The organism is Rhodococcus sp. ARC_M5 (assembly GCF_022810405.1).
Classification (GTDB): Bacteria; Actinomycetota; Actinomycetes; order Mycobacteriales; family Mycobacteriaceae; genus Rhodococcoides; species Rhodococcoides navarretei.
Map to the genome: position 1 here is coordinate 230,686 of NZ_JALGQE010000006.1, position 57,671 is coordinate 288,356.

General features: G+C 65.6%; 50 protein-coding genes (2 of these 50 only partly in view). 31 read left to right on the top strand and 19 right to left on the bottom strand.

From position 1 onward, the window contains the following. The 7 genes from MTX34_RS12250 to MTX34_RS12280 all read right to left on the bottom strand — a co-directional run. On the bottom strand, positions 1-1,521 hold the beginning of the coding sequence (locus MTX34_RS12250; RefSeq protein WP_243609612.1) for a TIGR02680 family protein. Its footprint begins 2,664 nt before the window's first position; 1,521 of the gene's 4,185 nt are visible here — the first part of the coding sequence; the start codon lies at positions 1,519-1,521; its stop codon lies beyond the left edge, outside the window. Positions 1,522-1,525: 4 nt separating this feature from the next. Then, the gene (locus tag MTX34_RS12255) at positions 1,526-2,941 is read right to left on the bottom strand and encodes a DUF2398 family protein (RefSeq protein ID WP_243609613.1); all 1,416 of its coding nucleotides are present in this window, start codon (positions 2,939-2,941) and stop codon (positions 1,526-1,528) included. Beyond that, entirely contained in the window at positions 2,938-4,413 is a 1,476-nt protein-coding gene (locus MTX34_RS12260) for a TIGR02677 family protein (RefSeq protein ID WP_374639501.1), read from the bottom strand. Before MTX34_RS12260 ends, MTX34_RS12255 begins: the two co-directional genes overlap by 4 nt. Before the next feature lie 160 nt (positions 4,414-4,573). Continuing rightward, a complete protein-coding gene (locus tag MTX34_RS12265) occupies positions 4,574-4,873 on the bottom strand; it encodes a Rieske 2Fe-2S domain-containing protein (RefSeq protein WP_243593052.1) in 300 nt (99 codons plus the stop codon). Then, positions 4,870-7,359, bottom strand: coding sequence for a nitrite reductase large subunit NirB (gene nirB / locus MTX34_RS12270; protein WP_243609615.1), 2,490 nt, complete (start codon positions 7,357-7,359; stop codon positions 4,870-4,872). Before nirB ends, MTX34_RS12265 begins: the two co-directional genes overlap by 4 nt. Beyond that, on the bottom strand, positions 7,359-7,706 hold the full coding sequence (locus tag MTX34_RS12275) for a molybdopterin oxidoreductase (RefSeq protein ID WP_094629987.1): 348 nt from the start codon (positions 7,704-7,706) through the stop codon (positions 7,359-7,361). The genes nirB and MTX34_RS12275 overlap by 1 nt, the downstream gene beginning before the upstream one ends. A 100-nt stretch (positions 7,707-7,806) precedes the next feature. Continuing rightward, on the bottom strand, positions 7,807-8,700 hold the full coding sequence (locus MTX34_RS12280; protein ID WP_243593583.1) for a PAC2 family protein: 894 nt from the start codon (positions 8,698-8,700) through the stop codon (positions 7,807-7,809). 173 nt (positions 8,701-8,873) lie between these two features. On the opposite strand from MTX34_RS12280, the gene metH reads away from it, so the two are divergent. The 4 genes from metH to hisG are packed head-to-tail and all read left to right on the top strand — an operon-like array spanning position 8,874 to position 14,328. After that, positions 8,874-12,443 (top strand): methionine synthase, encoded by a 3,570-nt coding sequence (metH, locus tag MTX34_RS12285; protein ID WP_243609616.1) that lies wholly within the window; start codon positions 8,874-8,876, stop codon positions 12,441-12,443. Next, the gene (locus tag MTX34_RS12290) at positions 12,436-13,104 is read left to right on the top strand and encodes an HAD family phosphatase (RefSeq protein WP_243609617.1); all 669 of its coding nucleotides are present in this window, start codon (positions 12,436-12,438) and stop codon (positions 13,102-13,104) included. Before metH ends, MTX34_RS12290 begins: the two co-directional genes overlap by 8 nt. 60 nt (positions 13,105-13,164) lie before the next feature. Next, positions 13,165-13,428 (top strand): phosphoribosyl-ATP diphosphatase, encoded by a 264-nt coding sequence (locus MTX34_RS12295; protein WP_243593048.1) that lies wholly within the window; start codon positions 13,165-13,167, stop codon positions 13,426-13,428. Positions 13,429-13,476: 48 nt separating this feature from the next. Beyond that, positions 13,477-14,328, top strand: a complete 852-nt coding sequence (gene hisG / locus MTX34_RS12300) for an ATP phosphoribosyltransferase (protein WP_243609618.1) — start codon at positions 13,477-13,479, stop codon at positions 14,326-14,328. A 50-nt stretch (positions 14,329-14,378) separates the two neighbouring features. Here the strand turns inward: hisG and MTX34_RS12305 are convergent, their stop codons facing one another. Both MTX34_RS12305 and MTX34_RS12310 read right to left on the bottom strand, forming a co-directional pair. Continuing rightward, positions 14,379-15,191, bottom strand: a complete 813-nt coding sequence (locus MTX34_RS12305) for a thioesterase family protein (RefSeq protein ID WP_243609619.1) — start codon at positions 15,189-15,191, stop codon at positions 14,379-14,381. Then, positions 15,188-16,021: a RecB family exonuclease gene (locus MTX34_RS12310; RefSeq protein WP_243593581.1), complete on the bottom strand. Its 834-nt coding sequence runs from the start codon at positions 16,019-16,021 to the stop codon at positions 15,188-15,190. The genes MTX34_RS12305 and MTX34_RS12310 overlap by 4 nt, the downstream gene beginning before the upstream one ends. Before the next feature lie 369 nt (positions 16,022-16,390). Between MTX34_RS12310 and MTX34_RS12315 the strand changes: the two genes are divergently transcribed. Beyond that, positions 16,391-17,251 (top strand): tRNA (adenine-N1)-methyltransferase, encoded by an 861-nt coding sequence (locus tag MTX34_RS12315; RefSeq protein WP_243593580.1) that lies wholly within the window; start codon positions 16,391-16,393, stop codon positions 17,249-17,251. 38 nt (positions 17,252-17,289) lie between these two features. On the opposite strand, the gene MTX34_RS12320 is transcribed toward MTX34_RS12315, so the two are convergent. Continuing rightward, on the bottom strand, positions 17,290-17,766 hold the full coding sequence (locus MTX34_RS12320; protein WP_243609664.1) for a hypothetical protein: 477 nt from the start codon (positions 17,764-17,766) through the stop codon (positions 17,290-17,292). Positions 17,767-17,949: 183 nt separating this feature from the next. Here MTX34_RS12320 and arc point away from each other — a divergent pair, with 183 nt between their 5' ends. The 5 genes from arc (at position 17,950) to prcA (ending at position 23,390) form a co-directional block, all read left to right on the top strand. Further along, positions 17,950-19,713 carry a proteasome ATPase gene (gene arc, locus MTX34_RS12325; RefSeq protein ID WP_243609620.1) on the top strand — a complete coding sequence of 588 codons (1,764 nt, stop codon included), beginning with the start codon at positions 17,950-17,952 and terminating at the stop codon, positions 19,711-19,713. Positions 19,714-19,793: 80 nt separating this feature from the next. Further along, positions 19,794-21,293 carry a depupylase/deamidase Dop gene (dop, locus tag MTX34_RS12330; RefSeq protein WP_032398070.1) on the top strand — a complete coding sequence of 500 codons (1,500 nt, stop codon included), beginning with the start codon at positions 19,794-19,796 and terminating at the stop codon, positions 21,291-21,293. A gap of 194 nt (positions 21,294-21,487) precedes the next feature. Beyond that, positions 21,488-21,682 (top strand): ubiquitin-like protein Pup, encoded by a 195-nt coding sequence (locus tag MTX34_RS12335; protein ID WP_008716348.1) that lies wholly within the window; start codon positions 21,488-21,490, stop codon positions 21,680-21,682. Then, positions 21,679-22,620 carry a proteasome subunit beta gene (gene prcB / locus MTX34_RS12340; protein WP_374639464.1) on the top strand — a complete coding sequence of 314 codons (942 nt, stop codon included), beginning with the start codon at positions 21,679-21,681 and terminating at the stop codon, positions 22,618-22,620. The genes MTX34_RS12335 and prcB overlap by 4 nt, the downstream gene beginning before the upstream one ends. Next, positions 22,617-23,390, top strand: coding sequence for a proteasome subunit alpha (gene prcA / locus MTX34_RS12345; protein WP_243609621.1), 774 nt, complete (start codon positions 22,617-22,619; stop codon positions 23,388-23,390). The genes prcB and prcA overlap by 4 nt, the downstream gene beginning before the upstream one ends. A gap of 33 nt (positions 23,391-23,423) precedes the next feature. Here the strand turns inward: prcA and MTX34_RS12350 are convergent, their stop codons facing one another. After that, positions 23,424-24,893 (bottom strand): bifunctional phosphatase PAP2/diacylglycerol kinase family protein, encoded by a 1,470-nt coding sequence (locus MTX34_RS12350; protein ID WP_243609622.1) that lies wholly within the window; start codon positions 24,891-24,893, stop codon positions 23,424-23,426. A gap of 98 nt (positions 24,894-24,991) precedes the next feature. Here MTX34_RS12350 and pafA point away from each other — a divergent pair, with 98 nt between their 5' ends. The 7 genes from pafA to MTX34_RS12385 all read left to right on the top strand — a co-directional run bounded on the left by pafA (position 24,992) and on the right by MTX34_RS12385 (position 33,660). Continuing rightward, positions 24,992-26,350, top strand: a complete 1,359-nt coding sequence (gene pafA, locus MTX34_RS12355) for a Pup--protein ligase (RefSeq protein WP_170944814.1) — start codon at positions 24,992-24,994, stop codon at positions 26,348-26,350. A gap of 61 nt (positions 26,351-26,411) precedes the next feature. Then, a complete protein-coding gene (locus MTX34_RS12360; RefSeq protein ID WP_243609623.1) occupies positions 26,412-27,404 on the top strand; it encodes a YafY family protein in 993 nt (330 codons plus the stop codon). Then, positions 27,401-28,396, top strand: a complete 996-nt coding sequence (locus tag MTX34_RS12365) for a YafY family protein (protein ID WP_243593041.1) — start codon at positions 27,401-27,403, stop codon at positions 28,394-28,396. The genes MTX34_RS12360 and MTX34_RS12365 overlap by 4 nt, the downstream gene beginning before the upstream one ends. An 86-nt stretch (positions 28,397-28,482) precedes the next feature. Further along, a complete protein-coding gene (gene tatA, locus MTX34_RS12370) occupies positions 28,483-28,749 on the top strand; it encodes a Sec-independent protein translocase subunit TatA (protein ID WP_032398077.1) in 267 nt (88 codons plus the stop codon). Between the two features lie 110 nt (positions 28,750-28,859). Next, complete coding sequence (gene tatC, locus MTX34_RS12375) at positions 28,860-29,831, top strand: twin-arginine translocase subunit TatC (protein ID WP_243593040.1); 972 nt, start codon at positions 28,860-28,862, stop codon at positions 29,829-29,831. Between the two features lie 27 nt (positions 29,832-29,858). Further along, positions 29,859-32,633, top strand: coding sequence for an RNA helicase (locus MTX34_RS12380; RefSeq protein WP_243609624.1), 2,775 nt, complete (start codon positions 29,859-29,861; stop codon positions 32,631-32,633). Between the two features lie 94 nt (positions 32,634-32,727). Then, a complete protein-coding gene (locus tag MTX34_RS12385; RefSeq protein ID WP_243609625.1) occupies positions 32,728-33,660 on the top strand; it encodes a DUF4333 domain-containing protein in 933 nt (310 codons plus the stop codon). A 19-nt stretch (positions 33,661-33,679) separates the two neighbouring features. On the opposite strand, the gene MTX34_RS12390 is transcribed toward MTX34_RS12385, so the two are convergent. Then, a complete protein-coding gene (locus tag MTX34_RS12390) occupies positions 33,680-34,657 on the bottom strand; it encodes a 5'-3' exonuclease (RefSeq protein ID WP_243609626.1) in 978 nt (325 codons plus the stop codon). Positions 34,658-34,684: 27 nt separating this feature from the next. On the opposite strand from MTX34_RS12390, the gene MTX34_RS12395 reads away from it, so the two are divergent. Together MTX34_RS12395 and MTX34_RS12400 are read left to right on the top strand one after the other, a co-directional pair. Continuing rightward, entirely contained in the window at positions 34,685-35,827 is a 1,143-nt protein-coding gene (locus MTX34_RS12395) for a Xaa-Pro peptidase family protein (RefSeq protein ID WP_243609627.1), read from the top strand. Continuing rightward, entirely contained in the window at positions 35,824-36,402 is a 579-nt protein-coding gene (locus tag MTX34_RS12400; RefSeq protein WP_243609628.1) for a nucleotidyltransferase family protein, read from the top strand. Before MTX34_RS12395 ends, MTX34_RS12400 begins: the two co-directional genes overlap by 4 nt. A 19-nt stretch (positions 36,403-36,421) precedes the next feature. On the opposite strand, the gene MTX34_RS12405 is transcribed toward MTX34_RS12400, so the two are convergent. Then, positions 36,422-36,835, bottom strand: a complete 414-nt coding sequence (locus MTX34_RS12405) for a TIGR03618 family F420-dependent PPOX class oxidoreductase (RefSeq protein WP_243593034.1) — start codon at positions 36,833-36,835, stop codon at positions 36,422-36,424. Positions 36,836-36,880: 45 nt separating this feature from the next. Here MTX34_RS12405 and MTX34_RS12410 point away from each other — a divergent pair, with 45 nt between their 5' ends. From MTX34_RS12410 to MTX34_RS12420, 3 genes are read left to right on the top strand one after another with little or no spacing between them, the layout of a single operon-like run. Beyond that, a complete protein-coding gene (locus MTX34_RS12410) occupies positions 36,881-37,639 on the top strand; it encodes an SDR family NAD(P)-dependent oxidoreductase (RefSeq protein WP_243609629.1) in 759 nt (252 codons plus the stop codon). Next, a complete protein-coding gene (gene cbiE, locus MTX34_RS12415; RefSeq protein WP_243609630.1) occupies positions 37,612-38,862 on the top strand; it encodes a precorrin-6y C5,15-methyltransferase (decarboxylating) subunit CbiE in 1,251 nt (416 codons plus the stop codon). Before MTX34_RS12410 ends, cbiE begins: the two co-directional genes overlap by 28 nt. After that, positions 38,841-39,605 carry a cobalt-precorrin-6A reductase gene (locus MTX34_RS12420; protein ID WP_374639472.1) on the top strand — a complete coding sequence of 255 codons (765 nt, stop codon included), beginning with the start codon at positions 38,841-38,843 and terminating at the stop codon, positions 39,603-39,605. Before cbiE ends, MTX34_RS12420 begins: the two co-directional genes overlap by 22 nt. Here the strand turns inward: MTX34_RS12420 and cobJ are convergent. The 3 genes from cobJ to cobG all read right to left on the bottom strand — a co-directional run bounded on the left by cobJ (position 39,588) and on the right by cobG (position 42,903). Then, positions 39,588-41,081: a precorrin-3B C(17)-methyltransferase gene (gene cobJ, locus MTX34_RS12425; RefSeq protein WP_243609632.1), complete on the bottom strand. Its 1,494-nt coding sequence runs from the start codon at positions 41,079-41,081 to the stop codon at positions 39,588-39,590. The genes MTX34_RS12420 and cobJ overlap by 18 nt on opposite strands. After that, positions 41,078-41,704 (bottom strand): precorrin-8X methylmutase, encoded by a 627-nt coding sequence (locus MTX34_RS12430; protein WP_243593029.1) that lies wholly within the window; start codon positions 41,702-41,704, stop codon positions 41,078-41,080. Before MTX34_RS12430 ends, cobJ begins: the two co-directional genes overlap by 4 nt. A 68-nt stretch (positions 41,705-41,772) precedes the next feature. Then, positions 41,773-42,903 (bottom strand): precorrin-3B synthase, encoded by a 1,131-nt coding sequence (gene cobG / locus MTX34_RS12435; RefSeq protein WP_243609633.1) that lies wholly within the window; start codon positions 42,901-42,903, stop codon positions 41,773-41,775. 231 nt (positions 42,904-43,134) lie between these two features. On the opposite strand from cobG, the gene cobN reads away from it, so the two are divergent. From cobN to MTX34_RS12450, 3 genes are all read left to right on the top strand, one after another. Next, complete coding sequence (gene cobN, locus MTX34_RS12440) at positions 43,135-46,740, top strand: cobaltochelatase subunit CobN (protein WP_243609634.1); 3,606 nt, start codon at positions 43,135-43,137, stop codon at positions 46,738-46,740. An 18-nt stretch (positions 46,741-46,758) separates the two neighbouring features. After that, positions 46,759-47,139, top strand: a complete 381-nt coding sequence (locus MTX34_RS12445; RefSeq protein WP_243593026.1) for a PPOX class F420-dependent oxidoreductase — start codon at positions 46,759-46,761, stop codon at positions 47,137-47,139. Positions 47,140-47,222: 83 nt separating this feature from the next. Beyond that, positions 47,223-47,648, top strand: a complete 426-nt coding sequence (locus MTX34_RS12450; protein WP_374639476.1) for a VOC family protein — start codon at positions 47,223-47,225, stop codon at positions 47,646-47,648. A 4-nt stretch (positions 47,649-47,652) separates the two neighbouring features. Here MTX34_RS12450 and MTX34_RS12455 read toward each other — a convergent pair whose 3' ends face one another. From MTX34_RS12455 to MTX34_RS12465, 3 genes are read right to left on the bottom strand one after another with little or no spacing between them, the layout of a single operon-like run. Beyond that, on the bottom strand, positions 47,653-49,026 hold the full coding sequence (locus MTX34_RS12455) for a metallopeptidase TldD-related protein (protein ID WP_243609636.1): 1,374 nt from the start codon (positions 49,024-49,026) through the stop codon (positions 47,653-47,655). After that, positions 49,023-50,549 carry a TldD/PmbA family protein gene (locus tag MTX34_RS12460; protein ID WP_243609637.1) on the bottom strand — a complete coding sequence of 509 codons (1,527 nt, stop codon included), beginning with the start codon at positions 50,547-50,549 and terminating at the stop codon, positions 49,023-49,025. Before MTX34_RS12460 ends, MTX34_RS12455 begins: the two co-directional genes overlap by 4 nt. 11 nt (positions 50,550-50,560) lie before the next feature. Further along, the gene (locus MTX34_RS12465; RefSeq protein WP_243593022.1) at positions 50,561-51,328 is read right to left on the bottom strand and encodes a TSUP family transporter; all 768 of its coding nucleotides are present in this window, start codon (positions 51,326-51,328) and stop codon (positions 50,561-50,563) included. Between the two features lie 17 nt (positions 51,329-51,345). Here MTX34_RS12465 and MTX34_RS12470 point away from each other — a divergent pair, with 17 nt between their 5' ends. The 6 genes from MTX34_RS12470 to MTX34_RS12495 form a co-directional block, all read left to right on the top strand. Beyond that, positions 51,346-52,506 carry a sensor histidine kinase gene (locus MTX34_RS12470; protein WP_243609638.1) on the top strand — a complete coding sequence of 387 codons (1,161 nt, stop codon included), beginning with the start codon at positions 51,346-51,348 and terminating at the stop codon, positions 52,504-52,506. A gap of 16 nt (positions 52,507-52,522) precedes the next feature. Continuing rightward, positions 52,523-53,179, top strand: coding sequence for a response regulator transcription factor (locus MTX34_RS12475; RefSeq protein WP_243609639.1), 657 nt, complete (start codon positions 52,523-52,525; stop codon positions 53,177-53,179). An 81-nt stretch (positions 53,180-53,260) separates the two neighbouring features. Further along, positions 53,261-53,797 (top strand): FxsA family protein, encoded by a 537-nt coding sequence (locus tag MTX34_RS12480; RefSeq protein WP_243593019.1) that lies wholly within the window; start codon positions 53,261-53,263, stop codon positions 53,795-53,797. Positions 53,798-53,814: 17 nt separating this feature from the next. Then, on the top strand, positions 53,815-55,410 hold the full coding sequence (locus tag MTX34_RS12485; protein WP_243609640.1) for an amidohydrolase: 1,596 nt from the start codon (positions 53,815-53,817) through the stop codon (positions 55,408-55,410). Further along, positions 55,400-57,001 carry an apolipoprotein N-acyltransferase gene (lnt, locus tag MTX34_RS12490; protein WP_243609641.1) on the top strand — a complete coding sequence of 534 codons (1,602 nt, stop codon included), beginning with the start codon at positions 55,400-55,402 and terminating at the stop codon, positions 56,999-57,001. The genes MTX34_RS12485 and lnt overlap by 11 nt, the downstream gene beginning before the upstream one ends. Positions 57,002-57,654: 653 nt before the next feature. Then, positions 57,655-57,671: the start of a non-ribosomal peptide synthase/polyketide synthase gene (locus tag MTX34_RS12495; RefSeq protein WP_243609642.1), read on the top strand. Its footprint extends 26,758 nt past the window's final position; 17 of the gene's 26,775 nt are visible here — the first part of the coding sequence; it begins with the start codon at positions 57,655-57,657; its stop codon lies off the right edge, out of view.

The window sequence follows — 57,671 nt, forward strand, 5'->3', positions numbered from 1 at the left end:
ATCGAACGCGGCGGAGGTGACGCCCGCGGAGGAGTACAGCGCCGAATTGGTCGACCACCAGGCCCGCAGGCCCGACGCGAACTGCGCCTTCTCCACGTCCACGCTCGCCTCGGCCTCGGTGACCGCTGCCGACGCGGCCTCGAGCAGCTCGCGAGCCTTCGAGGCGGCCTTCTCCGCACGAGCGCGTTCCGTCGACGCCTTCTCGACGGTGCCCAGCGCCTCACGTACCGCCCGCACGTCGCCGTCACGCTCCTCGGCATGGCCGCGCAGAGCGGTGCTGATCTGATCGCTGCGGGCTGTGCCCGGCAGCGGTGTCCAGACGATGCCCGCGTCCTCGGCCGCAGTCTGCAGCTCCTCCTCTGCGCGGGTCACCCCGGCAACGGAGTCCCGGAGTGCGGAGTCGGCCCGAGCCGCCTCGGTGGTGCGCTGTTCCAGTTCTGCTTGCGCCTTACGTGCGCGGTCGGCCTGCTGGGCCGTCGAGACCTCCAACTTCGCCGCGGATTCGGCCAGGTCGTCGAGTTGCTGCTTGCCCTCGTACGCGCTCGAGCGCTGCAAGGTCTCGCGGTCTGCGACGGCCTGATCCAGTGCGCGTTCCGCCTCGTCGAAACGGGTTTCTGCCGCGGCCCGCTCCAGCAGCCGCCGATCCTTCAGTGCGGCAGCGGCGAAGTGCGCGGTGGTCGCATGGGTCACCGCCTCGAGTCGGCGCGAGACCTGCTCGACATCCGAACGGGTTTGCACCCGAAGATATTTGGAGTACACCGAGACGAAGTTCTTGGCGGCATGGTCGGCCTGCGCCAGTCCTTCGAGCGCCCGGCCCACTTCTTCCATGTCGCTGAAGGAGCGCGCTGCCTCGAGAACGAGCTGCTCGTCCAACGGCCGCAGCCCGTCGGTCAACGCCTGCGAGAGCCCCTTGGGGTCGAGGTTCTTGGCCAACTGCGGGCGGCGCAACGTCAGAATGAGGTTGATCAGCTGGTCGTAGCGCTGGGCACCGAGCCCGAACATGCGGGCGTCGATCGCGGCGCGGTAGTCGACCGGGCGATCGGTCAACGCGTCGGTGCCCAGCTGTTCGGCGAGCTGCTTCTTCGTCAACGGCCGGTCGTCGGAACCCAACAACGAGAAGTCGACGCCCACTCGGCCGTCGGCCACGAAGTACCAGCGGGTCACCTTGTCGTTGTGGCGGCTCGCCCGCATTCCGATGCCGACCGTCACCGATTCGGGGTCTTCGCGTGAGCCGCGGCCGAACTCCATCCACACGTAGGAGTGCGCGCTTTCCTGCCCACGGTAGAGGAGGTTGGACTTCATCGTCCGCTCCTCTCCGGCAAAGGGATTGAGCCGGCGCGGTTCGATGCGTCCGTCGAGGACGAACGGAAACAACACCTCGAGCGCCTTGGTTTTGCCGGATCCGTTGGGACCACGCAGCACCAGGCGACCGTCGGCGAAGGAGAACTCCTGATCGCGGTAGTCCCACAGGTTGACGATCCCGGCTCGCGTCGGCCGAAAGCGTGTCGAGTGTGCGGTCATCTACTCAGGCCTCTACTTCGGATGGATCGGTGCTGGGGGTGTGTTCGCTGCCGAACAACGAATCTTGCGGTGTTCGATCACGCACGCTGACCATCACGTCGCGGTAGCGTGCGATCACCGGCAGCACCAACACGCCGCCGGACACGCTGTGGATCAGTCGAAGTCGATGCAGCAGCGCAATCGCTCGCGTACGTAGACCGTCTCGGTCGGTCTGCCACTGCGCGGCGAACGTACGACCGAATCGTTCGATGAGATCGTCGACGACCGTTGTCAGCCAACTGTCCTCGATCAACGGATACAGCTTCTTCTCTTCCGTATCCACGAATGCCGTTGCATCGGAACCGAACCCGAATTCGGCGAGATCGCCGAAGATCCCGCCGTCGGGAATGGCGCTGTCCAACTGCTCGATCAGGGCAACACCGGCCGGGAGGGGGTAGGTCGCCAGCGTGGGTGCATCGGGATCGATCACTCGGTCCGAGATCTCGCCCGCAATGAGCAATGCGACCTGGGCAATGGTTCCGGTGCTGGGGAATCGAAAGTCCGAGAGCCGTCCCGAGGTGTCGATGAGGGCCACCCCCTCGGAGCGACGCTCGGCAACGAGGCCGGTCAGCAGTTCGACGTCGGCAACGGTGCGCGACGCCGCCAGGGCGGTGCGGCCGTCCAGGTCGAGATCGTCCAGATAGACGACCGGTTGTTCGACCAACGCTCGGCGTACCGCACGCAGCGTTTCCTTCGGATCTGCTTCACGCCCGGACTCGGTGTGTCCGAGATCGGAATCCTCGGGATCGATCGGGGCGTCCGAGCCGGCCAACAGACCACGAATCGACCGCAGGTGCTGCACGGCGCGGGGCGGCCGGAACATGGCGACGACAACGGGACGGTCGATGTCGTAGAGCGCTTCGCCTGCGGACGGGTTGTTCGCCCAGCCGGTCGCGTCACCGTCGGCCAACGCGATGGCACCGCGGATCGCGAGCCAGCCGATCGCGTCGACGAACGCGTCTCGGTCGCTTGCTCGGTCGGTCTTCAGTTCGACCCCGTCCACCTGACTCGCCTCGGCCGCAACGTGATCGGCGAGTTCGGACAGCGTGATCTGATTGCCGGCCCGGCCGAGTGCCGCAAGCGCCAACGCCAGGTACGCGTATCTGCGGCGATCGAAGATTCGGTCGGTCGACGTTCGGGCGGGTTGGCTGTCGTCGAGTCCGTCGAGCACCGGGAACAGTCGTGCGGTCGTCTCGGTGACCTCGAGGCGATACCCGAAGAGTTCGAGCAGGTCCTCGCGTAACTCGGTGGCCCACCTGCGCAGTAGTGGCAGCGCGATCCGATCCGGGTACGTCGCGGTGACCAGGTGATTCGACAACGCCACTCGGGCGGCCCGTTGGTAGGAATCGAGTGCGAGAGAGGATATTTCGCGGGCCCTCATCGGCGTGCGACCTCACTGACGTCGAGCGCGAGGCGGTCCAGATGCAGTCGGCCTCGGGTGGTCCGCACGATCGTCGAACGGTCGCTGTCGCTCAGTGTCAGGCGCACGCCACTGTCGGAGCCGGACGAGTCCGAGGTGCGCCCGCTCACGCGCACTCGCGCGGTCAATGCGGCATTCAACAAGCTCAAGAGCACCTCGGTTTCCTGCTCGTTCAGAATGCGATCGTGGATCCCCGCCGAGGCAAGGGACTGCGCGGCGGCACTGCGTGATCGCTGCGACTCGAGTTGCTGCTCGCGCAGCCGTCGGATTCCCCCGTCGTTGCGTTGCACCCGTCCCGGAACGCCTGGGGTCGGGGTTCGTCCGGTCTCGGCCAGCGTGCGCGAGATCTCGACCGGCGGTGCCTCCCACCACGATCGAGACGTCGAGATGATGTCGGCATCGGGATGGACCATCGAAAGGTGTCGAGGTCTGCCGAGGCCGAACACGGCGTGGAACAGCGCGTGTGCGCTGTCCTCGGTGGGAGCGGCAGCGAACCATCCGGCCAGATGGCGCAATTGGCTCTCGCGGCTGACGCCGCCCTTGCGGGTTTCGGTGACGCGGCGGAGCAGAGCCAACACGGCGGCGATCGCGCTCATCGTGCCCTCGCGGAGTCGCTCGGACTCGCTCAGTTCGGACTCGGCCGAGACGAACCAGTGCGAGAGACCGGCCCAGCGATCGGTCCAGTCGGCGCGGCGTTCGTCCACGGTGAGGAAGACTCTCTCGTCGCTGATCGCGGCCCGGTCGACGAGTTCCTCGATGCCGGTGCCTTCGACGAGTGCTATCGCCTCGGCCAGCTTCGGGGCGTAGCGGGTCAGATCCGAGCTGAACTCGCGCATGTGCGTGAGCAGGGCGTCCTTGTGCACCAGGAACGACTCCGGGGTGATCTCGGTGGTGCGCACCAGGTCACCCAGCACCAGGTAGAAGTGCGCGGCGCGGGTCGCCATCTCCGACAGCGTCGAATCGAGTCGGCTGAGCTTGCGGTAGATGCGATCGCCGTCTGCCTGACGGTTCGCCTCGGCCAGCTCGTGCATGTCGGCCAGCAGTTCGGGTAGCACCAGCCGCGACAGGGAAGCATCGTCGAGGCGGGCTCCGAGCACGTCCTCGACCGCGCGGTAGGCCTTGTAGCCGGCTTGGCCGAACTGGTAGACGAAGTGGCGGTTGCGGTACTCGGCGAGCGTCGCGGCACGGGTGCCGTCGTAGCTGCGTTCGAGCAGGCCCCACGCGTGAAGCTGGTCGAGCAGGGGCGCGATGTCGAGGGTGGTCAGTGCGTCGTGCCGACCGGGGTTGCGTGCGATGAGGTCGGCCACGTCTCCCGAGTGCAGCAGGACGACGTAGTTGGCTCGTGCGGTGTCGAACGCCCGGAGAACGGCCAGGTACTCGGATCTCTTCTCGGCGACGGCGAACGAGAACAGACCGAGACGGTCTTCCTCCACGAACGCGTTCACGACCCCCTGCCGCGCGTCCTCGCCTGATTCGCTCACTGGAACAGGGTAGGGGGTAGGAGTGGAGCCTGCGAAACGACCAGGCGGTGTAGGAGTGGAGCCTGCGAAACGACCAGGCGGTGTAGGAGCGCCAGTCGTTCAACCGTGCCGGTTACAGGTCCACGGTCACTTTTCCGTCCACCACTGCGGCGGGGTAGGTGCGTACCGAGTCGATGCCGCTGGGGCAGGTGCCGTCGTCGAGCGAGAAGGTGTACTGGTGCAGCGGGCACACGACGATGGATCCGTCGATCTGACCGTCGGCCAGGGGCCCGCCCTTGTGCGGGCACACGGCGTCCATCGCCCGCACCGAGCCGTCGCCGAGCAGGAACACCGCAACCTGCTTGCCGTCCACCACGTAGGCCCGTCCCTCGCCGGGTGTCAGGTCCTCCACGGCCCCCACCGGCACGCTCATCGGACCGGCACCTGCGGCAGCGCAAGCAGGGGCAGCGACGGGGTGAACTGGGCGGGCGACTTGGGCGCCGCGCGATCCTGCCAGGGGTCGATGTACCCGTCCACCGATGCCTGCACTCGCTCGTCGAGTCCGGCGACGATGCCGTCGCGGTCATCGATCAGCACGCTCTGCAGTTCCTCCAGGCCGACACGCGGAACCCAGGCGTACGTTCGCTCGAGCCACTGAGCGTTCTCGCGGTAGTGCTGAATGAACCTGCCTGCCACGGTCAGAACCTCCTCGGCCCCGGTCACGGTGGCCAGTAGATCGCCCTTGCGGATGTGTGCGCCTGCCGCGCCGCCGACGTAGATCTCCCATTTGTTCTCGCCCACCGAGACGACGCCGAAGTCCTTGCACAGTGCCTCCGAGCAGTTGCGTGGGCAGCCCGCGACCGCGAGCTTCAACTTCGCCGGAGTCTCCAGGCCCTGGAACCGCTCTTCGAGGGCGATGCCCAGGGCCGTCGAGTCGCCGAGGCCGAAGCGACAGAAGTCGCTGCCGACGCAGGTCTTCACCGTGCGCATGCTCTTGCCGTAGGCGAAGCCCGAGGGCATGTCCAGATCGCCCCACACCTTCGGCAGGTCCTCTTTCTTGATGCCGAGAAGGTCGATACGCTGCCCGCCGGTGACCTTGACCAGCGGAACGTGGTACTTGTCTGCGACGTCGGCAATCTTGCGCAATTGATCCGGGGTGGTGACGCCACCCTTCATCTGCGGCACCACCGAGAACGTGCCGTCGCGCTGGATGTTGGCGTGGACCCGGTCGTTGATGAACAGCGCGCCGCGCTCGTCCACCCAGTCCGGGCCCCACACCGTGCGCAGCAGTGACGCCAACGGCATCTTGGCGGCGGCATCCTCGGCTCCGGCGGTCGCCAGCGCCGCGAACACCGCAGACACGGCCCGAAGATCCTGCGCTCGAATGGCGTCGATCAATTCCGGCTTGGTCATGGGGATGCAGGGGACGTACCAGTCGGCGGTGGGGTCTGCTTCGACGGCACCGCCCGCTGCGCACGCGATGATGTCCTTGACCAACCCCTTGCACGAGCCGCACCCCTTGCCCGCGCGGGTCTTCGCGGTCACGTCGCCGAGGTTCTTCGCGCCCGCGTGCACGCAGGCCACGATGGCGCCCTTGGTGACGCCGTTGCAGTTGCACACCTGAACGTCGTCGGCCAGCTCGGCGGCTCCCGTTGCCGCAGAGGGAGTTCCCATGTCGAAGAGCATGCTGATGCGCTCGTCGGGCAACGGCACTTTCTCGTCGAATGCCTGAGTCAGGAAATTAGCCTTGGAGATGTCGCCCAACAACGTGGCACCGACCAGTTTGTTGCCCCGCACGATCACCGACTTGTACGTGCCACTGCGCGGCTCGTAGAACTGGACGAACTCGTCGTCGTCGCGTTCGGGGGCGGTGATTCCCATCGAGGCGACGTCCACACCGGCCACTTTGAGCTTGGTGGTCAGGCGCGAACCGTGGTACGCCGCAGTGGGATCGGCTCCGGTGAGCACGTCGGCCAACACGACGGCCTGCTCCCACAGCGGTGCGACCAGGCCGTAGACCTCGCCGCGATGCTGGCAGCATTCACCGACGGCATAGATCGAACCCTCGTCCTCGCAACGCAATTGGTCGTCGACCACGATTCCGCGTTCGATCACCAGCCCGCCCGCGCGGGCGAAGTCCACACTGGGGCGAATGCCCGCGGTGACCACGACCATGTCTGCGGCGAGCGAGGTGCCGTCGTTGAACCCCACGCCCGTGACGACGCCGTCCTCGGAGCGCAACACCGAGGTGGTTCGCTTGGAGGTGTGCACGCCGACGCCGAGTGACTCGATCTTGTTGCGCAGCACGCGTCCGCCGCGCTCGTCGAGCTGTTGATTCATCAGATGACCGGGGGAGTGCACCACATTCACCTCCAGGCCCTGCGTGCGCAAGCCGTACGCGGCTTCGAGTCCGAGGAGACCGCCACCGATGACGACGGCCGAGACGTCGTCACGCGACTGCGCCATCTGCAGCATCCCATTGGTGTCGGCGATGGTGCGGAAGCCGAACACACCGCGTGCCAGCCTGCCGTCGGACTCGCGCAGACCGTCCATGTTCGGGAAGAACGTGTTGCTGCCGGTGGCGATGATCAGCACGTCGTAGTCGACGGACCGACCGCTCTCGCAGATGACGGACTTGGAGAACCGGTCGAGGGAGATCGCGCGGTCCCCGGCGTGCAGTGTGACTGCGTTCTCGCTGTACCAGCTCATCGGATTGAGGATCAGATCCTCGTCGTCGACGGTGGCCTCGCCGGACAACACGTGCGAGAGCATGATTCGGTTGTAGTTGCCGTACGGCTCGTCGCCGATCATGGTGATCTCGAACAGCGAACTGCCGTCGCGCTCGAGGATCTGCTCGACCGTTCTGGCACCGGCCATCCCGTTGCCGACCACCAGCAGTCTCTGCTTGCTCGCGGTCATCAGATCAGCACCAGACCGAAATCGACGACGACCTCTCCGCTGGTACCGGCAGGGGCGGCGATCACCAGTTCGAGCACCGTGTCCGGATCCACGTCCTCGACCACCCGCAGCGGGATGTTCACTCCGCTCTTGGCACCCATCGGGAACATGCGCATCGGGCTGCCGTCGCGCAGCAGGGTCACGACCACCAGCTCGTCGCTCGAGTTTCCGCCGCGAAAGTACAGGGGCTGAGCCGTCGCACCCTCGGGGACGACGAAGCTCAGGCTGGGATCGATCAGCTCGGGCTTGTCCAGACCGTTACCGGTGAAGGAGAAAATGCCGTGCAGGAATCGCGGTGTGCTGGCCATACCCACGAGGTTGCGGGGTCGGGGTGACGCCACCGCTGCGGTGACGTTACGTCGGGATCAGAAAGACCTCACCGGCTGCCGGTCCCTCGTGTGCGGTCGGTCAGAGCCCGAAGTTGCCCGGACCCCGGCGCCTCAGGTACTTCTCGAACTCGGCCGCGATGGCGTCGCCGTCGATCTTGGCGATCGCATCGGACATGTCCACCTCGGCGTCGCCGCGCTCCTCGAGGCTGCGGACGTATTCACTGATCTCCTCGTCTTCCTTCGTCATCTCGGTCACCGCCTCTTCCCATTCCTCGGCCTGGGCGGGCAGTTCGCCGAGCGGTACCTCGATGTCGAGCACGTCCTCGACCCGCTGCAGCAGAGCCACGGTGGCCTTGGGGTTGGGCGGCTGCGAGACGTAGTGGGGAACAGCAGCCCAGAAGGAGACCGCGGGCACCCCGGCCTTGACGCACTCGTCCTGCAGCACTCCGGTGATTCCGGTCGGCCCCTCGTAGCGGGTCTGTTCGAGATTGAACTGTTCGGCCGACTCGGTGCTGTACGCGGTGCCCGTCACCGGAACGGGCCTGGTGTGCGGAGTGTCGGCCAACAGTGCTCCCAGGATCACCACGGTCTCGACGCCGAGCTGTTCGACGAATTCGAGCAGATCGTCGCAGAAACTGCGCCAGCGCATGTTCGGTTCGATGCCGCGCAGCAGCACAACGTCGCGCGAGCTGCCGGGAGGTGAACACACCGACAGTCGAGTCGACGGCCACTCGATCTCGCGAGTGACACCGTCCACCTGACGGACAGTAGGACGGTTGACCTGGTAGTCGTAGTAGTCCTCGGAGTCCAATTCGGCCAGTGGGCTGGCGTCCCAGATCAGCTCGAGATGTTCGACCGCGCCGCTGGCCGCATCGCCTGCGTCGTTCCAGCCTTCGAAGGCCGCGACCAGAATGGGGGACCGCAACTCGGGGATGTCGTCGTCGAGATCGTCGAGGTCTGTGGCGTTGGCCACAGCGTCGTGGACTGCCTCGATCAATGCAGCATCGAGAGGCACATCCGATCCAGAACCTGAAATGTCCGTATTTTCGGTACCGTCGTCGATCGGGGACTGGCCATCGAGGTTTCGGGGACTCACCACGACAGCCTACGACCCGACGTAACTTCGGTGCCCACTACTCTGTAGTGATGCCCGCTGAACACAAGCCCAGTCTGCTCGATGCGATTTCACGTCGCGTTGTCATCGGCGACGGCGCGATGGGCACGATGCTCCAGGACGCAGAGCTGACTCTCGACGACTTCATCGGTCTCGAAGGTTGCAACGAAATCCTCAACGACACCAGGCCGGATGTCCTGCGGGAGATCCACCGCGAGTACTTCGCGGCCGGTGCCGACGCCGTCGAGACCAACACCTTCGGTTGCAATCTGCCCAACCTCGCCGATTACGACATCGAGGACCGCATCCGTGAACTTGCGGAGAAGGGCACCCGGCTCGCGCGTGAGACCGCCGACGAGATGGGCCCCGGCCGCGATGGAATGGGCCGCTACGTGCTGGGCTCGATGGGCCCTGGCACCAAGCTCCCCACTCTCGGACATGCCCCGTTCGCCCGGCTGCGCGACGCATACACCGAGGCCGCCCTCGGCATGATCGACGGCGGTGCCGACGCCATCCTGGTCGAGACCTGCCAGGATCTGCTCCAGGTCAAGGCAGCCATCATCGGTAGCCAGCATGCGATGGACAAGCTCGGGGTTCGCATCCCGATCATCACCCACGTCACCGTCGAGACGACGGGCGCGATGCTTGTCGGCAGCGAGATCGGTGCCGCGCTGACGGCCCTCGAACCCCTCGGTATCGACATGATCGGGCTCAACTGCGCGACCGGCCCGGCCGAGATGAGCGAGCACCTGCGCCATCTGTCGAAGCATTCGCGTCTCCCGGTCTCGGTGATGCCGAATGCCGGACTACCCACCCTCGGTGCCAAGGGTGCCGAGTACCCCCTGACCGCCCCCGAACTGGCCGAGGCCCTGAGCGGCTTCGTCAACGAGTACGGTTTGGCGCTCGTCGGCGGTTGCTGCGGCACCACACCCGACCACATCCGCCAGGTTGCCGACATGGTCCACGGGGCCACGAAACTCGAACGTCGGCCTGCCCCCGAGCCGGGTGTCTCCTCGCTCTACACCGCCGTTCCGTTCGAGCAGGATGCCAGCATCCTGATGATCGGCGAGCGAACCAACTCCAACGGATCCAAGGCATTCCGCGACGCGATGCTCGCCGAGGACTACGAGAAGTGCCTCGACATCGCCAAGGATCAGACGCGCGACGGTGCCCACATGCTCGACCTCAACGTCGATTACGTAGGCCGCGACGGTGCCGCCGACATGGCCGCGTTGGCCAGCCGCCTGGCGACGGCGTCGACCCTGCCGATCATGCTCGACTCCACCGAACCTGCTGTTCTCGAAGCCGGTTTGGAGCACCTCGGTGGGCGCAGCGCGGTGAACTCGGTCAACTACGAGGACGGCGACGGGCCCGATTCGCGGTTCCAGAAGATCATGCGACTGGTCAAGGAGCACGGCGCCGCTGTCGTCGCTCTGACCATCGACGAAGAGGGGCAGGCACGTACGGCCGAGTGGAAGGTACGAGTCGCCGATCGGTTGATCACCGACATCACCGAGAACTGGGGCCTGCGCCACGAGGACATCATCGTCGACACCCTCACGTTCCCGATCTCGACGGGCCAGGAAGAGGTGCGCCGCGACGGTATCGAGACCATCGAGGCGATCCGTCAGCTCAAGGAGAAGTACCCGAAGGTGCACACCACCCTCGGACTGTCGAACATCTCGTTCGGCCTCAATCCCGCTGCACGCCAAGTACTGAACTCGGTGTTCCTGCACGAGTGCACACAGGCCGGTCTCGACACCGCCATCGTGCATGCGTCGAAGATCCTGCCGATGAACAAGATTCCCGACGAGCAGCGCGAGACTGCCCTCGATCTGGTGTACGACCGCCGCAGCGAGGGCTACGACCCGCTGCAGAAGCTCATGCAGCTCTTCGAGGGAGTATCCGCGGCGTCGGCGCGCGAATCCCGCGCCGAGGAACTCGGCCGCCTGCCACTGTTCGAGCGACTCGAACGCCGCATCGTCGACGGTGAACGCAACGGACTCGACGCCGATCTCGATTCAGCGATGACCGAGAAGCCACCGCTGGAGATCATCAACGAAACTCTGCTCTCGGGGATGAAGACCGTGGGCGAGCTGTTCGGCTCCGGTCAGATGCAGCTGCCGTTCGTGCTCGCCTCCGCCGAGGTGATGAAAGCGGCTGTGGCGTACCTCGAGCCGCACATGGAAGCGACCGACGACGACGGCAAGGGCCGCATCGTGCTCGGCACCGTGAAGGGCGACGTCCACGACATCGGCAAGAACCTCGTCGACATCATCCTGAGCAACAACGGCTACGAGGTCGTCAATCTCGGTATCAAGCAACCGATTTCGACGATTCTGGAAGCTGCCATCGACAAGCGCGCCGATGTGATCGGCATGTCGGGACTGCTGGTGAAGTCCACCGTGGTCATGAAGGACAATCTGATCGAGCTCAACTCCAAGGGCGTCGCCGAGCAATTCCCGGTGCTGCTGGGCGGAGCGGCGCTGACGCGGTCGTATGTCGAGAACGATCTGCAGGACGTCTACGAGGGTGACGTGCACTATGCGCGTGACGCTTTCGAGGGCCTTCGGTTGATGGACACCATCATGACCACCAAGCGCGGCGGCGGTCCGGCTCCGGACAGCCCCGAGGCGCTCGCCGCGAAGGCGAAGACGGCCGAGCGCAAGGAACGGCACGAGCGGTCCAAGCGCATCGCCGAGAAGCGCAAGGCGGCCGAGGCTCCGGTGGTCGTGCCCGAGCGATCCGATGTCGCTGCCGACATCGACATCCCGGTGCCACCGTTCTGGGGCACGCGCATCGTCAAGGGCGTGTCGCTGTCGGAGTACTCGGAGCTGCTCGACGAGCGCGCTCTGTTCCTGGGTCAGTGGGGTCTGCGTGGTGCGCGCAAGGGCGAGGGCGCCACGTACGAGGATCTGGTGGAGTCGGAAGGCAAACCGCGCCTGCGTTATTGGCTGGATCGGCTGAGCACCGACGGCATTCTGGCGCACGCGGCACTGGTGTACGGGTACTTCCCGGCAGTGTCCGAGGGCGACGACGTCGTGGTGCTCACCGAACCGGAACCCGATGCGCCCGAACGGTTCCGATTCACGTTCCCACGGCAGCACCGTGATCGATTCCTCTGTGTTGCAGACTTCGTGCGCTCGCGCACCGCCGCACGGGAATCCGGTCAGGTCGACGTACTGCCGATGAACCTGGTCACGATGGGCCAGCCCATCGCAGACTTCGCCAACGAACTGTTCGCGGCCGACGCGTACCGCGACTACCTCGAGGTCCATGGCATCGGCGTTCAGCTCACCGAGGCCTTGGCCGAGTACTGGCATCGCCGGGTGCGCGAGGAGCTGAAGCTGTCCGACGGCAATTCCGTTGCTTCGGAGGACCCCACCGAGGCCGAGGGCTTCTTCAAGCTCGAATACCGCGGCGCGCGTTACTCGTTCGGCTACGGTGCCTGCCCCGATCTCGAGGATCGCATCAAGCTCGCCGCGCTTCTCGAACCCGAGCGAATCGGCGTCAAGCTCTCCGAGGAACTGCAGCTACACCCCGAACAGTCGACCGATGCGTTCGTCCTTCATCACCCGGAGGCCAAGTACTTCAATGTCTAGAACCCACCTGCACGGCGTCCTGTGGGACATGGACGGCACCCTGCTCGACTCGGAGAAGATCTGGGACGTGGCCATCGGTGAGTACTCCCGAGATCTGGGTACCGAGTTGAGTGCGGAGGTCCGCGAGACCACTCTCGGCAACTCGATGCGCGACGCGTTGCGCAAGGTGCTGGCCAATGCCTCGATCGAGGCCACCGACGAGAACCTGGCTCGGGGTCGCGAATGGCTGACCGCCCGCGTCGGAGATCTGTTCGCGGAGGGGATTCCGTGGCGACCCGGTGCCAAGGATGCCCTTGCGCTCGTGCGCGAGATGGGTCTGTCCACGGGGCTGGTCACCAACACCGAGCGGGGCCTGGTCGAGCGAGCGCTCGACACCCTGGGGCGCGAGTACTTCGACGTCACGGTCACCGGCGACGAGGTCGAGGCAGGCAAACCGCACCCGGCACCGTACCTGCGCGGTGCTGCTCTGCTCGGTCTGGGTGCCGCGTCCTGCCTTGCCGTCGAGGATTCGCCCACCGGCTCGTTGTCTGCCCACACCGCGGGGTGTCCTGTGCTGGTGGTTCCGTCCGAGATCGCGGTGGCCGACGCTCCCGGATACACCATTCGCGACGGCCTGCTCGGCCTGACCGCCGACGACGTTCGGCGAGCCTGGGCGGGCTGATCCATCCCGACTTCGACCGAATTGGTACCCCTGAGCGACGACGTGAAAGAATAATCAGCCGTGAAGACTTTCGATTCGCTGTTCGCCGAGCTCACCGACCGCTCGAAGACCCGCCCAGAGGGTTCGGGCACCGTCGCAGCGTTGGACGCGGGAGTTCATTTCCAGGGCAAGAAGGTCCTCGAAGAAGCCGGTGAAGTGTGGATCGCCGCCGAGCACGAAAGCGACGAGGCTCTCGCCGAAGAGATCTCGCAGCTGCTGTACTGGGTCCAGGTGATGATGGTGGGCAGAGGCATCGAGCTCGAGGACGTCTACAAACATCTGTGAGGCAAGGCCTGCACCCCTCCTACGAACTCACCGATGAAGGAAAACTCCATGCTGCGCGTAGCCGTACCCAACAAGGGCGCTCTGTCCGAGTCCGCCGCCGAGATTCTCAGCGAAGCCGGCTATCGACGCCGAAGCGACTCGAAGGACCTGACGGTTCTCGATCCGGCCAACGGCGTCGAGTTCTTCTTCCTGCGCCCCAAGGACATCGCGATCTACGTCGGATCCGGCCAGTTGGATCTGGGCATCACCGGACGCGATCTGGCTCTCGATTCGGGTGCCGCGGTCGAGGAACGGCTGGCCCTCGGATTCGGCCGGTCCACCTTCCGCTACGCCGCACCAGCGGGCAAGGAATGGGCACCCGAGGACCTGGGCGGACTCCGCATCGCGACGTCCTACCCCAACCTGGTGCGTAAGGATCTGGCCGCCAGAGGGCTGGAGGCAACAGTCATTCGCCTCGACGGTGCGGTCGAGATTTCCATCCAGCTCGGGGTCGCCGACGCGATCGCGGACGTCGTCGAGTCGGGACGCTCGCTGCGTCAGAACAACCTGGTGGCCTTCGGCGAATCGCTCTGCGATTCGGAGGGTGTGTTGATCGAACGAGCAGGAACTCCGGGCACCGACTCGGCACGCAAGCAACTCATCGCCCGCGTACAGGGCGTGGTTTTCGCGCAGCAGTACCTGATGCTCGACTACGACTGCCCCAAGTCGATCCTCGACGATGCCGTGAAGATCACCCCCGGAATCGAATCGCCGACCCTCGCGCCGATGGTCGACGACAATTGGGTTGCCGTGCGCGCCATGGTTTCTCGTAAGGTGCACAACAACGTCATGGATCAGCTCGCCGAGCTGGGTGCCAAGGCGATCCTCGCCTCCGACATCAGGTCCTGCCGGGCGTTCTAGATCCGAGGTCACCGTCGTCGCAGCGTAGACGTCTCGATCGGACGGGACCGTCAGCTGCGACGCCGAACCAACACCGTCTGAGCGATACGCCCGACCGGTCCGAGTTCGTCGCTGAGTGTGCCCGCACACATGGCGATACCGTCCGGCCCGGTGGAGGTCTCGGCGGAGACCCCGATCCAATCGCCCTGCGGCACGCGGAACACGTGCACCGTCAGGTCGGTGTTCAGGAACGTCCATTCGTCGATCGGAAGCTTGGCACCGACTCCGTTCGCGATATCGGCAACCGAGAACAGTCGCTCCAGCGGAGTCATCGATTCCCCCTGCACCAGAACGGGTGTGGGCTTGGCCCATACCTGGCCGGGCCCCGGCACGCCCAACTCCGTGAGAAACTTGAAGGCGACCGCATCGAGATAGCCGGATGCCCAGAGTTCGCCGAACGTGTTGTCGATACCCTCGCTCACCGGTCGCATCGTCGGTTCGCCGGTGTGTACGACGTCGTCGGTCGGCGTGGTGCGCATACGCCATGCGCTGCCGCGGGCCACCGCCCTCGCCGTTCCCGACGTTCCTTCCGCCCAGAGCTCTGCGACGACCAGTTCGATGTTGGCACCGGGGCGCTCCGTCCAGGACCGAATCTCGATGTCTCCGACCGGAACCGGGCCGAGAATATCGACCGCCACGCGGCTGATGCGGGTGTCCTCCCTGGCGTCGACTCGCTCGAGAGCACGGACCAGCAGGGCCGACGGCGGAGCTCCGTGCTGCATCGTCGGTGCCCACAGGCTGACGGTGTGCTCGGTAGCGGTGACTCTTTCGTAGCCCTCGTCACCGACACCGGCCGGTACGAAGAAGGCGTTCGGAACCGTCACAGCTCGGCTCCCGTCTGTTCGGCAGCGGCCCGGGGCCAACCCGGATACGGCGGGGGAGTGCCGCCGAACTCCGGACACAGCGCCTGATGATCGCACCACTTGCACAGCGCACCCCGTTTGGCGCGGAAGTCGCCGGTCTCGCCTGCAGCCAGAATCGCTTTCCAGATGGCCGAGAGCATGCGCTCGAACCTGCGCAATTCTCCTTCGTCGGGGGCGTAGGTCAGCTCCTGCTTGTCCGCCAGATACATCAACTTCAGTTGCGCAGGAACAACTCCGCGCATGCGCATGACCATCAGGGCATAGAACTTCATCTGGAACAGGGCCTTGGATTCGGTGAACTCACGTGGTGCCCGGCCGGTCTTGTAGTCGACGACGCGGATCATCCCATTGGGTGCGACGTCGATCCGGTCGATGAAGCCGCGCAGCGGTGTCCCGTCGTCCAGATCGATCTCCACCCGCTGCTCGCAGGACTCGGGGTCGAAATGAGTCGGGTCCTCGAGTTCGTAGTATCCGGCGACGAGCGCACGGGCCCGATCGAGAAACGCCGGTCGTTCGTCGACCGGAACCAACGATTCGATGTCGGGTGACTCTGCGACCACCCGCTCCCACGCAGGATCGACCAGGCCCCGCGCAGTTGCCGGCACTCGTTCCTGGGCAGGCAACGCGTACAGGGCCTCGAGTGCGGCGTGCACCACAGTTCCTTTCACCTGTGCCTCGGTGGAAACCTCGGGAATTCGGTCCACGGCACGAAAGCGGTAGAGCAGTGGGCACTGCTTGAAATCACCTGCGCGCGAGGGCGACAACGCCGGTGTGCTGCGGGAGCCGGACATCGACGGCGGCGTCTGCGCACTGTCGCCGAGATCGAGTAGCGGCAAGTCGATGGGCGTCGAGACGGAAGTACTCACGACTGCGAGACTATGCCGTTGGTCCGACATCGTCGGTCAAGGCCGTAGTCTGGCACGTCGAGTCGTACTGGGTGTCCGGACCGAGCAGGTCGGCTGCCCAGCAGAGCAACGAAAGCAGGTTCCGCTGTGTCTTCCGGTGATCCGTCCTCCGGTGATTCCGCGTCCGCGTCGACCGACGGGTCCGAGGTCGACGTGATCGTCGATGCCCCGGTTCCGAGCGCGGACGAAGTGGTCACCGCGTCCGTCGACGAGATCGAACTCGGCGACGCTCTGACGACCGACGACGACGTACCGATCGAGCCGGTACCGACCGGCCCCGCCCGGAGCGGACCGTTCCGCGTGGGTGATCGAGTCCAGCTCACCGACGGGAAAGGCCGTCACTACACGGTGGTGCTCGAGGCGGGCAAGGAGTTCCACACCCATCGGGGCGGAATCACCCACGACAAACTGCTCGGTGCCGACGAGGGCAGCGTCGTCACGTCCGTCAACGGGACCCCCTACCTCGCGCTTCGGCCGCTGCTGACCGACTACGTGCTGTCGATGCCGCGTGGCGCGCAGGTCATCTACCCCAAGGACGCAGCGCAGATCGTGCACGAGGGCGACATGTTCCCCGGAGCGCGCGTACTGGAGGCCGGTGCCGGATCGGGCGCTCTGACGTGTTCGCTGCTGCGTGCCGTCGGTACCGCAGGAACGGTCATCTCCTACGAGATCCGCCAGGACCATGCCGACTACGCGATCAAGAACGTCGAGACGTTCTTCGGAGAGCGGCCGTCCAACTGGCACCTGACGGTGGCCGACGTGGACCAGTTCGGTGTCGATCGTCCCGGTGAGCAGGTCGATCGGGTCGTACTCGACATGCTCGCGCCCTGGGATGCATTGCCCGCGGTATCGAAGGCTCTCGTTCCCGGCGGCGTTCTGCTGGTCTACGTCGCTACCGTGACGCAGCTGTCCAAGGTCGTCGAAGCCCTACGCGCACAGGAGTGCTGGACCGAACCCCGTTCGTGGGAGTCGATGGTCCGTGGGTGGCACGTCGTCGGACTGGCAGTTCGGCCCGAGCATCGTATGCAAGGACACACGGCGTTCCTCGTCAGTGTTCGACGCCTCGCCGAGGGCACCGTGACGCCCAAGCCGCAGCGTCGATCCGGCAAGGGCTGACGATCAGCGGCGTCGCCGGAAGTTCCTGACCTCTCGGCCTAGGCGCAGGGAGCCTGTCCCATGGCCAGAATCTGGCAGGTGCTCGCATCGGAGAGCTTCCAGTCGCCGTCCATCAGTACCCAGGTCTGCGGAGACGGAGCTGCCGTCCCCCGAGGAGTGGCGATCGCGACGTCCGCGGTGGACGTCTCGCCCTCGACAGTCGGTTCGCCGACCTCGAAAGTGATCGCGCCGTAGTTCGCCAGGGCCCCTGTCATCGTTTCGAGGTTCGTCAAGCGCGCCTGCCCGTTCTCCACGCTGCCGGCCTTCGTCGCCGCGTCGACGTCGGGGGCAACCAGTTGCAGCAGAGATGCTTCGAGTTCACCGGATGTCGGTACTGCGACGGCAGGCGCATCGGTTGCCGGGTCGCTGCTCTCGGCGGCCGACGTCGAATTGTGATCGGATTCGTTGCCCGAGCTGCACCCGGCTACCGACACCGCCGCTGCCGCGAGTGCGAGACCTACCGAAAAAATGCGCATCTTCACTGGTGCAGCCCCTGAATCCATCGTCCGCCAATCGGTTTGTCAGGTGAGGCTAACATGAACTCGAGGGGTCTTCGGGGCCATCGAATCGGGCGGTTGCGGACAGCGTTCGTGGTGTCGGTCCGCACTTTCGGGCCGGTGCCGGTAGCGTTGAAAGATCGTCACTGGGAGGAGTCGCTCATGAGCTCAACAGACAATCCGGATGTGGCCGCGGCCAGAGCCGAACTGGACGCCGTGCGAGCCGAAGCTGCTTCACTGCGTCGTCAACTGGGGGAGTCCCCCGAGCAGGTACGCGAACTCGAAGGTCGCGTGGACTCACTGTCGCTGCGCAATGCGAAGTTGATGGACACCCTCAAGGAGGCCAGGCAGCAGCTCATCGCACTCCGCGAGGAAGTCGACCGCCTCGGCCAGCCACCGAGCGGCTACGGCGTTCTGCTGAGCGTCTTCGACGACGGCACCGTCGATGTGTTCACCTCCGGCCGCAAGATGCGCCTGACGTGCTCGCCCAACATCGAGGCCGATTCGTTGGCACCGGGACAGACGGTGCGCCTGAACGAGGCGCTGACCATCGTCGAGGCCTGCACCTTCGATCAGGTCGGCGAGATCAGCACTCTGCGCGAGCTTCTGGGCGACGGATCGCGAGCACTCGTCGTCGGTCACGCCGACGAGGAGCGCGTCGTCTGGTTGGCCAAGCCGTTGATCGACATGGTCAACGACGAGGGCCCCATCGATCCGGACGAACCGTCGCGCAAACTGCGACCCGGTGACTCGCTGCTCGTCGACACCAAGGCCGGCTACGCCTTCGAGCGAGTCCCCAAGGCCGAGGTGGAGGATCTCGTTCTCGAAGAGGTCCCGGACGTCGGATACGGGGACATCGGCGGTCTCGGTCGACAGATCGAGCAGATTCGTGACGCCGTCGAACTTCCGTTCCTGCACAAGGATCTGTTCCGCGAGTACTCTCTGCGGCCACCGAAGGGTGTTCTGCTCTACGGACCTCCCGGCTGCGGAAAGACGTTGATTGCCAAGGCGGTTGCCAATTCGTTGGCCAAGAAGATCGCCGAGGCCCGCGGACAGGACGCCAAGGAAGCGAAGTCGTTCTTCCTCAACATCAAGGGCCCCGAACTGCTCAACAAGTTCGTCGGCGAGACCGAGCGTCACATTCGCATGATCTTCCAGCGCGCCCGGGAGAAGGCGTCCGAGGGCACCCCGGTCATCGTGTTCTTCGACGAGATGGACTCGATCTTCCGTACCCGTGGTTCGGGCGTCTCGTCCGACGTCGAGACGACGGTCGTGCCGCAGCTACTCGCCGAGATCGACGGCGTGGAGGGCCTCGAGAACGTCATCGTGATCGGTGCCTCCAACCGTGAGGACATGATCGATCCCGCGATCCTGCGGCCCGGTCGCTTGGACGTGAAGATCAAGATCGAGCGACCCGACGCCGAATCGGCTCAGGACATCTTCTCCAAGTACCTGACCGACTCGCTTCCGGTCAATGCCGACGATGTGGCGGAGTTCGGCGGCGACCGTGCTGCCTGCATCCGAGGGATGATCGACCGCGTCGTCGAGCGCATGTACGCGGAGAGCGACGACAACCGCTTCCTCGAGGTGACATATGCCAACGGAGACAAGGAAGTTCTGTACTTCAAGGATTTCAACTCCGGTGCCATGATCCAGAACATCGTCGACCGAGCGAAGAAGTACGCCATCAAGTCGGTACTCGAAACCGGCAATGCCGGTCTGCGCATTCAACACCTGTTCGACTCCATCGTCGACGAGTTCGCGGAGAACGAGGATCTGCCGAACACCACGAACCCGGACGACTGGGCTCGAATCTCCGGCAAGAAGGGCGAGCGGATCGTCTACATCCGCACGCTGGTCACCGGCAAGAACGCCAGCGCAAGCCGGGCAATCGACACCGAGGCCAACACCGGCCAGTACCTGTAGATCCCGCACAGACCTGTTTCGGGGCGCGTCCGCACAGGGCGCGCCCCGATTCGTCTGTGCACTCCGTCTAGGCTCGACTGATGCAGCGCATCATCGGTATCGAGGTCGAGTACGGAATTTCGTCGCCTACCGAACCCACCGCAAACCCGATCCTGACGTCGACCCAGGCAGTGTTGGCCTACGCGGCAGCAGCAGGGGTGCCGCGGGCCAAGCGCACGCGCTGGGACTACGAGGTCGAATCTCCGCTACGCGACGCCCGCGGCTTCGACCTCGGGCGCTTCAGCGGCCCGGCTCCGGTCATCGACGCCGACGAAATCGGTGCGGCCAACATGATTCTCACCAACGGGGCCCGCCTCTACGTCGACCACGCTCACCCCGAGTACTCGGCTCCGGAGGTCCGTGATCCCCTGGACGCAGTCATCTGGGACAAAGCAGGCGAGCGCGTGATGGAAGCGGCTGCACGGCACGCGTCGAGCGTCCCGGGGGCGCCACGCCTGCAGCTGTACAAGAACAACGTCGACGGCAAAGGCGCGTCGTACGGCACGCACGAGAACTACTTGATGTCGCGCGAGACGCCGTTCTCGGCGGTCATCGCCGGTCTGTCGCCGTTCTTCGCCTCCAGGCAGGTCATCACCGGTTCGGGACGCGTCGGAATCGGCCAGTCGGGCGACGAGGCCGGCTTCCAGCTCTCGCAGCGGGCGGATTACATCGAGGTGGAGGTGGGGCTCGAGACCACCCTCAAACGCGGCATCATCAACACGCGCGACGAACCGCACGCGGACGCCGACAAGTATCGCCGCCTGCATTGCATCATCGGCGACGCCAATCTCGCCGAGATGTCCACCTATCTGAAGGTGGGCACCACAGCGCTCGTACTCGACATCATCGAGGCCGGGGTCGACCTGTCCGATCTGCAGCTGGCCAGGCCGGTGACCGCTGTTCATCAGATCAGCCACGATCCGACGCTGCGCAAGGCCGTCGCTCTGGCGGACGGCCGCGAACTGACCGGGCTTGCGCTGCAGCGGATCTACCACCAGCGCGTTGCGAAGTTCGTCGCTGCCGAGGGCAGTGACGATGCGCGAGCACTGGACGTGCTCGACAAGTGGGCGATGGTCCTCGACCTCCTCGAACGCGATCCGATGGAATGCGCGCATCTGTTGGACTGGCCTGCGAAACTGCGGCTGCTCGAGGGTTTCCGCCAGCGGGAGGGGCTCGGCTGGTCGGCGCCGAGGCTGCATCTGGTGGACCTGCAGTACTCCGATGTTCGCCTGGACAAAGGCCTGTACAACCGGCTGGTTGCCCGAGGGTCGATGGATCGATTGGTCACCGAGCAGCAGGTGCTCGATGCCGTCGGCACGCCGCCGGAGGATACGAGGGCCTACTTCCGCGGCGAGTGTCTACGCAAGTTCGGGGCCGACATCGCTGCTGCGAGCTGGGACTCGGTCATCTTCGATCTCGGCGGTGACTCCCTCGTTCGCATTCCGACCCTCGAGCCACTCCGAGGCACCAAATCGCATGTCGGTGCATTGCTCGAGTCGGTCGACAGCGCCGCAGAACTCGTCGATCAGCTCACCAACTGACGCCCCAGGCGACAAGGGTCGACTATTCGCGGTGTCTTGCCAACCGGCGGAGTCGGTCTGTCGGTAGGGTAAAGGTCCGTGCACTTTCGGCGGAACGTTCGGTTGCACTTGCACATCCACGACGGTGCACCTCGAATCGATCGGTGAGAGTGCAGTAGATCTGTTTTCTCGATACACGGAGGAGGTCGGCGACTATGGCTCAGGAGCAGACACGGCGCTCTGGCGGCGGCGACGACGATGAGGTTCCAGGCGATACCGGAGCCGGTGGTCAGGAACGGCGCGAGAAGCTGGCCGAGGAGACCGACGACCTTCTCGACGAGATCGACGACGTGCTGGAGGAGAACGCCGAGGACTTCGTCCGCGCCTACGTTCAGAAGGGCGGCCAGTGACGGTGGATCGTTCGGACCCACGGTCGGCCGGCGACGGAATGACGATCCCACTGGGGTCGAGCAGCTCGTCGTTCTCCGACTACCTTCGTCGACACGCCCCCCATCTGTTGCCCGAGAGCGGGATCGCGGCGGATCTGGCGTCGCACACCGCCAACGGCACCACCGACAAGTCCGGCATTGCTCCGCACGGGACGACGATCGTCGCCCTGACCTACGCGGGCGGCGTTCTGATCGCAGGGGACCGCCGTGCCACCCAGGGCAATCTGATCGCCAACCGCGATATGCAGAAGGTCTACGTCACCGACGAGTACTCCGCCGCGGGCATCGCCGGGACTGCAGGCATCGCGATCGAACTCGTTCGGCTCTTCGCCGTCGAGCTCGAGCACTACGAGAAGATCGAAGGGGTTCCGCTCACCTTCAACGGTAAGGCCAACAAACTCTCGTCGATGGTGCGGAGCAATCTCGGCGCCGCGATGCAAGGACTCGCCGCGGTCCCCTTGCTGGTCGGATTCGACATCGACATCTCGGACCCCGACCGTGCCGGACGTATCGTGTCCTACGACGTGGTCGGCGGACGCTACGAGGAGCGTTCGGGCTACCACGCGGTGGGGTCGGGATCTCTGTTCGCCAAATCCGCGCTCAAGAAGCTCTATCGCCCAGGGATGTCGGAGGACGAGGCGATTCGGGCCGCGGTGGAGTCGCTGTACGACGCAGCCGACGACGACTCGGCCACCGGCGGACCCGACGTCACCCGAGGGATCTACCCGACGGCCGTCGCGATCACCAGCATCGGCGCGGATGATGTTGCGCACGACCGGATTTCGGCAGCGGCGCGGTCCGTTCTCGCCGAACGAACCGAGAGTGCCGCGCACACCGGTGGTGCCGAGCACCACACCCGGGCCGGCCAGCAAGTGAGCGAAGGGGGTAGCGCACCATGACGATGCCGTACTACGCATCTGCCGAACAGATCATGCGTGATCGTTCGGAATTGGCGCGCAAGGGAATCGGGCGAGGCCGCAGCGTCATCGTGCTGACGTATGCGGACGGGGTCCTGTTCGTGGCCGAGAACCGCTCGACGGCGTTGCACAAGGTCAGCGAACTCTATGACCGGATCGGCTTCGCGGCCGTGGGCAAGTACAACGAGTTCGAGAACCTGCGCAAGGCCGGCATTCAGCACGCCGACATCAAGGGGTACACCTACGATCGGCGTGACGTGACCGGACGTTCGCTCGCCAAGACGTATGCCCAGGCACTCGGCACGATCTTCACCGAGCAGCTCAAGCCCTACGAGGTCGAGATCTGTGTCGCGGAGGTGTCGCATCAGGACGAGCCGATCTCGACGCAGCTGTACCGCATCACTTACGACGGATCCATCGTCGACGAGCAGGATTTCGTCGTCATGGGCGGGACTACCGAGCCGATCGTGGCTGCGCTGAAGGACACGTACCGTTCCGGCCTCGATCTGGCGGACGCGGTACGTGTTGCGGTCGACGCACTCACGGCAGGCCCGGTGACGCCGCCTGCTGCGGGCGGCGAGCCGGAGAAGAAGGTTCTCGAAGTATCGGCGCTCGAAGTCGCCGTACTCGACCAAGGGCGGCCGCGACGAGCGTTCAGGCGCATCGCCGGAGCCGCGCTGGAAGAAATGTTGCCGGCTCCGGAAGCGTCGGTGGAGGCAGCGACCGACACCGACGGGGAATCGTCCTCGTAACAGGACCCCGACGCTCGTGACGTGCCGCGCGCTCTACCGCTTCCGGTAGAGCGCGAGGCCGTTCTTGTCACTGCTGAACTCGAATCGTGTTCCGTCGCCCACCACCTCGCCGTCGGCCGCGAGCGCAACGGGAGCGCCATCCACCTCGACGGTCAGCTTCTTCACCGCTCGACGGACGTAGGCGGGCGACGAGCCGAGGGTGCCGGTCAACGTTGCCCACAGCAGTCTGGTCCTGGATGCCTTCGGCTCCGACGGCAGAAACCGAACATCGAGCGTTCCGGTGTGAATGCTGCTGCGAGACATGGGGACTTGGTCTTCCGGTACGTAGTTACCGTTACCGACGAACAGCATCCAGACCGAGTGCTTGGTGCCGTCGAGCCGGATGTTCAGCGGTTCGGCAGCAGCCAGGACCCTCGTCATCGCGATCGCGGCGGCCGGCCATTTGCCGATTCGGCGCTGCAGCTTCTGACGCAGCCGCACCGAGTCGGGGTAGCCACCGAATGTGGCGGTGTTGACGAACGACACACTGCGGCCGTCGACGGACACCTCGGCGATGTCCACCAGTTCGGCGGTGCCCGCTTCGACGGCAGCAGCAGTGTCTTCCACGACGGTCAGCCCGGTGTCGCGAGCGAAGTGGTTGAGGGTGCCGCCCGGAAATGCTGCGAGCGGCAAGCCGTTCCGCACCGCCGATGCGGCAACACTGACCACCGTGCCGTCACCACCGCAGACACCGAGGGCGCGCGGAGACGTGCTTCGGATCCGCTGCTCCAGTTGCTCGTTGAAGTCCTGATCGGGATCGGGCACGAACAGATCGGCGTCCGGAAGTGCTCGACGGATCGCATCGGGCACCGCTTCCGAATCGTCGCCCGAACCCGGATTGACCAGCACCAGCAGCCCCCGGCCGCCGTGCAGTGGCTCGACCTCGGCCGGGGAGCCCAGATCGGCGGGCTTTTCCGACCGCACGGCCCACCAGCGACGGGTGGAGAACGCGATGGCCGAGCCGAGAGCGGCACCGGCGATGACGTCTGTCGGCCAATGCACCCCGACGTGGACCCGGGAGTAACACACCGCGGCCGCGACGGGTGCCAGCAGCGCGCCCGCCACCGGGGATTCGATCGCCACCGCCGTGACGAACGCAGCCGCCGACGCCGAATGCCCGGAGGGAAACGACGACGACACCGGCGGAGCGAGGACCTGGCGCAGGACGGGAACCGACTCGGAATCTGGTCGCGTCCGCGGGAACAGCGGTTTGAGCAGGCCGTTCGCCACCGAGCTCGCACCCGCCAGCGCCACGAGACCCCGAACCCCGCCGCGTCGGGCCGGGCCACCTGCAGCCACGAGAAGCGCGGCCGCGCCGAGCCACAGACGACCGTGGTCGGCGGCATTACTCAACGTGCGCAGGCCGCCGTCCGCTCTGCTCTGCCGCAGAGCAGCACTTCGTGCGACCAGGGACAGATCCCACGCGTGAACGGTCGTCGAGATCGAGGTGCGCGTGGAAGTCATGAGGCCCAGCCTAGGCACGTGCGACGGCATCCTCACGGACGGACGACATCGGGGCGCTCCGACACATCGTTTCGAGGGTTGCGTTGTAGTGTCGAAGTGTGCAGCGACGAATTATGGGCATCGAGACAGAGTTCGGTGTCACATGTACTTTCCACGGACATCGACGGCTGAGTCCGGACGAAGTGGCTCGCTATCTGTTTCGCCGAGTCGTCTCGTGGGGTCGCAGCTCGAATGTGTTCCTTCGCAACGGTGCCCGCCTGTACCTCGACGTCGGCTCGCACCCCGAGTACGCCACCGCCGAGTGCGACAGTCTGTTGCAGTTGGTCACCCACGACCGCGCCGGCGAGCGGGTATTGGAAGACCTGCTCATAGACGCCGAGCAGCGCCTGGCAGAAGAGGGCATCGGGGGCGATATCTATCTGTTCAAGAACAACACCGACTCGGCGGGAAACTCCTACGGCTGCCACGAGAACTTCCTCGTCCAGCGTGCCGGTGAGTTCTCCCGAATCTCGGACGTTCTGCTGCCGTTCCTGGTCACGCGCCAGTTGATCTGTGGCGCAGGCAAGGTACTCCAGACGCCGAAGGCTGCGACGTTCTGCCTGTCGCAGCGCGCCGAGCACATCTGGGAAGGCGTCTCCTCGGCCACCACTCGTTCGCGGCCGATCATCAACACTCGCGACGAGCCGCACGCCGACGCCGAGAAGTACCGCCGGCTACACGTCATCGTGGGTGACTCGAACATGGCCGAGACGTCGACGATGCTCAAGGTCGGAACGGCAGCCCTCGTTCTCGAAATGATCGAGGCGGGTGTGTCCTTCCGAGATTTCGCATTGGACAATCCGATTCGCGCCATCCGCGAGGTCAGTCACGATCTCACCGGACGGCGTCCCGTTCGACTGGCCGGGGGACGACAGGCCAGCGCCCTCGACATTCAGCGCGAGTACTACGCACGAGCCGTCGAGCATCTCAAGACGCGCGAGCCGAACACTCAGGTGGAACAGGTCGTCGACCTGTGGGGACGGACTCTCGACGCCATCGAGACACAGGATTTCGCGAAGGTGGACACCGAGATCGACTGGGTGATAAAGCGCAAGCTGTTCCAGCGCTACCAGGACCGGTACTCGATGGAGCTCTCCGATCCCAAGATTGCTCAGTTGGACCTGGCTTACCACGACATCAAGCGCGGCCGGGGAGTGTTCGACCTGTTGCAGCGCAAGGGGTTGGCCAAGCGTGTCACCGAGGACGAGCAGATCGACGAGGCCGTGGATCTGCCGCCGCAGACCACCCGAGCCAAGCTGCGCGGAGAGTTCATCACGGCCGCCCAGGAAGCAGGTCGCGACTTCACGGTGGACTGGGTGCACCTCAAGCTCAACGACCAGGCTCAGCGAACCGTCCTGTGCAAGGACCCGTTCCGCTCGGTCGACGAGCGAGTGGAGAGGCTGATCGCGTCGATGTAGTGCCGGACGCAGTCGGGTCGTTACCGCTGCGGCCACCCACGAGCAACTAGGCTCGACTGTCGTGGCCACCACCAAAGTCGAACGCCTGATGAATCTGGTCATCTGTCTGCTGTCGACACGTCAGTTCCTCACCGCGGAGTGGATCCGCGAGAGCGTTGCCGGATACGACGACTCCACCAGCCACGACGCGTTCAGCAGAATGTTCGAGCGGGACAAGAACGAACTGCGTGACCTCGGTGTCCCGTTGGAGACCGGTACCGCGACGCGGTTCGGTGGCGTCGAGGGCTATCGCATCAACCGCGATGCCTACGAACTGCCCGACATCGACCTCACCAGCGAGGAATCGGCCGCCGTCGCGGTCGCCGTCAAGCTATGGGAATCGCCCGAGCTCACCTCCGCGGCACAGAGCGCCTTGCTCAAACTCCGAGCCGCGGGAATACAGGTCGACCAAAACGAGTCGGCCGCGTCGGTGACCGCGGTTCCCGCACGCACTCGGGGCTCCGAACCTGCACTGGGTGCCTTGCTGGCCGCGATCGACGACGGCAAGTCGGTGCGGTTCCAACACCGCCCGTCGTTGACCGAGCCGTTCACCACCAGAACCGTCCAGCCCTGGGGTGTCGTGACGTTTCGCGGTCGCTGGTATCTGGTGGGACACGACGTGGACCGCAACGACACCCGCACGTTTCGCCTCTCCCGAATCGGCGACGAGGTCAAGGCGTTCGGCACCCCGCAGAGCGTCCGCAGGCCCGACGGCGTCGATCTGCAGGACATCGTCCGTCGAGTCGCGGGTACGTCCTCGGTATCGGGCACGGCCCGGGTATGGCTGCACGACGGAAGGGCGCTGGAATTGCGCAGGATGGGAACGGTGGTCGGCGTGCAGAGCCTCGGTACCCGCAGCGGCACTGTCGTCGAGGTTCCCGTGCGGTCATGGGATTGGATCTCGCGGTTGATCGCAGGTCACGGAGCGGATGCGGTGGTACTCGAACCCGCCGAGCTGCGCGCAGACGTGATCTCGACCCTGCAGACGGCGGCCGACGTGGAGAACGAGCGATGAGCGCGCGACTGTCGGTTCGGCTGGCCAGGTTGCTCAACATGGTGCCGTTCTTCATGGCGAATCCCGGGTTGAGCGCCGAGGAGGCCGCGCGGGAGCTGGGGGTGTCGACGGCGACGCTGATGGCCGATCTCAATCAGCTCTGGATGTGCGGTCTGCCCGGCTACGGCCCGGGTGATCTGATCGATCTGTCGTTCTCCGAGGAGAGCATCGACGTGACGTTCTCGGCCGGGATCGATCGACCGCTACGCCTGACATCGACCGAGGCGACGGCTCTGTTGGTTGCGCTTCGATCGCTGACGTCGATGCCCGGCATGGTCGACCCGTCCGCAGCTCAGCGAGCGATCGCGAAGATCGAGACCGCAGCAGGCTCGGCGGCGGCCAACGTGCCACTCTCGTCCGATCACGACGGAGCAGGTGCGGAGGAGGGCCCGGTGTCGAGTACCGTCCGATCTGCCCTGCGTCACCGGCACGCGTTGGAACTGACCTACTACTCCGCGTCGCGGGATGTCGTCACCGAGCGAACCGTCGACCCGATCAGGACGGTGGTCGTCGACGACCACAGCTATGTGCAGGCGTGGTGCCGAAGCGCCGAGGGAGTTCGACTGTTCCGATTCGACCGCATCGACTCGGCCACCGAACTCGACGAACCGGCCGCGCCGCCGGAATCGGTGCAGGACGAGGACGCCTTCGAGATCTTCAACGACGATCCTTCGCTGTCGCAGGCGCGGCTGAAGGTGTCGCCTGCCTTCACCTGGATCCTCGACTACTACCCGATGACACAGGTTGCTGCGGATGCGGACGGGTCGATCGTGGTCACGATGCGGTTCGCGACGCTGCAGTGGATGACTCGGTTGACGTTGGGCTTCGGCGGCGGCGTCACGGTACTGGCACCTGAATCCTTGGTGAACTCCGTCCGGGACCGAGCGCGTTCGGCCCTGGACGCGTACGCCGAGCTCGACGCCACCGGCGCAGACGGCACCGTCGCCAGATGAACGCGGGGCAAACCCGCGGCCGCCGCTGCCGGAGGCGGTACCCGCGGTCGGGTACGCTCGATTCATCTGATCTGTAGGAGGTTCGCATGGGATTCACCAGTCCCTGGCACTGGGCCATCGTTGCGGTGGTCGTCATCATTCTGTTCGGTTCCAAGAAGCTGCCCGAGGCTGCTCGCGGACTCGGCCGGTCGTTGCGCATCTTCAAGAGCGAGGTGAAGGAGATGCAGAACGACGGCAAGTCGGACGCCGACACTGCGACGGCACAGCAGCCGACCGCTCCCGCGCAGCTGCCCTCGCCTGCGCCTGTCGTGCAGCCGAACACCGAGACCCAGCACGACGCCAAGTCTGCCTGAGCGCACGGCCGCTCAGCACACCTTCGGTGCCAGGTGGCACCGAAGGTTCACTGCTGTCGGTGACGGCTCTCCGCCGCCGTCCGACCGAAGAAGGCTGACCGTAGAACACCATGCGCATTCCGTTCGATCCGCGGCGTAGCAAGCGCCGAGTCAATCCCGACGGCACGATGTCGTTGGTCGATCATCTGTACGAGTTGCGAACCCGGCTCCTGTGGTCGTTGGTCGCGGTCGCGGTGACGACTGCCTTCGGGTTCTTCTGGTATTCGCACACGATCCTGGGCATCGAGAGCCTCGGCGACCTCCTGCGGGGCCCGTACTGCACGCTCGATCCGAGCCTGCGCGCGAACCTGAGCAACGACGATCAGTGTCGACTGCTGGCCACTGGCCCGTTCGATCAATTCCTGTTGCGGTTCAAGGTCGCGTTCACCGCGGGCGTCGTCATGGCCTGCCCCATCTGGCTTTATCAGATCTGGGCCTTCATCACTCCGGGCCTGTACACCAACGAACGCCGATACGCCGTGTCGTTCGTGACCGGGGCCGCAGCGTTGTTCGTCGCCGGAGCCGTCCTGGCGTACTTCGTGGTGGCCAAGGGACTGCACTTCCTGCTCTCGATCGGCGACAACGTTCAGATCACGGCGTTGAGCGGCGATCAGTACTTCGGATTCCTGATCAACCTTCTCATCATCTTCGGAGTCAGCTTCGAGATTCCGTTGCTTGTCGTCGCTCTGAATGTCGTCGGCGTACTCACCTACGAGCGACTCAAGGCATGGCGTCGCGGTCTCATCTTCGGGCTGTTCGTCTTCGCGGCCATCGCAACTCCGGGGCAGGACCCGTTCTCGATGCTGGCGTTGGCGTTGGCGTTGACTGTGCTCTTCGAGATGGCAGTGCAGATTGCGCGGATTCACGACAAGCGTAAGTTGCGCAAGAGAAGAGACGAATGGGGTGATGTGTCAGATGACGAAGCAACGCGCATCGACGGCGCAGGTTCGATCGAGTCACCGGATGCTGTCGCTCCGACACCACCGTCCAGTGGCCTCGGTACCGCGACCCGAACGCGAGCGCAGTACGACGACACGATCTGACCTCCGGCGAACGGTCGGGTCGATCGCATGACCGAGACGGTTGTCGATACGGGGACGAGCCCCCGACCCACCCAGCTGCAACGTTTCTCGGCCGAGCTCGGCTTCCCACTCGACCGGTTCCAGGTGGACGCGTGCACAGCCCTGGAGAACGGTCACGGTGTTCTGGTCTGTGCTCCCACCGGCGCAGGCAAGACGGTGATCGGCGAGTTCGCCGTGCACCTGGCCCTCGCCGCCGGACGCAAGTGCTTCTACACCACCCCGATCAAAGCGCTGAGCAATCAGAAGTTCGCCGAGCTGACCGCCAGATACGGGCGAGACACCGTCGGGCTGCTGACCGGCGATTCGTCGATCAACCCCGATGCCCCCATCGTCATCATGACGACCGAAGTGCTGCGCAACATGCTCTACGCCTCCTCGGACGCACTGCGGGGGCTCTCGCACGTCGTCATGGACGAGGTGCACTACCTCGCCGACCGTTTCCGAGGGGCGGTGTGGGAGGAAGTGATCCTGCACCTGTCCGACGACGTTCGATTGGTCAGCCTGTCGGCAACGGTCAGCAACGCCGAGGAATTCGGTGCCTGGATGAGCACGGTTCGCGGTGACACCTCGGTCGTGGTGGACGAGAACCGTCCGGTACCCCTCTCGCAGCACATCATGGTGGGCCGTCGGTTGTTCGATCTGTTCGACACCCGGGCTCAGTCGGGCGACGGCAGTCAGAAGATCGTCGTCGACCGTGAGCTCGTCCGACACGTCAAGCAACGTCAGTCCCTCGACTCGATGGACCGCTGGCACGCGCCACACAGCAGGGGCCGCGGCGGTCGTTCGGGTGGCGGAGGTCGCGGTGGCGGTCAGGGCAACAGCGCGAACAACAGACCACTGGCCCGACCCGATGTGATCGCCAAGCTCGACGAAGAGGGTCTGCTCCCGGCGATCACGTTCATCTTCAGCCGTGCCGGCTGCGACGGCGCGCTGACCCAGTGCATGCGCTCGCGTCTGGTGTTGACGACGCCCGAGCAGGCCGAGGAAATTCGGTACATCGTCGAGAAACACACGTCCGAGCTGCCGCGCGAGGACCTGGAAGTCCTGGGCTTCTGGGAGTGGCGCGATGCACTCGAGCGGGGGTTCGCTGCCCACCACGCCGGGATGTTGCCGGTCTTCCGGCACACCGTGGAGGAACTGTTCGTCAAAGGTCTGGTCAGGGCGGTGTTCGCCACCGAGACACTGGCCCTCGGAATCAACATGCCGGCCCGAACCGTCGTGCTGGAGAAGCTCGTCAAGTTCAACGGTGAGACACACGCGGAACTGACGCCGGGGGAGTACACCCAGCTGACCGGCCGGGCCGGCCGCCGCGGCATCGATGTCGAAGGACACGCCGTCGTGCTCTGGCAGCCGGGAACCGAACCGACCGAGGTTGCCGGGCTGGCGTCGACCCGCACGTTCCCACTGCGAAGTTCGTTCGCCCCGGCGTACAACATGTCGATCAACCTGATCGAACAATTCGGTGCGGCCGATTCGCGTCTGCTGCTGGAACGGTCCTTCGCACAGTTCCAGGCCGACCGCTCCGTCGTCGGGATGGTCCGCGGCATCGAGAAGAACATGCAGACGTTGGAGGCACTCGGTGCACGCCTCGGCGGCCCCGATGGCGAGTACTTCGAGTATGCGCGGCTGCGCGAACGACTGAAGGATCGCGAGAAGACCCTCGAACGCCAGAACAGGTCCGACCGGCGGGACAAGGCCGTCGACTCGCTGCGTGCCCTGCGCCGCGGCGACGTGATCTCGGTGCCGACAGGTCGCCGCAGTGGCCTCGCGGTGGTGTTGGAGCCGGACGACGACCGGGCTGATCCGCGCCCACTCGTACTGACGGAGGACAAGTGGGCGGGCCGTCTTTCGGCAGCGGATTTCCCTTCGCCCGCAACGTCTCTGGGGACAATGCGCCTTCCGCGTTTCGTGGACCATCGCACCGCGAAAACTCGACGTGATCTGGCGGCCGCACTGTCCACTCGCGGAATCTCTCAGCCGTCGGACCGAATCCGACGCAAGTCGACCGCAGCGGACGACAAAGAACTGGCCACCCTGCGCCGCGCCATCCGATCGCATCCGGTGCACGCTCGTCCCGATCGCGACGAGCTCGGCCGCACCGGTGAGCGGTACAACCGGCTGGCACGCGAGACCGAAACCATGCGTCAGAAGGTATCGGCCACCACGAACTCTCTCGCCCGCACGTTCGACCGCATCCTGGCGTTGCTCGCCGACCGCGGCTACGTGAGCGAAGGCAAGGATCCGAAGGTGACCGAATACGGTGCCAGGCTCAGTCGGATCTATTCCGAGTCCGATCTGTTGGTCGCCGAATGCTTGCGTGGCGGCCTGTGGCAAGGCCTCTCACCCGCAGAGCTGGCGGCGGTGGTCTCGGCCGTGGTCTACGAGTCGAGGTCGGAGGGAGACATCACCCCGCACGGTCCGACGGGTCCGATTCGACATGCATTGACCGAAACCGTTCGGGTATGGCACGACCTACGGGCCGACGAGGTGCGCCACAAGCTGCCGCCGACGCGAGAGCCCGACATGGGCTTCGTCAAGGCGATCTACAAGTGGGCGTCCAACCATTCGTTGGTCGACGCTCTCGTCACGGCGGGGGACAACGGCAAGGCACTCTCGGGTGGCGACTTCGTGCGCTGGTGTCGGCAGGTCATCGACCTGTTGGATCAGGTTCGGCTGGCGGCCCCCGAGCCGGAGCTGTCGCGAACGGCAGCGCGCGCCGTCGCGGCCCTGCGTCGCGGCGTGGTCGCCGTCGATGCCGCATGACAGCACCGAATCGGACTGCCGGGTCGGTACAGCGGAGAGTCGTACGGGCGGGTTACTGTTCCCCCGACGAATCCGAATTTCAGGTGGAGGCGAGATGAGCGGCCCACACGGTCCGACCGACCCCGACAACAGCTGGTCGCGCAATCCCGACCGGCAGGACGGTGCCGCGAAAGACACACCGGACACCCAGCCTGCTCCTTCCTCCGAGTCACAGACTCCGACGCCGTCGGCGTGGGGTCAGTACGGCCAGCCGCAGGCCACGCCGTACGGCGAACCCGGTCAGAGCTACGGGCAGAGCCCGCAACAGCCCGGCGGCCAGTACCCACAGGGGCAGTACCCGCAGGGGCAATATCCGGAGGGGCAGTACCCTCAGGGCCAGTACCCCCAAGGTCAGTACCCGCCTGCCGGCTATCCGCAGGGGCAGTACCCCTCGGCCCCGAATGCACAGGGCAGCTACCCCCAGGGACAGAACCCCACCGCGCAATACCCCGCCGGTCAACAGTACGGCGCTCCCTACCCCGGTGCCGGCGCGCCTGCATCGGGCGATGCGGCGTATCAGAATCCTTACGCACCACAGCAATTCGGTGGTGGGCAATACGGGCCGGGTCCCTACGGCCAGCAACCACAGCAGGCGTGGAACCCCAACCAGCCGTATCCCCATCAGCAGTATCCGAATCAGCCGTACCCCAATCAGCAGGGTCCAGGGCAGACCGGGCCCCGGTCGAAGAAGCCCTTGATCATCGCGGGTGCCGTCGTGGCGGTTGTCGCGGTGATCGCGGTGGTGTCGTACGTCGCTTTCGGCCGTACCACCACCCTCGACACTGCGGCGGCGGAGGAGGGAATCCGCACGGTCGTCACCGAGTCGTACGGTGCGTCCGACGTATCCGGAGTGTCCTGCCCTCAGAACATCGAGGTCGAGGCCGACACCAGTGTCGAGTGCACCCTGACTGTCGACGGTGCGTTCAAGACTGTGACGTTGACCTTCCTCGACGACGACGCCAACTACGAGGTCTCCCTACCCGAATAGGCCCGATTCGGTCACCCGATCAGTTCGTCGACGCCGTGGCCGCCATCGCAGCGACGAGTCGGGCCACGGCATTCTCGATACCGAGGCCCTCGGCAAGCGCGTTCAGCGCGTCGACATCGACAGGTTCGGCCGGGATCTCGTCGGACTTCGACAGCACGACATCGGCGTCGGTCACGACTCGCACGACGGGAAGTGCCGCATCCAGGTAGTCGCTCGCGTTGGCCAGCTTCGCCCGAATTCCCTTGGCCATGTCCGACGACGGGTCGAGCGCCGCAGCACGCAGCGCAGCGACGGATTCGTACTGCAGCATCAGCGTCGACGCCGTCTTCTCCCCGATCCCTTTCACGCCGGGCAGTCCGTCGGATGCATCGCCTCGCAGCAGAGCCAGTTCCGCATACGCCTCGCCTGCTCGATGAAGCGGAACGCCGTAGCGTTCGGAAACCAATGCAGGATCGAACAATTCGGCTTTCGCCAGCCCACGTCCCACGTACAACACGCGCACCTCGTTCGGTTCGTCGGCGGCAACCTGAAGCAGGTCTCTGTCTCCGCTGACCACGACAACGGGGTCCCGACGCTCACGCGCGGCCAGGGTTCCCAGCACGTCGTCGGCCTCCAGCCCGTCTGCGCCTGCGGTCGCGATCCCCAACGCGGCGAGCACATCCATGATCATGTCCACCTGTGGTGTCAGTGTCTCCGGCACCTCTTCGCTCTCGGCGACCTCCGGCGCGGCCTCGGCCAACCGGTGCGCTTTGTAGGAGGGCACGAGGTCGACGCGAAACTGTGGGCGCCAATCGAGATCGAGGCACACCGCAAGTCGGCCGGGTTCGGTCCGCGCGATCAACGCCGAGATCATGTCGAGGAAACCGCGGACGGCATTGACCGGTCGACCATCGGGGGCCGTAATCGACTCGGGCAGTGCGTAGTAGGCCCTGAACCACAGGCTCGCCCCGTCGAGGAGGAGCAACGGCGACGTTCCGGGAGTGGTCATGAGGCTCATCTTGCCAAACGGCACTAGCCTGGTGGGATGAGTGTCGATTCTTCGGTCAGTTCCTCACGTTTCTCCAGCGATGTCTACGCGTCTCGGCTCGCCCGCGCGGCTCGCCTGACGTCGGATGCAGGCTTGGATGCCCTGTTGATCACCCCGGGCCCGGATCTGCAGTATCTGATCGGCTCGAAAGCCAGCTCGTTCGAGCGGCTCATCGCCTTGGTCGTTCCGGCCGACGGCAGTACCCCCACGGTCGTGGTTCCGCGGCTCGAACTCGCGGCACTGGGCGATTCCGCGGCGCACGAGCTGTCTCTGACGCTCGTCGACTGGGTCGACGGTGTGGATCCGTACGCCCTGGTGGCCGCGGCGGTGCCGAACGGGACGGCAACGGCCGTTGCCGACGCGATGCCCGCCCTGCATTTCGTGCCGCTGGCCGGTGTCCTCGGAACGATGCCTGTGCTGGCCACGGACGTCCTGCGCGAACTTCGGATGGTCAAGGACGAGGCCGAGATCGATGCGCTACGGCGCGCCGGGCACGCCATCGACCGTGTGCACGCCCGGATGGGTGAATGGCTTCGAGTCGGCCGCACGGAAGCGCAGATAGCGGCGGATATCGCCGCCGCGATCGTCGAGGAAGGTCACACAGCGCCGGAATTCATCATCGTCGGATCCGGGCCGCACGGAGCCGATCCGCACCACGAGGTATCCGATCGAGTCGTCGAGGCGGGCGACATCGTGGTGATCGACATCGGGGGACCCGTCGCACCGGGATACAACTCCGACTCGACCCGCACCTACAGTCTCGGCGAGCCGCAGGCGGAGATCGCCGAGCAGTACGCGGTACTCGAGCGGGCCCAGCAGGCAGCTGTGGATGCGGTGGTGCCCGGTGTCACGGCGCAGTCCATCGATGCGGCCGCCCGCGACGTCCTGATCGACGCCGGCCTGGGCGAGGCGTTCCTGCACCGCACCGGGCACGGGATCGGCCTGTCGGTGCACGAGGAGCCGTACATCGTTGCGGGGAACGACATCACGCTCACCGAAGGAATGGCGTTCAGCATCGAGCCGGGGATCTACTTCCGCGGACAGTGGGGTGCACGCATCGAGGACATCGTCGTGGTTACCGCAGACGGGTGCGAATCGGTCAACCTCCGGCCGCACGGTCTGGCCGTCCTGCCGGTGTGACGCCACCGGGCGAGACCGAATTCGTCTCGGTCGTTCGATCCAATCCTGCTGTCGACGAGATACTTCGACGCGCACCACAGCTCGGGCTCCCCGAGTGGTACCTGACAGCGGGTGGCCTCTTCCAGACGGTGTGGAACCACCTGGCCGGTCGGGACCTTCGTACGGGAATCCGGGACTACGACTTCTTCTACTTCGACGACTCCGATCTGTCCTACGACGCGGAGAACGAGGTGATCGAGTTCGCGGCATCGGTGTTCGCCGACCTCGGGGTCGACGTCGAAGTGCGTAACGAAGCCCGCGTACATCTCTGGTACGAGCAGCACTTCGCGAGTCGTATCGCACCGTTCCACAGCACCGAGGACGCGATCGATCATTTCGTCTCCACCACGTGCTGCTACGGCATCACCACCGACCGGGCCGGAACGAATGTCGTGTACGCACCGCACGGATTCGACGATCTCTTCGCAGGAATCGTGCGGCCGAATCCGAGGCTGCCGATGCGTCACGTGTACGAGGCCAAGGCTGCCCGGTGGACGACCGAATGGCCGAACCTCACCGTTCTACCCTGGCCGTGAGGCTGGAGTAGGTGGCCCGCTAGCGGTTGAGCAGCGAACGGCTACCCAGTACCCGCTGCACCTGGATCTCGATGACGACCCGGGTGGGGTTCTCCCTGGGTACGCGGTAGCGCTGCGCATACCGGTTCTCCGCATCGACGACCGCGTCACGATCACTTCGGACCGACGCCGGACCCTCCAACGTCAGCCAGCGGGCACCGTCGATCTGTGTCACTGCGGCATAGCCACCGCGGCCGGCGTTGATGGCCTTCTGCGACACGTCGTTGGTGATGACCCGAGCACACCGGGCTTCAGCATCGTAGGTGAAGCCGACGGCGACGACGTGCGGGGTTCCGTCGGGTCGCAGCGTCGTCAGAGTGGCCAGGTGTCGCTCGGCAAGGAATTCGAATGCGTCGTCGGCGAGGGCAGTCGCGTCTGCGGGGGTGGCGGCCATGCCCCGACTGTAGTGAATGCGATTTCATCGGCAAGACTGGTCGGCGTGAGCAGACGAGCAGAACCCGCGGCCGGAACGCTGTTGCTGTTGGGCGGGCGCAGCGAGATCGGACTCGAGGTCGCTACCCGGCTCGCCGCGGGGCGAACCGTCGTACTGGCAGCTCGGCGCAGCACCGACCTCGATGACCAGCAACGGCGAATGCAGCAGGCAGGCGCGGACGCCGTCCACACCGTCGAGTTCGACGCGAACGCGATGGACACTCACGCCGAGCTTCTGAACCTGGTTGTCGAGCGATACGGTCCGATCGGGATCGTGGTGCTGGCGTTCGGGATCCTCGGGGATCAAGCGCGTGCCGAGGACGACGCGCAGCACGCTCTCGACGTCATCACCACCGACTTCCTGGCTCAGGTTTCTGTGCTGACACACGCCTCGAAGCTTCTCCGAGCACAGGGGAGCGGCGACCTGGTCGTGTTCTCGTCGGTCGCGGGTGTTCGAGTGCGACGCGCCAACTACGTGTACGGATCCGCGAAGGCCGGTCTCGACGGGTTCGCCAGCGGACTGAGCGACTCACTGCACGGCCGCGGGGTGCATCTCCTGCTCGTTCGTCCCGGATTCGTCATCGGTTCCATGACCGAGGGGATGACACCCGCGCCCATGTCGAGTACGCCGGATCAGGTTGCCGACGGTGTTGTCGCGGCGCTGCGCACGCGTCGGGCCAGCGTCTGGATTCCTGGCACTCTGCGCCCGGTCTTCTTCGCCATGCGTCTACTGCCGCAATGGCTCTGGCGCAGGATGCCGCGCTGATGGTGGCACCCGTGCCCAGTCCGATCGTGGTCGTCGGAATCGGTGCGGACGGCTGGGACGGACTGCCCCTCACTTCCCGCACGGCCATCGAGCACGCAGACGTGGTGTTGGGTTCCGCCCGTCAGGTCGCGGGGGTGCGGGAGCACTGCACCGAGACCAGGACGTGGCCCAGTCCGTTGCTGCCGAATCTGCGGCCGATGATCGACGCCTGCGCAGGTTCTTGCGTGTGCGTGCTGGCCAGCGGGGATCCGATGTTCCACGGCATCGGGGTGAGCCTGGCGCGGGAGTTCGGCGCCGACCGCTTGCGGGTGCTCCCGGCCCCGTCCTCGGTGTCGTTGGCGTGTGCGCGGTTGGGCTGGGCGCTGCACCACACCACGACGGTGTCGCTGGTGAACAGCCCGGCCGAGACGGTGTTGCCCGAGTTGGCCGACGGTCGTCGGATACTGGTGTTGAGCCAGGGCACCAGCACGCCGGGTGAGATCGCGGTGACGCTGTCCGCCAACGGTTTCGGAGCGACCGAGATGACGGTCCTGGAGCAGCTCGGCGGACCGGCCGAGCGGGTCGTCGGCGGGATTGCGCGAGAGTCGACGTTCGAGGGCGTCGATCCACTCAATGTCGTTGCGCTGCACTGTGTCCGAGATCCCGACGCGCCCCGCCACACCCGCATTCCCGGCCTGGCCGATTCTGCGTACACCGGAGACGGTCAGATGACCAAGCGGGAGGTTCGAGCGCTCACGCTCAGCGCATTGGCACCGGCACCCGGAGAGCTGTTGTGGGACATCGGCGGCGGGTCGGGAACCATTGCCATCGAATGGTTGCGGACCGACGGATCCTGTCGCGCCGTGACCTTCGAGAATTCGCAGGCGCGCCGTGAGCAGATCGAGAGAAATGCACTGAACCTGGGAGTTCCAGGCCTCGTGGTGCACGGCGGTGCCCCGGAGAGTTTCGCTGCGGTCGCGGACGCTGCACCGGATGCGGTGTTCATCGGTGGTGGGTTGACCGGTGCCGACATGCTCGAGGCGTGCTGGGGTGCGGTGCGCACCGGCGGACGGGTGGTCGCGAATTCGGTGACCGCCGAATCGGATTCGTTGCTGCTGACCGCTGCGGCGAAGTACGGCGGCGAGCTCCGCAGGTTCCAGATCTATCGCGGTGAACCGCTGGGTGCGTTCACGACGTGGAGACCGCAGCTCCCGGTCACGCAATGGAGCGCGGTCAAACGGTGAGAGTCCTGATTCTCGGTGGTACGACGGAGTCGCGGGTACTCGCAGCGACTTTGGACACGGTGCAGGGGATCGAGACGATCACCTCGCTGGCCGGACGGGTCGCCGAGCCGATACTGCCTGTCGGGCAGACGCGAATCGGCGGCTTCGGGGGGCCGGATGCCCTGGCAGTGTGGCTGCGAGACAACTCGATCGACGTGGTGGTGGACGCGACACACCCGTTCGCCTCCACCATCGGAGCACACGCCGAGCAGGCCACTCGAGCGTCGTCGGTCGCGCTCCTGGTGCTGACGCGGCCACCGTGGACCCCCGGCGAGGGTGATCGATGGACCTCGGTTGCCTCGTTGCCCGACGCGGCGTCGGCGATCCCCCCTGGTAGCAGGGTGTTCCTGACAACCGGTAGGCAGGGCGTTCACCATTTCGCGAGTGTCGCTCACTCGTGGTTTCTGGTCAGGGCGATCGACGCTCCGACCGGTCCCGAGCCGCCGCACATGACGTTGCACCTGAGCCGTGGGCCGTTCGACGTCGACCACGAGTCGATAATGCTCGCGGACAACCGAATCGACCTGTTGATCACCAAGAACAGTGGCGGCGACATGACGCGAGCCAAGCTCGATGCCGCCCGGGTGGCATCGATTCCGGTGATCGTGGTCGACCGTCCTGCGCGAACCGGCTCGGCACCGATGGTGCTCGACGTCGCCGCCGCCGTGGACTGGCTGACGAATCGGCTACGCGCTGGTCTCTGACGGGTACCGGCGGGAGGTGAACACCTTCGGCCCGCTGCCCGTGTCGACCACCGTCGTCATCGATGATCCGATGATGAGCAGGCACCGCATGTCGATCGATTCCGGGTCGAGTTCGCCGAGCGTCACGGTGCGAACGGATTCCTGCTCGCTGCCCACTGCGCGTCCGATGACCACGGGGGTCTGGGGCGAACGATGCTCGAGCAGAATCTCTTTCATGGCCGCAACCTGCCAGGTTCGCGACTTCGACGCCGGGTTGTAGATCGCGATCGCCATGTCGGCTCCGGCGACCGCCGAGAGCCGCGCTGCGACGACGTCCCAGGGCTTGAGGCGGTCGGAGAGGGAAACGACGGCGTAGTCGTGTCCCAGCGGTGCGCCCACTCGACTGGCGACGGCGTTGGCGGCCGTCATTCCGGGCACCACCCGTACCGGTACCGAGTTCCACTGCTGCTCGGCCGCCACTTCGATGACGGCGGTGGCCATAGCGAACACCCCGGGATCGCCCGAGGACACCACGGCCACTCGGCGACCCTGCTTGGCGAGGTCGAGGGCGAACGCGGCTCGTTCGGACTCGACCTTGTTGTCACTCGCGTGCCGAATCTGCCCGGGCCTCGGCGGTACCCGGTCGATGTAGGTGACGTAACCGACCAGATCGGTGGCGGCGGCCAGTTCGGCGCGTACCTCGTCGGTAGTCCATGCGTCGTCGCCGGGACCGAGGCCGACGACGACCACTTCCCCGGTGTCGGTGGGTGTTTCGGCTCGGTTGGACGGGCTCGGCACCACGATCATCGAGAAGTACGGCACGTTGTCGGCGTCCACGGCGTCGAGTACTCGCTGCCTGGGCGTGCTGGCCCGTTCCACGTAGCGCGCCTCACCCAGCCGGCCGGAACGCTCGAGGGCCTCGAGCACAGTCGGGTAGGTCCGGCCCAGTTTCATGATGACGGCCGCGTCGGTGGCGCGCAGTCGGCGCGTGAGTTCGTCTGCGGGCAGCGTGCCGGGGAGCACGGTGAACACCTCGTCTCGCTCCACGAGCGGAGTTGCCAGCGCCGCCGAGGCGGCACTGACCGACGTCACGCCGGGGACGATCTCGACTTCGAAACGATCGGCCAACCGCTTGTGCATGTGCATGTAGGAGCTGTAGAACAGCGGATCACCTTCTGCGAGAAGCGCTACGGAGCGTCCTGCGTCGAGATGGGCGGCCAGCCGTGCGGCGGCGGATTCGTAGAACTCGTCGATTGCGCCCTGATACCCACCCGGATGCGCGGTGGTCTCGGTGGTCACCGGATAAACCAGGTGTTCTTCCAGCTGTCCGTCGCGCATGTATCCGGCCGCCAGACCGCGGGAGATACTGCGGCCGTGCTGCGCACTGTGGAAGGCGATCACGTCGGCCTCGGCGATCACACGAGCGGCCTTGACGGTCAACAACTCCGGATCACCGGGACCGACGCCGACTCCCCACAGCTTTCCGGTGCTGGTCATTCTTGTTCGCTCGCAATGGCATTGACCGCGGCGACGGTGATGGGGCTGCCACCACGCCTGCCTCGAACAACCAGATACTCGACGCCGAGGTCGGCTGCGATCAGATCCTCCTTCGACTCCGCTGCGCCGATGAATCCGACCGGCCCGCCGACGATGGCTGCGGGTTTCGGGGCTCCGGCCGCGAGCATCTCCATCAGGTGGAACAGTGCGGTCGGCGCGTTTCCGATGGCGACGACGGCACCGCCGAGCTTGTCGCCCCACAACTCCAGCGCGGCAGCGGTTCTCGTGGTTCCCATACTCCGAGCCAAATCCGGTACCCGAGGATCGGACAGGGTGCACAGCACCTCGTTGTCGGCCGGAAGACGCCGACGAGTGATGCCGGTGGCCACCATGTTCGCGTCGCACAGAATCGGCGCTCCCGAGTTCAGTGCCGCGCGAGCGGAGGTCACGACCGTGGGGGTGTACCCGATCGTCTCGGTCAGATCGATCTCTCCGACCGCGTGGATCATGCGCACGACGACCTGTGCGACATCCGGGGCGAACCGAGACAGATCTGCTTCGGCGCGGATGGTCGCGAACGATTGTCGGTAGATCTCCGCGCCGTCGCGGACGTAGTCGTGCATGCGGATCACGATAGGGGAGAGGGACCCCTCAGCAGACAGCCGGTCGTCCCTCGGGCCGAGGCACCCACTCAGGACACGCGGTAGCCGATTCCCGTCGCGATGACGTCGGTCACCTCGCCCTTGGGTCGTCCGCAACGCCGTTCGCACCCGGACCAATGTTGCCGTTCGTCGCGCGGAGTCATCCGGGCATCGACTGCCGCGGAGAGGTCTGCTCGCACGTCGGCCAACGACTTCTCGCATCCCGGAGATCCGGTGCAGGCGCTCACCCGAATCCACGGCGACGCCGCGTCGAAGATCAGTCCCATCGGGGCGAGCACGCGGACGACCTGTTCGGCCGGTTCCTCGTCCACGTCGCAGACGATCAGCGAGCGCCACGGGGTCATGATCAGCGGGCGGTCGATGGCCGCGAGGAACTCGGCGAGCCGCGCCCCGAGAACGCCGTTGGCCAATCCCGCAGCCAGCGCCACCAGTCCGTCGTCCTGGTCGAGCCATCCGATCGGTGGCACCTCCACAGGTGCGGGCATCGGCAGGACGGGGCCGGCCGAGAGCCCGAGACGGTCCACGATCCGGGCCGGCCCGTCGTCCAATTCGGCCACCCGCCACTGGGACTGCCGCAGTTCGACGAAAGCACCCGCGCAGTTCAGCAGCGTGGACACGACACGGTCTCGGTCCACGCGAACGCCGCTGTCCCGGCCCGCCAACAGCACCGCGTAGGACCCGTCCGACTGGGCGTAGGCACCGAAATCCGGTTCGAGTCCGCACAGGTCGCCTCGGCCGTCGTCGAGTGCGAACAGTGTCCTCCCCGGCAGGTCCGCCAGATCGGGTCGCGCACACAGGCCCTCGTCCAATGCACCGACCAGCGCGCGCACATCGGTGAGACCTCCCAACCGGCCCGACAGGGGAGAGGCGAGGATGTTGCGCACCCGCTCGTGAGTCGATGACGGGAGCAACCCTGCGTCGGCCAACCTGCTCGCGAAGCCGTCCGGGTCCGACACCGCCCGCACCTGAATATTGCCCCGCGAGGTCAGCTCCAACGTGCCGTCGCCCAGCTCGGCTGCGGCCTGCGCCAGCACCTGCATCTGTTCCGGTGCCACGACGCCGCCGGGCAGCCGGATTCGCGCCAGCGGCCCGTCTGCGGCCAGGTGGGTCGTCAACGCTCCTGGGCAGCCGTCGGGCACCGACCTCTCTGGCGAACTCATGGTCACCAGGCTACAAGCGCAACGGGTGGCCCGATTCCACGCTCGCCCCGGTAGCATTCGATATCCACGGCTCCGGCCGAGAGGAAACCGGCGAGAATCCGGTACGGTCGCGCCACTGTGATGGCCCTCGGTCCTTCGGGACGGGGCAGAAGTCAGACCCTCTCACCGACGAACCGAAGAGAAGTTATACCGATCATCAGGGGCGCGAAACCCCCGAGGAGGGCGTTACCCGTGTTCTTGTTGCTGTCCACGTCGGACACCGATCTGCTCAGCGCCCGTGCCAGCGGAGCAGACTTCGCCTGGGGCAATCCATCGCGCCTGCTCGCCGAGGACATTCCGGCGATGGCCGAATCGGCCGAATTGATCATCGTGCGCATCCTGGGATCTCGGCGCTCGTGGGAGTCGGGGATCGACGCCGTCCTCGCCACCGGACTGCCGGTCGTCGTACTGGGCGGCGAACAGGCACCCGACGCGGACCTGATGGAGATCTCGACCGTGCCTGCCAACGTTGCCGCGCAGGCGCACAACTACTTGGCCGAGGGCGGATCCGACAACCTCCGTCAGCTGTACAACTTTCTCTCCGACACCGTGTTGCTGACCGGGAACGGTTTCGACGCGCCGCGGCACCTACCGACGTGGGGCCACCTCGAGCGCCACTCCACTCCGCACTCCGACGGTCCGACGGTGGCGATCCTGTATTACCGCGCCCAGCACCTGGCCGGAAACACGACGTACATCGATGCCCTCGCCGCCGCGGTGGAGAACGCCGGGGCCACCGCGCTTCCGATCTACTGCGCCTCGCTGCGTACCGCGGAGCCCGACCTCCTCGACACCCTGAAATCGGCGGACGCCCTGATCGTGACCGTTCTCGCGGCGGGAGGAACCAAACCGGCCGGGGCGTCGGCGGGCGGCGACGACGAGGCCTGGAACGTTGCCGAGCTGGCTGCGCTCGACGTACCGATCCTGCAGGGTCTGTGCCTGACGAGTTCGCGCGCGACGTGGGCCGAGAACGACGACGGACTGTCCCCACTGGACGTAGCCACGCAGGTTGCCGTGCCAGAGTTCGACGGCCGCCTCATCACGGTCCCGTTCTCGTTCAAGGAAATCGACGACGACGGTTTGACGACGTACGTCCCCGATCTCGAACGAGCCGCCCGGGTCGCAGGCATCGCCGTCCGGCACGCGCGGCTGCGGCACATTCCGGCAGCCGATCGCCGCATCGCCCTGATGTTCTCGGCGTACCCCACCAAGCATGCGCGAATAGGCAACGCCGTCGGCCTCGACACCCCGGCCAGCGCGATCGCGCTGATGTCGGACATGCGCACCGCCGGCTACGACCTCGGACCGATCGAGGGCCCGGATTCGGTGCCCGGTCTGGCTGCGCGCGACGGCGACGCGCTCATCCACGCGCTGATCGCCCGCGGCGGTCAGGATCCGAACTGGCTCACCGACGCCCAGCTCGAGGGCAACCCCATTCGCATCTCGGCGGCGCAGTACGGCCGGTGGTTCGAGCAGCTTCCCGCGGATCTGCGCGACGGCGTGATCGAGCATTGGGGCCCGGCACCCGGCGATCTCTATGTCGATCGATCTGCCGATCCGGCCGGTGAAATCGTCATCGCTGCCATGCAATTCGGCAATGTGGTCATCATGGTCCAACCGCCGCGCGGGTTCGGCGAAAAGCCGGTTGCGATCTATCACGACCCGGATCTGCCACCGAGCCATCACTATCTGGCGGCGTATCGGTGGATCTCGGCCACGCAGGCCGACGGCGGGTTCGGTGCAGACGCGATGGTGCACCTGGGCAAGCACGGCAATCTCGAATGGCTGCCCGGCAAGACGCTCGGGATGTCCGCTTCCTGCGGAACCGATGCGGCCTTGGGCGATCTGCCGCTCATCTATCCCTTCCTCGTCAACGATCCGGGCGAAGGCACGCAGGCCAAGCGGCGGGCGCACGCCACACTCGTCGATCACCTGATTCCGCCGATGGCGCGCGCCGAGAGCTACGGCGACATCTCGCGGCTCGAGCAATTGCTCGACGAGCACGCGAACATCTCGACACTCGATCCGGCCAAGCTGCCCGCGATCCGGCAGCAGATCTGGACCCTCATGACGGCGGCACAGATGCACAAGGACCTCGGACTGGAGGAGCGCCCCGACGAGGAAGTGTTCGACGACATGTTGCTCAACGTCGACGGGTGGCTGTGCGAGATCAAGGACGTGCAGATCCGCGACGGACTGCACATCCTGGGGCAGGAACCGGTCGGAGACGCCGAGGTCGAACTGGTTCTCGCAATGCTGCGGGCCCGGCAGATGTGGGGCGGGGAGCAGACGGTTCCCGGGCTGCGAGAAGCACTGGGGCTCAGCGAGGACGGCGACGAGGATCGCACCCGCGTCGACAGCATCGAGGCCGTCGCCCACGGATTGGTCGCTGCGATGCAGGCAACGCAGTGGGATCCCGCCGCGGCCGCGCGGGTGGCGGGCGAGCACGGCGCAGTGGTTGCGCAGATTCTCGAGTTCGCCGCAGCCGAGGTCGTCCCGCGACTGCGCGGGACTTCGCGCGAGATCGCTCAGGTACTGCACGCGCTCGACGGAGGTTTCATCGAGGCAGGGCCGAGTGGTTCACCGTTGCGCGGACTCATCAACGTGTTGCCCACGGGTCGCAACTTCTATTCCGTCGATCCGAAGGCCGTGCCGTCGAAGTTGGCGTGGGAGACCGGGCAGGCGATGGCGGAGTCCTTGCTCGCTCGCTACCGCCAGGATCACGGCGAATGGCCGAAATCCGTCGGGCTGTCGGTGTGGGGTACGTCGGCCATGCGGACCTCCGGCGACGACATCGCGGAGGTGTTCGCCCTGCTGGGAGTCTCGCCGGTGTGGGACGAGGCGTCGCGCCGGGTGACGCGGCTCCAGGTGATCGACCTCGCGGAGCTCGATCGCCCCCGTATCGACGTGACGGTCCGCATCAGTGGATTCTTCCGCGACGCGTTCCCCCACGTGCTCGCGTTGCTCGACGATGCGGTCCGTATGGTCGCCGCATTGGACGAGCCGGCCGATCAGAACTACGTGCGAGCGCATGCGCAGGCCGATCTCGCCGAGCACGGTGACGAACGGCGCTCCACCACACGCATTTTCGGCTCGAAGCCGGGCACGTACGGCGCCGGGTTGCTCCAGCTGATCGACAGCAAGACCTGGCGCAGCGACGACGACCTGGCGCAGGTCTACACCACCTGGGGCGGCTTCGCGTACGGCCGCGGTCTCGACGGCGTTCCGGCCTCGGACGACATGCGCACCGCCTACAAGCGCATTGCCGTCGCCGCAAAGAACACCGATACGCGTGAGCACGACATCGCCGACTCCGACGACTATTTCCAGTACCACGGCGGCATGGTCGCAACCGTGCGTGCGTTGACCGGAAAGTCGCCCGAGGCGTACATCGGTGACAGCACGCGGCCGGAATCGGTTCGCACGCGCACGCTCTCGGAAGAGACGGCGAGGGTCTTCCGCGCGCGGGTGGTGAACCCGCGGTGGCTCGAAGCGATGCGCAGGCACGGTTACAAGGGCGCATTCGAGATGGCGGCGACCGTGGACTACCTGTTCGGCTACGACGCGACGACCGACGTGGTGCAGGACTGGATGTACGAAAAGCTGGCCGAGACGTACGTGCTCGACGAGCAGAACAAGAAGTTCATGCAGCAGTCCAATCCGTGGGCGCTGCACGGTATCGCGGAGCGGCTACTCGAAGCGGCGGAGCGAAAGATGTGGGCCGAGCCGGACAAGCAGGTTCTCGACGGCTTGCGTCAGGTGTATCTGGAAACCGAGGGCGAGCTCGAAGGGGAGTAGCGACGTACTCTGAGCGGTATGGCTGCCACCTTCGAAGACATTGCCAAGGGCAAGTACGTACTGCTGACGACGTTCAAGAAGGACGGCACCGGGGTGCCGACCCCGCTGTGGGGTGCACTCGACGGGAATCGGCTGCTGGTGTGGACGGTGGCCGATTCATGGAAGGTCAAACGAATTCGGCGCAATTCCGCAGTCACCCTGGCGCCGTGCGACATGCGCGGTAACCCCAAGGGAGACGCGGTCGAGGCGCGGGCCGAGATACTCGACGCGGCCGAGACGGAGAAGGCCCGTGCAGCGATCGCGTCGAAGTACGGCATTCTCGGCTGGCTCACCGTCAAGGGGAGTGTGCTGCGCCGGGGCAAGAGCGGCTCCGTCGGGCTGGCGATCACCGCCGCCTGAGGCGAAGTCGGCACCATCACTCGTATGCGCAGTTCCGAATGCTTCATGAGGCAGCTTCCCCTGCTGCCGGAATGGAGCATCACGTGCCTATTGCAGTGACCGATTACAACCATGTTCGCCTCACCGTCAGCGACATCGACCGGTCCCGGTCGTTCTACGATTCGGTGTTCGGCTTCGACGTCGCGTACGCCTGGGATCCCGACGCGGACGAAGAGACCAAGGAGGCCCTCTGCTTCCTCTTCGGCGGCGTCATCTACAAGTTCGGCGGCGGCCTGCTGGGTCTGCGGCCGGTCGCACCGAGCGACGACACGTTCGCCGAGGACCGCTGCGGGCTCGATCACCTGAGCTTCACGGTGGACACCCGCGCCGCGCTCGAGGACGCAGTGAAGACACTCGACGAGTTGGGCATCGCGCACGAGGGCATCAAGGACGCAGGACCCGGACTGTCCATCCTGGAGTTCCGCGACCCCGACAACATTGCACTCGAGCTCTCCGGCCCCGACAAGTAAAGCACTACTGAGCAGCGCTGACCGACGACATGTGAAAGTCCGGGATGCGTAACGGCGGCATTGCTGTGCGGGTGAACCAGTCCTTCCACTCGCGCGGCAGTGTCGCCTCGGTTTTTCCCGCCTCGGTAACGCGTCGCAGCAGGTCCAGGGGGCTTTCGTTGAACCGGAAGTTGTTGACTGCGCCGATGATTCGACCGTCCTCGATGGCGTAGACACCGTCCCTGGTCAGGCCGGTGAGCAGCAGCGAGGTCGGATCGACCTCTCGGATGTACCAGAGTGTGGTCAGCAGCAGACCGCGCTCGGTTGCGGCGACCATGTCGTCCAGCCGGGTGTCGGTGCCGCCGGTCATGACGAGGTTGTCTCCCGGGACCGCAACGGGTGCGCCGAATCTCTGCGCTGCTGATCGCGGGTAGGACAGGGCCGCCACCGAACCGTCGCGCACCCAGTCGACGCGTTCGATGTCCATGCCGTTGTCGAACACCGATACCGAATCACTCGACGACCCGACCACCACGAACGGCACGTGCTCGAGTCCGGATTCGCGAGGATCGGAGTACAGCGTCAGCGGCAGTTCGGTGAGCTTCTCGCCGACGCGTGTTCCCCCTGCCCGCGAGAGTGCGGTGCGTCCCTCCTGCGCCCCGCGGCCTTCCATGGTCCACATCAGGTAGATCATGAGGTCGGCCACGGCCGACGGTGGCAGCAGTGTCTCGTAGCGACCGGCGGGCAGTTCGATGGTGTTTCGAGCCCAGCCGAGTCGAGTGGACAGCTCGGCCAACATGGTTCCGGTAGAGACGTCCTGGAAGTCGGTGGTTCCGGTGCCCACCCACGCGCTCGCCCCGGATCGCTTGCCGTTGATCTCGACCGAACCTGTGGGTTGAGTGAACGTACGACGAACACCGGTCGAGGTTCCGAGCCAGACGTTGTCGACGGTGTGCTGAGCGAACCCGTACAGCGCGTCATCGCCATCGAAGCCGACGTTCAATTCCGTTGCCAGCGAGCCGAACACGTCGATCGACGTGTGCGTCGCACTGCGGTCCCAGTCCTCCGAGCCGGAGGCAGCAACGACCGAATCCGGGGTCAGCAGCGGCATCGCGTCCTCGGCAGGCTCTGCCGACCGCGCTGCCGCTTCGCTCGCCCGAACCACGGCCGCAATGTCGTCCGGATCGACACTCGTCGACGACACGGTACCGACTCGAACGGTCGAGTCTCGCACGATGGAGACCACCTCCCATCGCCGGGAGGTCGCGATTCCGTTGGTGGTCATCGAGTTTCCGGCCCACCGCAGTGTTGCGTCGCTGGAGTCGGTGACGATCACGATGGTGTCGTCGACACTCGCGCAGGCGAGTGCACGTTCGATCACGAGCTGCGCGGCGATCATCGACCTGCCTCCGATCGGGTGTTCAGGACGTTGACTCCACGAAAGAGCGCGACCGGACAGCCGTGGCTGACCGCGGCCACCTGTCCGGGTTGGGCCTTACCGCAGTTGAATGCACCGCCGAGTCGCCAGGTGGACGCTCCGCCGAGCAGTGCCAGAGAGCCCCAGAATTCGGTGGTGGTCGCCTGGTACGCAACGTCGCGCACCTGGCCGTCGAGCACGCCGTTGCGGATGCGGTAGAAGCGTTGCCCGGTGAACTGGAAGTTGTAGCGCTGCATGTCGATGGACCAGCTTTTGTCGCCGACGACGTAGATGCCGTCCTCCACCTCGCCGATGACGTCGGCGGTGGACCGATCGGTGTCGGGGTCGGCCTGCAGCGACACGTTCGCCATCCGCTGGATCGGAACGTGATGCGGAGAATCGGCGTACGAACACCCGTTGGATCGCTCGAGCCCGAGTTTCGGTGCGAACACTCGATCGAGTTGGTAACCGACGAGTGTCCCGTCGCGCACCAGGTCCCATCTCTGCGACGCCACTCCGTCGTCGTCCCAGCCGATACTGGCCAGGCCGTTGATCTCGGTCCGATCGGCGGTGACGTGCATGATGGGCGATCCGTAGCGCAATGTCCCCAACTGATCAGGGGTTGCGAACGAGGTACCGGCGTAGGCGGCCTCGTACCCGATGGCCCGATCGTATTCCGTTGCGTGCCCGATCGACTCGTGAATGGTGAGCCACAGATTGCTGGGATCGATGACCAGATCGGTGGGTCCCGCCACGACGGTCGGTGCCTTCACCTTCTCGGCCAACCATTCGGGAATCCGGGCCAGCTCGTCGGCCCAGTCCCACGTGCTGTGCTCACCCAGATATTCCCAGCCCCGTCCGACGGGTGGCGCGAGCGTGCGCATGGTCTCGAACGCACCGGCGGATCGATCCACCGTGGTGGCCTCGAACTGCGGATGGAGTCGCACTCGCTGCTGCACGATGCTGCTGCCGGCCAGATCTGCGTAGAACGACTGTTCCTTGACCTGCAGCACCGAGGCGGTGACGTGGTCGACCCCGTCCGACGCGGCCAGCCGAGACGAATACTCCGCCAGCAGCGCCACCTTCTCGGTGGTGGGTACCGCGAACGGGTCGATCTCGTACTCGGACACCCACGTTGCATCCGAGTACACCGGCTCGGCAGCGAGTTCTACGTGCTCGCGGTTGAGCGATCTGAGGGCCGTCGCCACCTCGATTGCACTCCGGGCCGTGGCTGCGGCGGCCTCGGTGCCGAGTTCTGCGTGCGAGGCGAAACCCCAGGTGCCGTCGACCACCACCCGCACGGCGAGGCCGATCTCACCGGCATCGATGACGGATTGAACGGAGCCGTCGCGCAGCGAGATCGACTGAGTCGTCGAGCGCTGCACCCGAACGTCGGCATGTGTCGCACCTGCCGACCGTGCCGTGCTCAGCGCGGCATCCGCGAGGGCACGCAAGGGTAGAGCCAGGAAGTCTGCGTCGACCGACCGATCCGATTGTCTCGTCACGACTGCTGACGCTAGCCGAATTGCTGCCACCCGAGCCGAACGACCATCCCCACGACCACGACGAGCAGGACGATTCTCACGAATCCGGCACCGCGAGCGACCGCAGTCCGCGACCCGAGGACGGCACCGAAGACGTTGCACACCGCCATGGCCGCGCCCAGTTGCCAGTAGACGCTGCCGGTGACCGCGAAGAAGGCGAGAGCACCGACGTTGGATCCCACGTTGATCACCTTGGCCATCGCGGCACTGCGCACGAACTCGGTGCCGAGCATCGTGGCGAAGACGATGATGAGGAACGTTCCGGTGCCGGGCCCGAGGATACCGTCGTAGAAGCCGATTCCGGCGGCGGCCAGACCGATGACGATCAGCACTCTGCGATGGGTCGGCGGCGACGGTGCCGCGGTTCGACCGATGGTCGGGCGGCACGTCACCAGTATTGCCACGCCGACGAGAACGACCATGATGATAGGGATGAACAGCTCGCGGTCGATCAACGACACCGCGGCAGCGCCGAGCGCGGAGGTCACGGCCGCGAGCACACCGGCCGGCACCAGCACCGTCCAATTCAGCGTCACCTTCCGCGCAAAAGTGACGACGGCGGCGACGGTACCGAACACCGCGGTTGCCTTGTTGGTCGCCAGCGCTGCCTGCTGAGTCAGTTGCGGTGCGACGAGGAGGATTGCCGGCAACAGGATCAGGCCGCCTCCGCCCACCACTGCATCGACCCAACCGGCTGCGGTGGCAGCGACCAACAGCAGTCCCCAGTCGGCAGCAGTCATACGGCAAACTCAATCACATGCGTCGATTCAGTCTGTGGCTACGTGGGCAGCCCTTCGTGGCCGATGCTCTCCTGGCAGTCGGGCTGTTTCTCGTCGACATACTGGTGTTCGTCAGCTCGTCCGACGGTCTGAACGGACCGTTGTTTCTGGTGTTCTCGGTGGTGCTGACGCTTCCCGTCGCGTGGCGTCGGCGTCTGCCCCGCTCGATCGCGGCCGTGACTCTCGTCACGACCACTGCCTCCGACATCGCAGGCAGTATGGCGGGCGACGCGTACAACGGTCATCCGGCCGCGCTGGCCCTGCCGATCATGCTCTACACGCTGGTCGCATACGTCGGTCGGGCACAGGGCGGCGTCTATGCCGTCACCCTGGCTGCGTACACCGCCGCGAATCTGTTTCTGTTCGACCAACCGTTGTTCACGACACTGCTGTTCAGCGCGTTGATGTACGCATTGTCGTGGGTTGCGGCGGAATTTCTCGGGGCCCGCCGGGCCTACGACGAAGCGACTGAGGCTCGACTCGTCGTGGCCGAGTACGACAGAGACCGCCGCGCCGAAGAGGCGGTGATCATGGAGCGCACGCGCATCGCGCGAGAACTGCACGACGTCATCGCTCACGGAGTGAGCGTCATGGTCGTCCAGGCCGACGGCGCCTCGTACGCGATCAGGCGAAACCCCGAACGCGCGGAGCAGGCGGTTGCCAACATCTCGGCGACCGGTCGACTCGCGCTGTCCGAGTTGCGCAGGACCGTCGCGTTGCTGCGGACGTCACCCGACTCGGACGACATGCCCCAGTACGGCACCGCGGGCCTCGCTCGGGTCGTCGAGATGATGGGGCGAGCCGGATTGAACGTCGAGATCGAACAGACCGGGAACCTCGACGACATCAGTCCGGCGATCAGCCTGGGCGTGCACCGTCTGGTACAGGAATCGTTGACCAACGTTCTGCGCCACGCCGGCCACGCCCCACGCGCCATCGTGAAGGTCGTTCGCGAGGACGAGGCGGTCACCGTCGAGATATCCGACAACGGAACCGGTGGCGAACCGTCGTCGACGGCAGGCGGCGGACACGGATTGCTCGGTATGCGTGAGCGGGTCGCCGTATTGAACGGCACACTGTCCGCAGGCCGCACCCCACACGGCAATTGGCTCGTGCGGGCAACGCTGCCGATCGACTGAGTACTAGGTTGAGTCCGTGCCCATCACCGTTGTCGTCGTCGACGACCAGGAACTCATGCGTATGGGTTTGAACATGGTGCTCGAGGCACAGGACGACATCGAGGTGGTGGGGGAGGCATCCGACGGCGCAGCTGCTGTCGAGGCCGTGACCAGGCTGGCCCCGACGGTGGTGTTGATGGACATTCGTATGCCCGGCATCGATGGGGTCGCCGCCACCCGCACCATCACCGAATCCGGCTCCGAAGCACGCGTGCTGGTGATGACGACGTTCGACCTCGACGACAACGTCCTCGGTGCGCTTCGGGCGGGTGCCAGCGGATTCCTGCTCAAGGACACGCCCCCGGAGGATTTGATCTCCGCGATCCGCAGCGTGGCCGCAGGCGATGCCGTCGTCTCGCCCAAGGTCACCAAACGTTTGCTCTCGCGGTTCGTCGCCCAGTCCGAATCGATCGCCGATGCGTCGGTACTCGATGCCCTCACCGGGCGTGAACGCGAGGTCCTGGTGCACTTGGCAACGGGGCTGTCCAATGCCGAGATCGCCGCAGTCCTGCATCTGTCCGAGGCGACGATCAAGACCCATATCGGCCGAATCCTGACGAAGCTGGGTGTCCGCGACAGAGTCCAGGCCGTGGTTCTGGCCTACGAGACGGGTCTCGTGCGACCGGGTTCCTAGAGAATTTCCGGCAAACCGGGCACCTCGGGAGCGTTTCGGACTTCCCGCGCGTTGTACCGGTGAAGCGAAGAAAGGACCGTCATGCTCGCTCTGTTCGTCCTCTATGTCGTGGTCGAGGTCGCAGCGCTGGTCGCCGTGGGAAGCGCGATCGGTGTGCTCTGGACCGTCGTGCTGTTGATCGGCGGATCCCTGATCGGGTCACTGCTGGTGCGGTCGCAGGGCAGACGGGTGCTGGACGGGTTGCAGCGAGCATCGCGAGGCGAGCGGTCGGCCGGCGGCGCTGTTGCCGACGGCGCTCTGTTCGCCGCAGGGTCGGTCGCGATGTTCGTTCCGGGTCTGGTGACCACGGTTGTCGGATTGCTGTTGCTGATTCCGCCGACCAGGTGGCTACTACGCCCAGCGGTGATGTGGGCCGCCGCACGTTGGTTGCCGCAGGTTGCGACCGCGACGCGGCGCATGCGACCTACCGTCATCGACGGTGAGATCCTCGACGATCGCGTCGACGACAGCACTCGAGCACCGAATGCCTCCGGTTCTGCGCCGATCCTCGAAGGACAGGTGATCGAGGCCGACGGGTTCGATTCCGCTGCTGGGGATTTCCGGAAGCCACACCGGTAGGGGCAGACTGGTCGTTCGTGACCACCGAATTGTTCTGCGGCGGACGGATCTACAGTCCGACAGCTTCCGACGCCACCGCCATGGCCGTGACCGATGGAATCGTCAGTTGGATCGGTGAGGATCGAACCGGTCGAGCGCTCCACCCAGGAGTCCGCATCACCGACCTGGCCGGGTCCTTCGTGGCACCGGCGTTCGTCGATACTCACGTGCACGTCACCGATCTGGGTCTTTCGCTGATCGGTCTCAATCTCTCCGGCTGCACGTCGCTCGAACACTGCATGCGGGTGCTCGCCGACCATGCTTCGACGTCCTCGAACGCGCTGGTCTGGGGACACGGTTGGGACGAATCCGGGTGGCCCGAACAACGCGCACCGTCGACTGCCGACCTCGATGCGGCAGCGCCCGGGCGCCCGGTGTACCTCACTCGCATCGATTCGCATTCGGCTGCCGTTTCGACGCCCTTGCGCATCGCCGCGTCCGGTATCGAATCCACCGCAGGTTTTTCGGAACAATCTCCACTTACCGCCGCCGCACATCACCTCGCACGTCTGACGGCACGGTCGATGATGACAGCCGACACTCGGGATCGTGCTCGAACTGCTGCGCTCGACGTTGCTGCGGCGCAGGGAATCGTCGCAGTCCACGAATGCGCTGGTCCGATCGTGTCGGGTCTCGACGACTTCCGTGAACTGATGGCCACCGAACACGGAGTGGAGGTTCGCGGCTACTGGGGCGAACTGGTCGAGACGGCGGAGCAGGCGCGGCAACTGCTGGACGACACCGGTGCCCACGGGCTGGCCGGAGACATCTTCGTCGACGGCTCGCTCGGATCACGGACCGCATGGTTGTCGTCGCCGTACGCGGACGGCACCGGATCGGGCGAACCGTACGAGGACGTCGATGCGATCGCAGCACACATCTCGGCCTGCACCACGGCCGGAGTGCAGGCGGGTTTTCACGTCATCGGTGACGCGGCTGTCTCGGCCGCTGTCGCCGCCTTCGAGCAGGTGGTGGCTCGGCTGGGAACTCCTGCCGTAGCCGCCTGCGGCCATCGGCTCGAACATCTGGCCATGGTGGCACCCGAACAGGCCGACCGGTTGGCCTCGTGGGGTGTCATAGCCAGCATGCAACCGAGGTTCGACGCATTGTGGGGCGGTTCGGACGGACTGTATGCAGCGAGGCTCGGCACCGAGCGTGCTTCGGCGCTCCATCCGTTCGCCCGCCTGGCATCGGCGGGGGTGTCGCTCGCACTGGGATCGGATGCGCCGGTCACCCGTCTCGATCCGTGGGCGACGGTCAGAGCCGCGGTCAACCATCACACGCCTGGCAGTGCCATCTCGCCTCGGGCTGCCTTCTCGGCCGCGACCCGCGGAGCGTGGCGCGCGGGCGGAGTCCGAGACGGGTTGGCCGGCACGTTGGTGCCGGGAGCGCCCGCGTCCTTCGCGGTGTGGGAGGTCGACGAACTCGTTGTACGAGCTCCCAAGGACAGCGTGCAACGCTGGTCGACGGATCCGCGAGCGGGTGTGTCGCCGTTGCCGAGTCTCGACGTGACGTCCGCGAGCCCCCAGTGCTCGATGACGGTGCATCGTGGACAGGTCATCCATGAGAAGTGAGTCGGTTCCGACCGCTGTGACGGAGCGCTCGTCGGGGGAGAGGTTGCGCCGGGTAGCGGTGTCCACCGCGCTGTCCGTCGCCGGCGGTGGCCTGATCTTCGCCAGCTTTCCTCCGCGAACCCTGTGGTTCCTGGCACCAGTGGGCATCGCGATGCTGGCCGCAGTCCTGACCGGCTTCGGTGGGCGACGATCGGTGTCGCTCAAAGCCGGGTTCGGGTACGGCTTCGCCGCCGGTCTCGGGTTCTTCGTTCCGCTGCTGCCGTGGATCGGTGTCTACGTCGGTCCGATGCCGTGGCTGGCGCTCGCTGCCGCCGAGTCCGTCTTCGTCGGCTTGTTCGGCACTCTCGGTGTGCTGGCAGCACGAACTGCCTGGTGGCCGTTGTCGATGGCATTGGCCTGGAGTCTGACCGAATGGCTGCGATCCAGTGTTCCCTTCGGTGGCTTTCCGTGGGGCAGATTGGCTTTCGGTCAGCCCGAGGGCTGGTTGTTGCCCCTGGCGAGCATCGGTGGTGCACCGTTGCTCGGTTTCGGTGTGGCACTGACCGGAACCGGCATGGCTGCACTACTGCTGCTGGGCTCCCGATGGAACGGAATGCGTTCCGTCGTCGGACCGGTCGCTGCAACGACAGTCGCATCGATCGTGGCGCTGGCCGTGCTGCCGACTCTGCACAGCAACGACGCTCCGGAGGGTGACGAACGGACGGTGACGATCGCAGCCGTACAGGGCAGCGTTCCGCGGCTCGGTCTCGATTTCAATGCCCAGCGTCGCGCTGTACTGGACAATCACGTCAGCGAGACGATGGCGCTGGCCGCCGACGTCGATGCAGGTCGGCAGCCCGCGCCGGATCTCGTGGTGTGGCCCGAGAACGCGTCCGATATCGATCCGTTGAGAAACGCCGACGCTGCGACTCTCATCACACAGGCGTCCGTGGCTGTCGGAGCCCCGATCCTCGTCGGTACGGTTCTGGTCAATGCCGATGGCACGAACACGAATTCGGTTATTGCGTGGAACGGTACGGATGGGCCGGGTGAGCGGCACGACAAGACGATAATTCAACCGTTCGGCGAATACTTGCCATTCCGAAGCTTTTTTCGTTTGTTTTCGGAATATGCCGACCGAGCGGGTTATTTCGTCCCGGGGTCGGGAAACGGAGTGGTGAACGCCGCAGGAATAGCCGCGGGAATAGCGACGTGCTATGAGGTCGCATTCGATCGTGCGCTCGAGGAATCGGTCCGCTCTGGTGCCGAGTTCATTGCCATCCCCACCAACAACGCCACCTTCGGCGACACCGAAATGACCTACCAACAACTTGCGATGTCCAGAGTGCGCGCCGTCGAGCACGGGAGAACGGTCGTGGTGGCCGCCACCAGTGGCGTCAGCGCGATCGTGGCACCGGACGGCGGTGTCCTACAGCAGACGCCGCTCTTCACCGCTGATGTACTGGTTTCCAGTGTGGTCCTACGCCAATCGCTCACCGTCGCCACCAGGCTCGGCAGCGGATCGGAACTGGTGTTGTGTCTGGCCGCAGTCGTCGCGCTCGGCGCGACGGTTCTGGCCGGACGGCGCTCTTCTGCCGAAAACCGTCGGTGAGTCTGCAAATTCCGGCTTTTACGTATCCCGGAGTCCGATGCAGATCCCGCGGTGTTGTGGCGAACGCCGCGCGACGTCATTCGTTCGACCGAATAGGGCACGTTCGAGTGGCACTGGTGGTCACTTCTGTAACAGGCTGGAGATGATGGTCGATGATTTTTATGACTACCGCACAAAGGAATCTCACCGATGTTGTATCTTTGAAGGCCGCTGGAGGTGTTCGATGCCGAATTCGGGTGTGACTTCAGCGGATGGCCGACGGTATCGGCGTCGATGCAGTAGCGCACTGTCGACGTGAGCATTTCGAGCGTGCCATACGCCTGGCGGGAGGGGGAGTTCGTGTTGCACACGACGATGCAATCGACTGTCGGTAGCCGCCGGTTCTCCGATCTCACAGTTTGTTCTCTGCGGTGAAACCCGGCTGACTCCCCGTTTCAATCCGCTCGGCCGAGCGCGACGAATCGATACAGAACTCTTTCACCACCGAACGTGTGTCGAACCGACACCGATGCAGACCAGAACGGAAGCCAGAATTGCCCAATCGCGCGCAGAGGCCGACGCGGCTCGACAGTCCGAGCCGAACCGAAAGCTCCGGGTCGATCGACCCGACGTCGGCAATCGCCGCCGCTACCGTGTCGCCGAAGGGCAAGTGAATGCGCGCTACGACGAC

Bases quoted from the DNA above. Each gene is read 5' to 3' on its own strand.
- MTX34_RS12255 (WP_243609613.1), bottom strand. From the start codon at position 2,941: ATGAGGGCCCGCGAAATATCCTCTCTCGCACTCGATTCCTACCAACGG.
- MTX34_RS12265 (WP_243593052.1), bottom strand. From the start codon at position 4,873: ATGAGCGTGCCGGTGGGGGCCGTGGAGGACCTGACACCCGGCGAGGGA.
- nirB (WP_243609615.1), bottom strand. From the start codon at position 7,359: ATGACCGCGAGCAAGCAGAGACTGCTGGTGGTCGGCAACGGGATGGCC.
- MTX34_RS12275 (WP_094629987.1), bottom strand. From the start codon at position 7,706: ATGGCCAGCACACCGCGATTCCTGCACGGCATTTTCTCCTTCACCGGT.
- metH (WP_243609616.1), top strand. From the start codon at position 8,874: ATGCCCGCTGAACACAAGCCCAGTCTGCTCGATGCGATTTCACGTCGC.
- MTX34_RS12290 (WP_243609617.1), top strand. From the start codon at position 12,436: ATGTCTAGAACCCACCTGCACGGCGTCCTGTGGGACATGGACGGCACC.
- hisG (WP_243609618.1), top strand. From the start codon at position 13,477: ATGCTGCGCGTAGCCGTACCCAACAAGGGCGCTCTGTCCGAGTCCGCC.
- MTX34_RS12310 (WP_243593581.1), bottom strand. From the start codon at position 16,021: ATGTCCGGCTCCCGCAGCACACCGGCGTTGTCGCCCTCGCGCGCAGGT.
- MTX34_RS12320 (WP_243609664.1), bottom strand. From the start codon at position 17,766: ATGCGCATTTTTTCGGTAGGTCTCGCACTCGCGGCAGCGGCGGTGTCG.
- arc (WP_243609620.1), top strand. From the start codon at position 17,950: ATGAGCTCAACAGACAATCCGGATGTGGCCGCGGCCAGAGCCGAACTG.
- dop (WP_032398070.1), top strand. From the start codon at position 19,794: ATGCAGCGCATCATCGGTATCGAGGTCGAGTACGGAATTTCGTCGCCT.
- MTX34_RS12335 (WP_008716348.1), top strand. From the start codon at position 21,488: ATGGCTCAGGAGCAGACACGGCGCTCTGGCGGCGGCGACGACGATGAG.
- prcA (WP_243609621.1), top strand. From the start codon at position 22,617: ATGACGATGCCGTACTACGCATCTGCCGAACAGATCATGCGTGATCGT.
- MTX34_RS12350 (WP_243609622.1), bottom strand. From the start codon at position 24,893: ATGACTTCCACGCGCACCTCGATCTCGACGACCGTTCACGCGTGGGAT.
- MTX34_RS12365 (WP_243593041.1), top strand. From the start codon at position 27,401: ATGAGCGCGCGACTGTCGGTTCGGCTGGCCAGGTTGCTCAACATGGTG.
- tatA (WP_032398077.1), top strand. From the start codon at position 28,483: ATGGGATTCACCAGTCCCTGGCACTGGGCCATCGTTGCGGTGGTCGTC.
- tatC (WP_243593040.1), top strand. From the start codon at position 28,860: ATGCGCATTCCGTTCGATCCGCGGCGTAGCAAGCGCCGAGTCAATCCC.
- MTX34_RS12380 (WP_243609624.1), top strand. From the start codon at position 29,859: ATGACCGAGACGGTTGTCGATACGGGGACGAGCCCCCGACCCACCCAG.
- MTX34_RS12385 (WP_243609625.1), top strand. From the start codon at position 32,728: ATGAGCGGCCCACACGGTCCGACCGACCCCGACAACAGCTGGTCGCGC.
- MTX34_RS12390 (WP_243609626.1), bottom strand. From the start codon at position 34,657: ATGAGCCTCATGACCACTCCCGGAACGTCGCCGTTGCTCCTCCTCGAC.
- MTX34_RS12395 (WP_243609627.1), top strand. From the start codon at position 34,685: ATGAGTGTCGATTCTTCGGTCAGTTCCTCACGTTTCTCCAGCGATGTC.
- MTX34_RS12405 (WP_243593034.1), bottom strand. From the start codon at position 36,835: ATGGCCGCCACCCCCGCAGACGCGACTGCCCTCGCCGACGACGCATTC.
- cbiE (WP_243609630.1), top strand. From the start codon at position 37,612: ATGGCTCTGGCGCAGGATGCCGCGCTGATGGTGGCACCCGTGCCCAGT.
- MTX34_RS12420 (WP_374639472.1), top strand. From the start codon at position 38,841: ATGGAGCGCGGTCAAACGGTGAGAGTCCTGATTCTCGGTGGTACGACG.
- cobJ (WP_243609632.1), bottom strand. From the start codon at position 41,081: ATGACCAGCACCGGAAAGCTGTGGGGAGTCGGCGTCGGTCCCGGTGAT.
- MTX34_RS12430 (WP_243593029.1), bottom strand. From the start codon at position 41,704: ATGCACGACTACGTCCGCGACGGCGCGGAGATCTACCGACAATCGTTC.
- cobG (WP_243609633.1), bottom strand. From the start codon at position 42,903: ATGAGTTCGCCAGAGAGGTCGGTGCCCGACGGCTGCCCAGGAGCGTTG.
- MTX34_RS12445 (WP_243593026.1), top strand. From the start codon at position 46,759: ATGGCTGCCACCTTCGAAGACATTGCCAAGGGCAAGTACGTACTGCTG.
- MTX34_RS12455 (WP_243609636.1), bottom strand. From the start codon at position 49,026: ATGATCGCCGCGCAGCTCGTGATCGAACGTGCACTCGCCTGCGCGAGT.
- MTX34_RS12465 (WP_243593022.1), bottom strand. From the start codon at position 51,328: ATGACTGCTGCCGACTGGGGACTGCTGTTGGTCGCTGCCACCGCAGCC.
- MTX34_RS12470 (WP_243609638.1), top strand. From the start codon at position 51,346: ATGCGTCGATTCAGTCTGTGGCTACGTGGGCAGCCCTTCGTGGCCGAT.
- MTX34_RS12480 (WP_243593019.1), top strand. From the start codon at position 53,261: ATGCTCGCTCTGTTCGTCCTCTATGTCGTGGTCGAGGTCGCAGCGCTG.
- lnt (WP_243609641.1), top strand. From the start codon at position 55,400: ATGAGAAGTGAGTCGGTTCCGACCGCTGTGACGGAGCGCTCGTCGGGG.